Raw genomic sequence first — 44,892 nt, 5'->3', positions numbered from 1 at the left:
ACCCCGGCTCGGAGCTCAGATCGTCACGGATCGTCTTCAGCGCGAGCAGCCGACCCGACCCCGTACGGGACAGGAACACCTGCCCCATACCGCCCGCACCGAGCCGGCCGAGCAACGGATAGCCGCCGATGGACACCGGGTCCGAAGGCTGAAGGTTCTTCATGACGATTCTTCCCCGGAAGTCTGCCTCAGGCTCGAACCACACACAGGACCTCGGCCCGCGCGCTGGTGAGCAGGGTGGTACGCGCCCGCAAGTATGCCCGACAGACTCGCCCCACGTCATTCCCACCAACTCGTCAGCGCCGAACGGAAGTTGTACCTGGTCATGTCCCGCGCGGGGTGGTGCAGCCACTTGCCGAGCTGATGCGGTTCATACGGGGGAAGCCGGCGGTTGTCAGCGGGTGGTGTGGTGGTGAAGGGTTGGTCCATCGAGCCTTCGGAGAGGCAGCGGCGGGCGAAGACCTGCCACGCGTCGTGGAGTTCAGCCAGGACTGCGGCGGCGAGCCGGGCGACGGTGGCGGGGAGTCCGCGAACGTCGCGGCATCCAGCAGCATGGTCTTGACCCGAGCCGCACCGTGGACAAGGTGCGGATCGCGGCCATGAGCCCGCTGTGGCTGTCGGAGATCTCCAACTGGACGTTCCCCAGGCCCCGGGCCTGTAAGGACCGCGGGAACCTTGTCCGGAACGGCTTGGACTCGCTGTCGCCGACCATCAGCCCGGAGATCTCGCGGTGCCCGGTGGCGGAGACGCCGGTGGCGATGACCACGGCCAGGGAGACGACCCAGTGGTCGACGCGGGCACCTTGCAGCAACACGAGGTGTGTTGCCGTCATCTCGCTTCGGCGCATTCGTCGACGACGGCGCAGAGCCGGCGAATCAGGCTCAGGCAGGAGGCGGGGTCCGTGGTGCGCTGCATGTGGGAGGCATCCTGGAGCCATTGTTGCCACAGGCCACCCGAGCCCAGGAAACGTGCGGCTTGGGCGCCTCCGAGATTCATGTCGATGAACACGAGAGCGCTCATGGCTACGGTCTGATCGTATGCGAGGTCGGGGCGGCGAAGATAGCGATCAAGATAGGCGGCGAGCAGAACGGCGTCGCGCGGCGTGCCGAAACTGGTCAGGGCCACGCAATAGGCCAGCCCGACACAGCAGACCTCGCTGGCCAGCAGGAGTTCCCCGAGGCGCTCACGGAACTCGGTCCGGCGGGAGACGGCCACGAGCCATGTTGCGGTCCTCCGCTCCCGCCAACTGCCCTCCAGGAGGGTGGCGATCTCTTGCGCAGTGATGAGTCCCGCGTCTTCGCTGAGATCTCGGATGAATCGGTCGTACTCAGGACTTTGCATGCGCAGCAAGCTGCCGCCGAGCTTCAGATAGCGCCGTTCGGGCGTGACATAGCGGCGAACCAGGGCCAGCAGTTCGGGATCATCGTGGGCGTGGCGTATCACAGGCCCGATCCTGGCCCGCCGTTGCGGAACGAGGCCAGCCCTTTTTGACGTTACGCCGCTCGCCGGCTGGAAGGGGTGACAACTGCTGTGCCGCCCGCGATGCGGCGCCAGGGTCCTGCCCCGCCGGTGACATCCCCGGTGGCTTGCTCGTGGGAGATCCCAGGTTGGGGCAACTCGCGGGCGACAACTGCCATGCCTCGGCACATGGGACCAACGTTGCCGAAGGTCGAGGCGTCGTCGGAGTCCGCGGATGTTTCCCACGCCGTCTGCCGCCAGCTCCGACATGGCCCGCTGCGCAGCTCGAAGGCGTGTGTGGAATGCCGTGTGGCCGGTGTGGGTTCGATGGCGGCGGTGAGCGGGGCCCAGTCCGGGTCTGTTGTGTGGATGGCCTGTGCCAGTGCTGGGGGTAGGTGTTCCGAGTCGGCGAAGTCGGCAGGTGTCGCGTCCGGCGAAATCGTCGCGGCGCATGCCGTGAGCGGAGCACCGTTCGTCACCGCCACCTCCTCTCTCGCGCCGACCGCTCCGCCGATACGTGCCCTGCTTCCGGCGCTGTGACGCCTCGCCGTCGACCGGCTCGGCCTGGTACGGGTCAAGGCCGCATCCGGTCCGTGCAGGCACTCCTGGGGACACACCGCCGTCTCGTTGCCCCGGAGCGCGAGAAGGGCCCCTGGATGTTGCGGGGCATGACGTTGTTGACACTGGCCGACGCCGTGAAATGGAGGTGCTTCGGCGGGCATCGGTCGGGTAGCGTGCGAGCCGTGTCGAGTCCTGAGTCAGACAGGGTGGGGGCTTTCGGTCACGCCGTCAGCCCCCGGAACCACTGAGTTCACAGTCCTGCCGTCCCGCCGCGTTCTGTGGCCGGACGAGTGCGCCCTTGGGTGCTGACCGCGGTGACGAGATGACCTTCTCGTGCTTCTCCTCACCTCGGAGCCACTCGATGCCTTTCCCGCTGTACCTGCTTACCCTGGCGGTGTTCGCCATGGGTACCTCGGAGTTCATGCTCGCCGGCCTCCTGCCGGACATCGCCTCGGACCTCGGCGTCACCGTCGGGACAGCAGGCGTGCTCACCTCGGCCTTCGCGATCGGCATGATCGTCGGTGCCCCGCTCATGGCAGTGCTTGCCCGCCACTGGCCCGCGCGGTCGAGCCTGCTTGGATTCGTCCTCGCGTTCTCGGCAGCCCATGCCGTGAGTGCTGCCACCTCAAGCTTCGCGGTGCTGTGCGCGACCCGGGTGGTCGCAGCGCTCGCGAACGCCGGGTTCCTCGCCGTCGCTCTGACGACCGCCACCACGCTGGTCCCTGCCGACAAGAAGGGACGCGCGCTCGCCGTGCTGCTGTCGGGCGCCACGGTGGCCACGATCGCCGGCGTCCCCGGGGGGTCGGTGCTCGGCACATTCCTCGGCTGGCGGGCCACGTTCTGGGCCGCCGCCGTGCTGTGCCTGCCCGCGGCCGTCGGCATCCTCATCGGAAGCCCAACGCGCCGCGGGCAGAAGAACCCGGCTGACGGGCCGCCACTGCGAGCGGAGCTCGCACAGCTCAAAAGTCCGCGGCTGCTCCTGGTCATGCTGCTCGGCGCGCTGGTGAACGCGGCCACCTTCGCCGGCTTCACCTTCCTCGCCCCGGTTGTGACTGGCACCGCCGGGCTGGGCGAGCTGTGGATCTCCGTCGTCCTGGTGCTCTTCGGGGCCGGTTCCTTCGTCGGCGTCACCGTCGCCGGACAGCTGGCCGACCAGCGCTCCGGCCTGGTCATCGCAGTCGGCGGTCCGTTGTTGCTCATCGGCTGGCCGACCCTGGCCGTGCTGGCCGACCGGCCGGTCGCTCTGCTCACCCTCGTCTTCGTCCAAGGCGCGCTGTCGTTCGCACTGGGCAGCACGCTGATCACGCGGGTCCTGTACGAGGCGGCCGGAGCCCCCGCCATGGCCGGCTCCTACGCGACCGTGGCACTCAACGTCGGCGCCGCCACCGGACCCCTCATCGCCGCGAGCACGCTCAGCGCCGCGGTCGGGGACCTCGGGCCGCTGTGGGCAAGCGGACTCCTCGTCGCTGCCGCGCTGCTGGTCGCGTTCCCTTCGCGCGGTGTGCTCGCGGCCGACCGGAGCAGTGAGGTGCTCCAGTGACGCAAGCGAACGCTTCGTTGAGCGTAGAGGGCCGCGGAAGGCTCGACGAGCGTTGTCGCACCCGGCCGATTGCCCACGCCGCCTCCGAGCCCGGTGTCTCCCGCGCGTGCCTGTGCATCAACAACCGCCGGTTCCTCGATCCCGACGGATCCGCCAACCGGCGCCCGCCGACACGTATCTGGGCCCTGCCCGGGCCACATGGTCCACCTGGACGACAAGGAGGTCGGACGCATCCCCGACGGCGGCGGATGGCGGGCCCACGGCCGCGGCTCCGAGCAGGCCTCGCCGAGGAGGCCGACTACGCCTACGCGCTGCGCGGCGGCCTGGGTGTACTGTCCCTGCGCCCGCTCGCCGAGGAGATCCACTCCAGTCCGCGCGTGCTGCTCTACCTGTTCGGTAGCAAGGACGGGCTGATCCGTGCTCTGCTGTCGCGGGCCAGGGCGGACGAGCTGGAGGCCGTCCGGCAGGCCGGTGGCCTGCCGCAGGAGTAGACGGGACTGGGGCCGGTGGCCCGTGCGCTGTGGCGGTGGCTGTCGGATGACGCCCACCGCGGCATGCTGAGGCTATGGGTGGAAAGCTACGGCCGTTCCCTGATCGACCCCGACGGGCCATGGGCCGGCTTCGCCCGCGACACGGTCGAAGACTGGCTGGAGCTGCTGGCCCGCAGCCAGCCCGCCGCCTGGCGCCACACCGAGGCCGCACGCGCGCAGCGCACCCTCGTCCTTGCCGTCCTGCGCGGCGCGCTACTGGATCTGCTTGCCACCGGTGACAGCGCGCGCACCACCGCGGCGCTCCACCTCCAGCTGGACCTGCTGGAATGACGTGGTGCGCCACGACGAGCCACGGGCCGCCGCACGGCACAGACGATCGCAGTCCTCGCGCCCGGCGGCCGGGGCGAGGGGAAGGCCGTCGGGTGACACGACACGATCGGGCGGTCGGGCAGGTGGGCGAGCCTGGTGAAGTAGGCGCGGTAGAGGGGCTCCTCGGCGGTCAGGGTCTCGATGGTGGCGAGCAGGCGTCCGGGGCGGGTTCTGGGCACGCAGAGCGGTTCGTCGAGCTGGGTGACGTTGCCGAAGTGCACGTACACATCGCCGTGTTCGAAGACCGCGGGTTCCGCATCAGGCCACCGGCCGGTTGGCGAGCGTGGCCACTTCGGTGAAGTAGGCGCGGAACAACGGCTCGTCGCCGTGCGGCACCCGGGCCGCCTCCGTGGAGCTGTACCGGAAGGCCGTCAAGTCGGTGCCGTAGAGGGCGGCGTTCGGATCACGCACGACACCGAAGATCAACTGGCCCGGCTTGTCCGGCTTTTTGTAGTGCACCCGCACCCCGAGCCAGCGCAGCGGAACCCTGAGTGTGTGCGGCATACCGCTGCCGCGCAGCGGGAACAGTTCGAACACCCCCCGGTCCACGCGTACATGCAGGTCCTCGTAGTCGAACGTGAGCGGATCCATGCCGGGACGGTATCCCGGCGCACTCCGGATCTCTTCGGGCGTCACAGCAGCACCGCCCCGACGACGACCGCCGCCACTCCCAGAAGCAGCAACACGATGCCGAGGACGAGGTCGAGTGGGCGGGACCGGTGTTCCGCCGCGATGTCGGGAGTGAAGACGGCGGGGTCGTCGGGTGTGTAGTGGATCGTGATGTTGCGGCCGTAGGCGTTCGCCGGGTCGGGCAGATCGTCGGTGCAGTAGGCGGTGACGGGGGTGCCCTCGTGGGTGGTGAAGGCGATGACCGGCGTGTGGCTGGTGTAGGTTCCCCCCTCGCTGTCGGTGTCGGTGTCCGTGAGCACGGCGATGACACGGGCCTGAACAGGGGGTTGGGCCGTCAGCGCGTCGATACGGCGACTCACCGCGCGAACGCTCTGGGGCAGGTACCACACGCTGTTGACGGTCCAGGGTCCGCCGAAGCCGATCAGGGCCCACGGCCACGCCCAGTCGATCGCCGCGAAGACCACCAGCCCGACGTAGATCAGGAAGACCGCGAAGTTCGGCCATCCGAGCCCGCGCCGGCCCGCCGTGAGGTCACTGACGAACCGGTAGGCGTGCGGTCTCCCGCGCGGGTAGCGGACACCGATCTGGCGGCCCGTCCAGGCCGCCGTGATCATCTCCCCGTGGTCACGGTCGTTCGTCACGGTGAACTCCGCACCGCTGGACGGGTCCTGGAAGGAGACGACCACGGGTATCCCGTCCATGCCAGAGCTTCCGTGCCGGGGCTCGCGCACCTGCTCGATCCGCCCCATGACCCGCACCGCCCGCTGCGCCTTCGTCATCCCGGCCAGCGACCGGGTATAGCCGATCAGTGCGACGGTGCCGAACACCCCGCACCACAGCACCAGATATCCCTGCAGACCCATGTGTCTTCCTCTTCTTCCGTAAGATGCGGCCGCGCGGAGTCCGTCAGTGCGCCGGAGTGCGCCGCACCACCTTGCCGTCCCCGTCCGCCTCCAGCGAGGCCGCCCCATCGGAGCCCGTCACACCGACCCTGATGGTCAGCGAGCCGGTGAGGCGTTCCACGGTGACCTGCCAGGTCTGCGGGGAACCGACACCCAGGCTGCTCCTCGCTTCCTTGACCAGGGCGGGGAAGCGGTCGTAGGGCAGGGATTCCGGGTCGAACGTCGGGGCGTTCGAGCCGGTGGGCGCGTACACGATGGACAGCAGGCGTTCCTGTACGACGACGGTGAGCGCCGCGCGCGTGTCCGTGCCCTTGGTGAGGGTGCGGACGGCCCTGCGCAGCGCGTCCTTGTCGAGGAACGACTGGTTCGGGCCGAGGGCGACCGTGCCGGAGGCCGACGACACCACCGTGGTCGACGAAGACGAAGACGAAGAGGAGGAGGAGACCGACGGCTGGACGGAGGAGGGCGGCAGCCCGGAGGTGCCCTCGTCGAACAGGTCGGCGCGGAACAGCAGGACCACACCGGCTGCGGCGAGCAGCAGGGCGAGCAGCGTCACGAAGCCGACGGCACAGCCCTCGGGGGTCTCGCTCACCATGGCCGGACCGGGCGCCGAGTCGAGCTGGGCCCCGGCCGCCCGCTCCTCCCATTGCGGTGTCGGCCGCTTCACGATGCGCACCCGCCACGGCCTGTCCGGCGGATACTGGACCACCACGACGCCGCCCGGCCGGTAGTCGGGCAGGTCCGCGAGGTTGATGTCCTGCGTGAACGCGACGCGGTACGCCGGTGCGTCGTCCGGCGCGACGGTGAGATCGAACCGCACCGCCACGTCGCTCGTCGCCTCGCCCCCGACGGCCTCCACACTCTCGACCCTCGCGAGCGCCGTACACGGCACGAGGGCCGCCTCCCTGACGCGCCGCGGTACACCGGCGAGGAAGAAGAGCAGGCCGTAGACCGCGGGCAGGACCAGGCCCGTGACGAACAGCGGCACGCTCTCGATGATGCCGCCGACGACGAGAGCGGCGAGCGATGCCCCGACAACCCCGCCCGTCAGGAAGCCTCGGGCGAGGGCGACGGGCGTGTTGTGCGTGGGCGGAGGTGCGCCCGTGGTGATCGTCATGCGGTTGATTGTGTCGGGCTGGGGTGATGGCCGGAAGATCTCCAGGCGTCTGCCTCCGGGGCTGCTGGGTACGACCCCATGCGGGGAATGGGCGGGCCCGCGCCGGGTGTCCGAGCCCGGTGCGCCGGCCGGAGCCGCCCCTCCGGAAGGTTCGGGCCGGGTCGGGGCTGGAGCGGAGCGGCTTCCAAGGCGCGTGATTCCGTCCTCATTTGAGGCCCGAGTGGGCCAGGCCCTCGACGAACTGGCGCTGGGCGACGACGAAGACGACCAGGACCGGCAGGACGGTCATGGTGGCGGCGGCCAGTTGGGTGTTCCACATCTCGCCTCCGTAGGCGTCGGTGAACCGGGTGAGGGCCTGTGGCAGGGTGAACAGCTCCGGCGAGGTGAGGTAGACGGTGGGTTCCAGGTAGAGGTTCCATGAGGTGAGGAAGGTCAGGATGGCGACCGCGGACAGTGCAGGCCTGGCCAGCGGGAGGAAGATCCGCCACCAGAGCGCGGGGCGGCCGAGACCGTCCAGCCGGCCCGCCTCCTCCAGTTCGGCCGGCAGGGCGATGAAGAACTGCCGCATGATGAAGGTCGCCAGGACACAGGGTCCGGCCAGCGCGGTGACCAGGATCAGCGGCCAGTGTGTGTTGATCATCCCGGCTCGTTTGAACATCTGGAACAACGGCACGATCGTCACCTCGCTGGGCACCAGGAGGCCGACCAGCACCACGAGGAAGAGGGCGTTCGCGCCGGGGAAGCGGATCCGGGCGAAGGCATATCCGGCGAGGCTGGAGACCAGCAGGGTGATCAGGGTGACCAGGACGGCGATGTAGACGCTGTTCGCGTACTGCCGGGCGAAAGGCTGGAAGCTGAACGCCTCGCTGTACGCGGACAGGGTGGGGTCGGAAGTCCACAGGGACGGCGGGGCCTTGAAGATTTCGGGCAGCGGCTTCAGCGAGGCCGCCACCATCCAGACGGTCGGCACCACGAACGGGATCGCCAGGACACCGAGCGCCGTCACCAGGAGGGCGTGCCGCAGGGCGGATCTGCGCTGACTGCTCGACTTACTGCTCATGGAACACCCACTTCCGGCGCAGCTGCCACTGCACGAGGGTCAGCAGCATGACGAAGGACAGCAGCATCAGGGCCAGCGTCGAGCCGTAGCCGATGTGGTTGAACTCGAAGGCCTGCTGGAAGACGTAGTAGACGAGCACGGTGGTGCTCAACTCCGGGCCGCCACTGGTCAGTACGGCGATCTGCGCGAACGACTGCAGCGCGCCGACGACGGTGATGATGGCGGTCAGCAGCAGCGTGGGGGAGATCAGCGGAAGCGTGATCCGGGTGAAGATCACCCTGCTTCCCGCGCCGTCGAGGCGTGCGGCCTCGTACAACTGCGCCGGCACGCCTTGCAGGGCGGCCAGGAAGAGCACCATGTTGACGCCGACGCTGCGGATCACCTGAGTGACGATCACCGACAGCATCGCGGTGTCGCCGCGCTGAAGCCAGTTCGGCCCGTTGATGCCGACCGTGTCGAGAAGGCCGTTGATACCGCCGTTGTCCTGGAGCAGGAAGCCCCAGACCAGGGTCCACGCCACCACGGAGACGACGACCGGGGAGAAGAACAGGGTGCGGAAGAACGTCGCGCCACGGAAGCGCCGGTTGAGGAGGACGGCGAGCAGCAGGCCCAGGCCGATGTTGAGGACCACGACCCCGCCGCAGAAGACGGCGGTCGCCCCCAGCACAGAGGGCAGTTGGGGATCGTCGGCCAGGGCCGCGTAGTTGTCGACTCCGACGAAGGACTGTCCGCCGGAGAAGACGTTCCAGTCGTTGAGGCTGTACCAGATCGCCAGCCCGACCGGGACGAGCACGAACAGCACGACCCCGGCGAGCTGCGGCGCGATGAACAGATAGCCGGCGAGTACGTCTCGGCGCCGGATCGTCCAGAACGGGGGTCCGGAGGTGTCCCGGGGCTTTGTCGCCGCCGGGGAGGCGCCCGGTGTCCTCGCGCGGGTCTTCGTGAGGCCGGACATGGTCACTTGGCCAGGATCGGATCGATCGCGGTGCAGACCGACTTCAGCACGGCGGGGATGTCGGCGTCGGCCTTCCACATCGCGTCCAGGGCGGTCTTGCCCTTCTGGGCGATCTCCGCCGGACTGGTGTGGTTGGGCAGGGTGACGGCGTTCGGGAGCTGGTCGACCACGGCTTCCTGAAGCTGCGTGGCGGTCAGCACCGTGTTGTTCGCGGCGAGCTTCTCGCCGGTGAGCAGAGACTTGCGCGGCGGCGGGAAGAACTGCGCCAGCTTCGCCGAGTTCGTCGGATTCGTCAGGTAGGCGAGGAAGTTGGTGGCCTGGGTCTTGTGCTTGCCCGCCGCCAGGACGCCCACGCCGGCCTGACCGATGACGGAGTACTTGCCGGCCGGTCCGGGCGGCAGGGGAGTCAGGGCGTACTTGAACTTGTCGGTGAGCAGTGAGGACCGGGAGACCTGGGCCACGGTGAAGGCGGCGTCACCGGCGAAGAAGTCGGCCGTCGTGCCGGGTCCCGGCATGGCCTGGGTCTTGAACGCGGCGTCGTGCAGGAAGGTGAACGCCTTCTGCATCTCGGGGCCGTCGAAGGTGCAGGTCTTGCCGTCCTGGCTCCATGCGGCGGCGCCGAATCCGGTCCATACGGTGGCCAGCATGTTCCACGACTTGTAGTCGAAGTCCCGAACGACGAACCCGGCCTTTCCGGTGGCCGAGTGGACGGCCGCGCCGGCGGCGGCGACCTGGTCCCAGGTCATGTTCTTGGGGTCGATCCTCTGCCCGGCCTTCGCCAGCAGGTCGGTGTTCACGTACAGCGCGAAGGGGGAGGTCGAGAACGGGTAGGCGTACAGCGTGCCGTCCTGGCTGAACTCCTTGGTCGCGCTGGCCTCCAGGTCGTCGTACTGCCAGCCGTCGGTCGCCTTCAGGTGGTCGGTCAGGCCGACCAGCGCGTCGGAGGCGATCAGGTCCTTGGACAGGTCGCCCATCCAGGCCAGGTCGGGGGCGTTGCCGCCGGCGATCTGGGTGGTGAGGGTGGTGTTGTAGTCCTCGAAGGGCAGGCTCTCGAAGGTGATCGAGGAAACCTCGGGGTTCTTCGCGCGGTACGCGGCGGCGATCGAGTCGAACAGCTCGAGCTGGTCCTGGTTCGAGGTCCAGACCGTCATCCGCAGCTTGACGTTCGTGGCGTCCGTCGTCCCGGATCCGTCGCCGGACGCGCCGCAGGCGGCCGTCAGCGCCAGCGCCGTCGTCAGCGCGACCGCGCCGGCCAACTTTCTCGCTCTGCTCATGGTGGTGGGTCCTTCGTGCTCTCGGCGCGTGCCGCGCCTCGGGGGTTGGGGCTTCACGGGGCTGGGGGCACCTCCCGGCCGGAGGCTGGGGGAGGGAGTTTGACGACAGGGCCTAGTAGCCGGCGATCTGCGGCCAGTGGAGTTCGATCCCAGCCGCGGTCAACCTGTTCTGGAGGCGGTCGACGAGGTGGTCGTCGGTGGCGACCTGCCGAGGGCTCAGACCGAGGTCGAGGCAGTACGCCACGAGCTCCCCCGCCGACTCACCGACGTTCCACTCGACCGGGTGCAGCCGGTAGGCGCCGTTGGTGATGTGAGTGGTGCCGATGTTCTTGGCGGCCGGCACCAGGTTCTGGGTGGCCACCGGGACGAGTGCGCCGAGCGGTATCTCGAACGGCGCGCACTCGACGTCGATGTAGTTGTCGCCGCCGGTGGAGGGATGCAGGTCGATGCGGTACATCCCCACCCCGACCGAGCCGGCGAACCGGGCCGGTGAGGCATCCCCGCGGGCCTTGACGGAGATGTCCTGCTCACGGACGGTGGTGAGCGCCCTGATCCGCCGGGACTCGCGGATGTACGGCGCCTGCGCGAACCCGTCGGCGGTGCCGACCAGGTCACCGCGCAGCCGCAGTCCTGGCCAGCCGCGGCCGCCGTCCGGGCGGGGTGCCTCGGTCTGCAGCCAGTACACGTAGGCGCGGGACTGCGCCTTCGCGGCGTCCAGGTGCAGCTGCCGGTCGTCGGTGTCGATGATCGTGCCGCTGACGTAGTCGAGTTGGGGCCAGTTGGCCAGCACGATGTCGCTGTCGTAGAAGCCGTCGGCGAAGTTCTGCCGGGCGGCGATCCGCCGGAACTGCCACAGGTCCTGGTCGCCGGCGTCGAAGCGGGGGTCCCCGGTGGCCTCACCCGCCGGGTTGACGTTCATGGTCCGCTCCTCCGGCACGAGGGTGCGGGGGTTCGGCGCGGTGAAGGACAGCATCGGCGCGCCCCAGAAGGGCAGTTCGAAGGAGCGCCAGTAGTCGTAGTCGTCCGGCCGGGCGATGGTGTGGTCGCCGGTGACGTGGTCGAAGACGAAGCACCATGCGATCGACTGCACGTTGCCCGGGTCGGCGACCTCGGGAGCGCTCGGTTCGCCGGTGTCCGACTGCCCCTCGGCGCCGACGACGTACTCGGTCCCGGTCAGCGGCAGCAGGTCGCCGGTCTCGGTGCCGTCCAGGACGTACTCGGCGCTGATCACGGTCTCGGCTCCGGTCCGCGGATCGGCGACGGTGACGGTGCGGACCGTCGCGTCGCTCACCTCGGCGGCGACGGGCACGGCGGGTTGCAGGACGGTGAGCCGCCCGGTCGACCGGTACGGCGCGAGCAGGGCGCTGATCACCGCGTGGGCCACGCGCGGTTCGTGGCACAGTCTGCTCACCCGGCCACGGCCCGGGTTGAGTTCCCGGTCGGCGCGAGCGGCGGCCGTCAGCGGATAGTGCTCGCGGTAGTAGCGGCGGATGTCCTCCCGCAGGGCGCGGTAGCGGGCGGTGACGCCGAACTGTTCCACCCAGATGTGCTCATCGGGCGGAACGGCCTGTGAGGTGAGCTGCCCGCCGAGCCAGGCGTACTCCTCGGTCATCACCACGCGGCGGCCACGCTCCAGCAGTGCCAGCGCCGCGGCGACGGAACCGAGTCCACCGCCGATGATCGCCACCTCGGTCGTGATCCGGTCGGTCATGAGGGCGTGTCCGTCCGCGCGACGATCGTCTCTCCCGGCTCGACTTCGGCGACCAGCAGCCGCTCCTTCTCCAGACCGGCCCACTCCTGCGGCTCCGTGGTGATCAGGACCTGGAGGAGATCGAGAGCCTCCGCCGCCAGCCGCTGTCTGGGGACATGGAAGCCGGCCAGGGGCCGGCCCTCCACGCGATGACCGCGCACCTCGCCGAGGGCGGCGAGCGAGATCTCCTCCGGTACGAGGGCCCCGGCGCCGGACAGCGCGTGCGCCACGTCCTCGGCGAGGAAGGCGTCCTCCGCGATGATCAATGTGGCTTCGGTCGCCCGCGCCAGGCGGGGCAGGTCGGCGATCCTCTCCTCACCGACCAGCAGGAACGCCAGCCTGCCCGCCGCCGAAGCGGCCTCGACGGCGTCCCGCCGGTCCCGCGCGGTCGGCGTGTCACGGCCTCGGTGGACGTACAGCGCCTGCTGGTGCCCGCCCGCCGCGGCCTGGTCGATCAGCGCGGTGGTCGGGGTGGTGTAGTCGATGGCCACGTACGGCACTGCGGCGGCGGTCTCGTCCCGGCGGCCGATGGCGACGAACGGGAACTGCTCGGCGACCAGCCGTTCCAGCTCGGACGCGACCATCTGCTGACCGAGGAGGAGACAGCCGTCGGTCAGTCGGAGCCGGGTCTTGCGGTGGAAGAGGCTGCGTGTGCCGTTCTCGACCGGCGAGGACGTGAAGAACAGCAGGTCACAGCCGATCTGCTCGGCGGCTCTCTCGATCCCGTTCAACAGCGGACCGTAGAAGTCCATGCTCTCCGGGGACAACGCGGCCTCGTACGTGAAGACACCGATGATCTGGTTGTCCAGACCGGCGAGCCTGCGGGCCGCGGGGTCCGCGACGTAGGCAAGCTGCTCCATGGCCTGCTTGACCCGCGCCCGGGTCGCCTCCGGAACCCGCACATTCGAGCCGTCGCGGTCGTTCAGCACCACCGACACCGTGGTCTGACTGACGCCCGCCAGCTCCGCGATCTCGCGTTGCGTGACACGGCGAGGTCTCGGCGACATCGCTCCTCCATCTTGATAATGCCTATCTTCATAAACTGGCGACGACCGTAATGCACGACGTATCACCTAGGCAAGGGCATGTTGACATCAAAGTATCGGGCTGGAAACGTTTCATTCACGAAGCTGAAGATAGGCATTATCAGCGTGCGCCGCCGAGCGCCGGACAGGAGCAGCCGATGACGTCCGAAGCCTTCTCCCGACCCACCGTCAATCGCCGGGCCTTCCTCGGCGCGGCCCTCGCCGCCGGCGTCGTCCTCGTCGCCGAGTCGACCCCGATCACCGCGTACGCCGCGGCCGGCGACGTCACCCTGACCGCCGGCGGCATCAGTCTGCTGGCCAGTGCGGGCGGCAGGCTCGCCATCCGTGACGGCGCGGGCGTCACCCGGTCGGCCGGGTCGAAGTTCCAGGTCAAGGACAGTGTCACCGGCATCCACGTGTCCACCGGCGGCACCCCGACCCTGAGCGCGCTCCCGGACGGCACGCCGGCGATCCGGATGGACTACACCTTCGACACCGCCGCAGGATCGACCGTCGTCACCGGCTGGTTCAGCGTCACCACCTCCCACGCCGCGCTGGAGTGGCACGTCACCGGGGCGGACACACTGCTCCCGGACGGCTTCCTGTTCAGCCGGGCGATCCAGGCGCCGACCGCGCCCGACGCATACGTCCCGATCACCGAATGGGTCCGCGACCCGGGCGGCGGCATCCCGTACGAGGACACCCTCGGCGTCGCCCACACCTCCACCTGGGGAACCGCGCTGCACGGCCTGTTCCTGCTGGACCGCTCCCGCCAGGCATGGACGAATACGACCTGGGTGCACGCGCCGGGCGTGGCCGACCCGGACGGTGGCTGGACCAGCCGGGCCGACTTCTTCTTCTCCGAGACCCGCCCGTCCGCCACCGCCACCATCGGCCGGGGCCGCGAACTCGGCCTCGAACTCACCACGAACCGCGACTTCAACCTGTACGAGTCGGCCGGCGAGCAGATGGAGCTCACCGCCCTGGTCGCCAACGGCGGCACGGCGGCCAAGTCCGTCGACCTGGAACTGTGGGTGCGCGCCTTCGACGGCACCCTGCTGGCCGCCACGACCGTGACCGGCAGCGTCGCCGCGGCCGGCACCCGGCAGCACACCTTCACCCTGACCGCGCCCGCCGACGGCATCGCGCTGGCCGAGGTGGTCGTCAGATCGGGCGACGACGAGGCGTTCGCCCGTACCAACCTCGCGGTGCTGCCGTCGTACGACTACCAGGCCGGTGCGGACAGCATGTTCGGCATCGCCAACTACCCCTGGCTGCAACGGCCGAGCGCCGACGCCCTGCTGGACCTGTGGCAGAAGGTGGGCATCAGCCTGGTCCGGATCGCCTACGACGGCGGTCCCGGGCTGCCGCCCGCCGCGTTCGACGCCCGCGGCATGCGGCACAACATCGAGCTCCAGCCGTTGCTGGAGGCCACCGACGCCGATGCGGCCACCTGGGCGGCGGACAAACTGGCGGTGGCGGCCGCCGCGGGCGCCGGCTACTTCGAGGTCGGCAACGAGCTGAACAGACCGTTCAACACCGGAGACGCCGCGCAGGCGTACCTGGACAAGGCGCTGCGTCCGGTCTTCGACCGGCGAACGGCCACCGGAAACGTCATCAAGCTGATGAACAACGGGCTGGCCGGTATGGACAAGCCGTGGGTGGAGAACTTCGTCGCGGCGGGCGGCTGGGACCTGATCGACGCCTTCGCCTACCACCCGGGACGCGGCAACTTCACCCCGGACTACATACCGCCGGGCGACGACTGGAACACCGGCTCCGACGGCACCTACTGGAATTTCTACGGCGGCCTGCGCCGGCTCAAGGCACTGATGGCCGAGCACGGCGAGAAGGAGATCTGGCTGACCGAGGCGTACGCGCCGACCAAGCCCAACAGCTGGTGGCACGACACCTACCGGCACGCCGCGGAGAACGTCCTGCTCACCCTCGCACTGGCCAAGGCCGAGGGGGTCCGGTGCGTGTGCTGGTACCAGTTCCACGACAGCGTGCTCGGCATGCCGCAGGTCGCCGACCCGGACAACGTCGAGTACCACTACGGCCTCATGAACCGCGACCTCAGCCCCAAGCCGTCGCTCCTCGCGTACGCGACCGCCGCCCGCACCCTCGACCAGGCCACCTTCCAGGGCTGGCTGACCTTCACCGACCCGCAGACGTTCGGCCTGTGGTTCGACACACCCGCCGGCCCCGCCGTCGTGCTGTGGAACCGGGCCGACGGCTACCTGCTCAACACCACCGGACAACGCACCGACTGGCATTTCCCCGCCCCCGAGGTGTGGATCGACCCCTGGCCGACCAAGACCCCGCTCGTGGTCGCCGCCACCACCGCCGTACAGCAGGTGGACGCGATCGGACAGGTCACCCAGATCCCGGTCACCGACGACGGTGTGACGCTGACGCTCGACGGCGCGCCACGGATCTACTACGGCCTCACACCGAGCACGGACAGCCAAGGCCGGCACACCCTGCCGACGCCCGCCTGAGACACGCCGACAGGACTGAGTCCGACGTGAACCGACCAAGGAGCAACAGCACCGTGCCCACCACCACCGCCACCACTCCGTGGTGGCGCAGCGCCGTCATCTACCAGGTCTACATCCGCAGCTTCGCCGACGGGAACGGCGACGGCGTCGGCGACATCGCCGGCATCCGTTCCCGGCTGCCGTACCTCAAGTCGCTGGGTGTGGACGCGCTCTGGATCAACCCCTGGTACAAGTCCCCGCAGGCGGACCACGGTTACGACGTGGCCGACTACCGCGAGATTGACCCGCTGTTCGGCACGGTCACCCAGGCCGAGCTGCTCATCGAGGAGGCGCACGCGCACGGGATCCGCATCGTCCCCGACCTCGTACCCAACCACTCCTCCGACCAACACCCTTGGTTCCAGGCCGCGTTGGCCGCCGGGCCCGGCAGCCCGGAACGCGAGCGGTACACCTTCCGCCCCGGCCGCGGCCCCGACGGCGCCCTGCCGCCCAACGACTGGGACTCCCGCTTCGGCGGCCCGGCCTGGACCCGGGTGGACGACGGCGAGTGGTACCTCCACCTCTTCACCCCCCAGCAGCCGGACCTCAACTGGCAGCACCCGGACGTGCACGCGGAGTTCGAGTCCGTCCTGCGATTCTGGTTCGACCGAGGCGTGGACGGCTTCCGCATCGACGTCGCCCACGGACTCGTCAAGGATCCGGAGCTGCCGGACCTGACCGGCCGTGATGGCGGCGTGCATCCCTTCTGGGACCGCGACGAGGTCCACGACATCTACCGCGCCTGGCGCAAACTGGCCGACGAGTACCCCGGCGACCGCGCCTTCGTCGCCGAGGCATGGACGGACACCCCCGAACGCCTCGCCGCCCACCTCCGCCCCGACGGCCTGCACACCGCCTTCAACTTCGACTACCTCATGACCGACTGGAACGCGAAGGACCTGCGCGCCGTCATCGACGGCACCCTCGCGACGCTCGGCACGGTCGGCGCCCCCGCCACCTGGGTCATGTCCAACCACCACGTCATGCGCCACGCCAGCCGCTACGGCCGTAAGCCCGCCAAGAAGTGGGTGGCCAACGAGTCCTACATCCCCGCCGGCTCCGCCGACCTCGCCCTCGGCACCCGCCGCGCCCGCGCGGCCTCCCTCCTCACCCTCGCCCTCCCCGGCGGCACCTACATCTACCAGGGCGAGGAACTCGGCCTGCCCGAGGTCGAGGACCTGCCCGAATCCGTCCTCCAGGACCCCGTCTGGGAACGCTCCGGCCACACCGACCGAGGCCGCGACGGCTGCCGGGTCCCGATCCCCTGGTCGGGGCAGACGGCACCGTACGGCTTCAGCACCGACGCGTCCGGGACCTTCGAGGTCGCCGCGCCCTGGCTGCCCCAGCCCGCCGACTGGGCACCGCGCACAGCGGAGTCTCAGACCGGCGACAAGACCTCGATGCTGGAGCTCTACCGCGCCGCCCTCCGGTTGCGCCACGAGCACCCCGCCCTCGGCGACGGCACCCTCACCTGGCTGGACGACACCCCCGCCCGAGTCCTCGCCTTCCGCCGCGACCCCGGCTTCGTCTGCGTGGTCAACCTCTCCGCCGAGCCTTACCAACTGCCCGAACACACCTCGGTCCTGCTGACCAGCTGTCCCATCGAGAACAGCCACCTGGCTCCGGACCAGGCGGCCTGGCTCGCGGCGTAGCGCGCCACACCCTCGGATCCCCAGGTCCTGTCTGCAACGAAGTCAGCTACGAGCAGATCGACCAGCTCGCGCACGTGCCGTGCTCGCGAAGTGCTTCGGGCTTCCTTCTGTGGGTCCCGCGTTACTGTCCCGCGCCGGGGTCAAGGAGTCGGCGGATGCGCTCGTATTCAGCGGCCATCTCCGGTGTGGCGAGGAAGTCGTCGAGGTCGGCGGAGACCTCGTGGTCGACGTCCTCGATGGAACGGATGGCGAGTTCGTAGAGCTCGCCGCGCCGGTTCTGCTCCAAGTAGCTGTGCCAGTGCGCCAACGCGCGGATGGCGGTGAGGACTCCGGGGTCCAGATCGTCATCGACCAGGATGCCCTCATAGATCGTCGCAAGCTCGTCGTGCAGCTCGGCGGCGCTGATCGTCAGGACGTTTGTGCAGGCGGTGGTCAGTGCCGCCCGGGCCTCCTCGGTGAGTTCGTCCTCGGCCGCACCGCGGAGCAGTTCCGGACGCACCAGACGAGTGACCGTCTCCTCTCCGAAGGCACGAACGTCACCCTCGGTGGCCGCGACGATCAACCGGAGAATGTCCGCCTCAAGTTCGCTGTAATTCACGCCCGCAGCTTACTGATCGTTTGAGAGTGCGGTGCGCAGTCGCCTCAAGCAGCCGGGTCCGGCTTTCGCGTGGCGTACCGGAGTATCCGCCGGTGGGCATCGACGCCACGGTCGAGGGACAGGAAGCCGATCCCAGCACCGGCAACAACAGCGCCAGGCACAGTACGAGTCTCATCTCTGCGCCGCCCCCGGTCGGCGTCCCGATGATCGACCCTCGAATCGCCTCGGCCGCCGCAGCCACCGCCCTCGTCGGAGGCGCAGTCACCCTCAACCGCCGCCGCACCGGACAGCGGGCCTCACGCGCAGAGGCTGAAAGCCGCCACCGGGTACGCCCCGAGGGTCCTCCTTCCTGTGTCATCAGCAGGCCGTCCAGGAGGTGTCGCCTGCGGGGACCCAGGGCCGGCCGTTGACGGTGATGGCGGAGACGGGGCCGGCGGCGGCGAGGACGCTGATCCGGGTCAGTGGCAGAGGCCCTTCAAGTACGACGTCGATGGTGCCGTCCACGGCCGTGATGGTGACGTCGGTTGATGCGTGAACTCCGTGGATGGTGGCGGTCGTCGTGCCCTGCGCGGGACGCCAGAGCTGGAGGACGACGTTGTCGAAATCCTCGGCGGGCGTGTGCCTGGCGTCCCAGGTCGGGACGATGCTGTTGGCGCGTACCAACAGGGGCAGGTCGCTGTGCAGGTCGTCGATGTGCTGAAGGAACGTGGGCCCGGTGTGTACGGCGTGCGACTCCCATTCGATCCATTCGCCGTGCGGGAGATAGGCGTTGAGACGTCCGTCCTCGTCGCGGACCGGAGCGACCAGCAGGTCTTCGCCCAGCCTGTAGTTGCCGTCGGCAATCCAGGCCGAGTGGTTGGTGGGTTCGTCGAAGACCGCAGGTCGCAGGAGAGGGGCGATGTCATGGACCGAGGTGACGGCCTGGGACCAGATGTAGGGCAGGAGCTGGTAGCGCAAGATGGCCATGGCCTTGACGGTGTCGAAGACGCGCTCGTCCCACTCCCACGGGATGCGGGAGGTGGTCCCGTGGAGCCGGGACAGCGGGGACAGGAACCCGAACTGCGCCCAGCGCATGAACAGTTCAGGTGTGGGCCGGCCGTCGAAGCCGCCGGTGTCGTGGCTCCAGAAGGAGTACCCGGACATGGCGTAGGAGAGTCCCGCACGCAGGGTGCTGGCCATGCCTTCCCACGTCGTGGCGGTGTCGCCTCCCCACTGGGCCGTGTGCCGCTGCCCGCCGAGATAGGAGGCGCGCGCCCACACGAGGCGATATCCGTGGACCTCCTCGGTGATGTCGGCGACAGCCTCGTTGTACAGCAACGGGTAGACGTTGTGCAGTTCCAGGCCGCCGGCGCCGTTGTGGGCTCGGATGTCAGGCGGTACTCCTTCACCGAAGTCCGTCTTGATGACGGCCACGCCGTCTTCGAGAAGCCTGCGCAGGCGTGCCTGGAACCATGCTGTGGCCTCGGGGTTGGTGAAGTCGACGATCGCGACGGGGGAGTGGTCGACGTCGTCGCCCCAGACCGCTCCGGTCCACGTCTGGCCGTGCTCGTCGGTGAGGAAGTAGCCGTGCTCCGCGCCGTGGCGGAACTGTTCGCTGTCGGTGCCGATGTACGGGTTGATCCACAGGCAGGTCCGGATGCCCGCATGCCGGAGCCTGGCCAGCATTCCACGGGGATCGGGGAAAGCCTCCCGGTCCCACTCCAGATCGGACCAGCATCCAAAGCGCATCCAGTACGGATCGATATGCACGACTTCGACGGGGAATTCGTGTTCGACAGCCTGCTCCAGCCAGGCTTCGACGCTGGCCTGGGTCTGCGGCAGGAACCCGGTGGACATCCACACCCCGAGAGCCCAGACCGGGGGCAGCACGGTGGGCGAGGTGAGCTCTTGGTAGCGCCGCAGGACATCGCGCGGCTGTGGTCCCGCGAGAATGTAGTAGTCCAGGACGTCGTCCTCGACGGCCAGGCCGAGGGATGACGCGCTTGCCTTGGCGAGGTCCATCGAGACCGGCAGGCCGCTGTTGACCAGCAGCCCGTACCCGGCGGTGGAGTAGACGAAGGGGACGGGCTTGTAGGAGCGTTCGCTTCCCACGCCGTAGGAGTCCATCGTCCACGAAACGGCCCGCTGCCCGCGCTTGTCGAACTCGGTGGAGGACTCTCCGAGACCGAAGTAGTGCTCGTCCGGGCGGCTGCGCAACATGTCCGCGTAGACACGGCCGTTGACGCCCTCGACGTATCCCAGGGGAATGCCGCGCGGTGAACCGGTCGCGTACGCGTCGTGCTGCTGCTGTTCCACCAGGAGTCGGCCAGAGCTGTCGAGGACGCGGATGTGGAACGGCTCGAAGGCGATCTCGGCACGGGCCGAGCCGGCGTCCACCACTGCCCCCGGGCCCGTGAGGCGCGCGTCGAGGGGCCACGGAGCCGAGGGAGGAGTGAGCAGCGGCCAACTGCCCTGGGAGCGGGTAGTGGTGTCCCAGTCGGCGCCGATCTTGACTTGGAGCACGCCGTCGCTGATCGCTGCGACGGTCACGGCGACGCTGTCCTGGCCTTCGACGAGGCGGATCCTGACCGCGGGTCCCTCGCACTCCACGACGGAGTGCAGCCGCGGGTGCACGCGGCGCGGATCGGGGCCGAGCCGCTCGTCGAGGCCGGGCAGATCCGCGACGAACCGGGGCTGTTGCGCTCCGGGGACGAACCAGTCTGAAGCCATGGCGGTGGGGTCCTGTTCATGGGGAGAGGGCGAAGGCATGGGGTGGCGACAGCAGCCCGACGGACACGACCGCAGCATCGACAGCGCGTCGTCGGCCGGCTCGGCGTGCTACGGCTCCGCGCGCCTGGCGCCGTTTCTGAGAAGCCGTGAAACATGGGGAAGAACGTGCTCGGGCGGGCCGCTGAGGCCGCACTCCATGGCGAGCCAGCCGTCGTAGCTGAGCTCTGCGAGCGTCGACAGGAACACGGGCCAGTCGAAGTGGCCGTGTCCCGGTTCGAGGCGGTCGGAGTCTCCGAGCTGGATGTGTGACAGGAAACGGGCCGCTGAACGCAGGGAGCGGGAGATGTCGCGTTCCTCGATCGACATGTGGAAGGTGTCGGCGACGACCGCAAGGGCAGGAGACGCGGCCGCTTCGACCACGGCGGCGGCTTCCGAGAGGGTGTTGACGGCGTAGTCCTCGTACCGGTTGAGCGGTTCGAGGCAGACGAGGACTCCCGCGGCCGCGGCGCGCTCGCTGAGAACGCCGAGTGTCTCGGCGGCTCGGAGGCGGGCCTCCTCCGCCGGCGGAAGAGGGCCGGAGGTGGGCAGGTGACGTGAGGCGATGCCGAAGGAGTGAGGCATCACCAGCGCCGGCACGCCCACCGAGCCCAACTGGTCGATCAGCAGACTCAGGTGGCGTACGGCGCGCCGGCGGTCGGCGGGTTCCAGTTCTCCGATGAACGGGCCCGAGGCCACGACGGCCGAGGAGATCTGCACGCCCCGCTGGACGGCACTTTCGATCCGCGCCAGTCGGTCCTCGTTGTCCCCGGTGACGGGCACGGCGATCTCGATCCCGTCGAAGCCGTAGCGCTGTGCGGCTTCGAAACGGTGCTGGAAGCAGTCGCCGGGAAGAGTGCCGTCCTGGGCGGCCAGGCGGAAGGTCATGGGATCGCCGCCTTCTGGACTGGTGCGTGGACCGTGCGGCGGACGGCTTCGGTGAGGGCGTCGGCGTCGCAGCCGTCGGCCAGCGTGGCCGAAGTGACGGCAACGCGTCCGCGGACCAGGTCGATCATGTCCGAAGCCTGGTGCAGGAAGAGGTCGCCCCAGCCCAGAGCGGAACCGGGACCCCACCACTGCTCCAGGAAGGCCCGGTTGGTCATCTCGTCGACCTTGACGAGGCCACCGAGGGCAGGAGCCCCGGCCAGGGACAGAGTGACCTCGTCGGGCCTCAGCGAGGTGAAGGACACGGTGCCCTGGGTGCCGAAGACCTCGAGGCGGAGATGGTTGTCGTAGCCGCGCGCGGTGCGCGACACGTCGAACACGCCGTGGATGCCGGAAGGCGTGTTCGTGGTCCACGTGGCACGGCAGGCGAAGTCCGGGGAAGAGGCCGAAGTGACGTGGGCGTCGCGGAAGTCGGGGATGAGGTGGGCGGCCAGATCCGCCAGATGCGTGCCGAGGTCGCCGAGGACTCCCGCTCCGGATCCGTCCATGCGCCAGCTGGGCTCGGGGACGTCGAGGGCCCACTGCTGGAGGTAGTGCGCCCGGACCTCTGTCACAGTGCCGAGCCGCCCGTCGGCGATCAGCATACGTGCGTACGCCGCCGCCGGGAGGTGCCGGTAGACGAAGCACACTCCGGTGGCCACCCGCCTGGCGTCGGCGAGCAGACGCGCACGGTCCTGTGGAGCGAACGCCAGGGGCTTCTCGCACATCAGGTGTTTGCCTGCGGCGAGCACGTACTCGGCCATCTCCTGGTGCCGCGTGTCCGGCGCGCAGACGTCGACGACGTGAACGGCCGGGTCGTCGACCAGGTCGTGCCAGTTGTCGTACCGGGGCAGCGGGCTGCTCTGCGCAGGCGGGCCGGGTCGGCCGCCGACCGCCACTACGTGTACGTCGCCGCCGTCGGGTGTCGCCCCCAGCAGCCGCCAGGCGCGCAGGTGGCTGCGTCCGATCCCGCCGGTTCCGATGACGCCCACGCCGATCATGAGCCGTCGGCTCCGCTGCCGTGCCGGTAGTCGAAGGCCGTCTTCAGGTGGTCGACCGGGGAAGCGGCCAGGTCGGCGTACACCTGGGCGGCATGGTCGAACGGGTGGTGCTGGACGGGCATGAAGTCCGTGCGCAGCCGCCCGGAGTAGAGCAGGTCCACGACGGTCCGCATCATCCGGGGCCGGTCCCAGGCCGGGTAGGAGCGGTGCGGGCAGTCCCAGACACCCATGCTGGACCGCATGGTGATGCGGTTGTGGTGCCATTCCTCGCCCAGACGCAGCGGGGTGCCGCCGCCCTGGTAGAAGCCGAGAGCGACCACCTGTCCCGCCATGCCGGCGGCGGAGATCGCGCCTTGCAGACCGTGGTAGCTGCCGCTGGTCTCGATGGCCACGTCCGGCGAACGCCCCTTGAGGGCCTTGGCGATGCCGTATCCGACCAGGCCGTCGTTCTCGGCCGGGTCGAGGACGAGCCGGGCTCCTGCCTTCTCGGCCTCGGCCCGGCGCTCGGCGGAGGGCTCGACGGCGATCACCGTGGCGCCGCTCGTGACGGCGAGCTGGATGGTCATCAGACCGATCGCGCCGGCGCCATGGACCGTCACCACGTCCCCGACCTTGATCGCCGCATCGTGCACGCCCTGGAGGGCCACGGCGGCGAGGCTGGCGAACAGTCCGGGCTCGTGGGTGGGATGGTCGGGCAGCTTCACCATGGGATAGAACCCGAGGTAGTCGTCGGGACTGGTCACCGTCATGTCCTGGTGCGGCGTGCCGGTGTGCACGAGGTCGCCGACGGCGACCTCGGTGACGGCCGCACCCGTCTCGACGACCTCGCTGACGATCTCGTACCCCAGTGTCGCCGGGTAACCGGTCGCCTCGGGATCGGGGACGAACGTGCGCAGTTCAGGATCGAAGCGCTTCTTGTCCAGTGGAGCCGTACCGCGGTAGGTGTTCAGCTCGGTGCCGTGGCTGATGGCGCTGACGATGCTGCGCAGCCGTACGTCACGTTCGCCGAGTGGGGCGTCGGGCAGGTCTACGATCTCGACCTGGTAGGGGCCGGTGAGCCGGATCGCACGCACGTGGAGGGCCTTTCCATGCGGGTCCCGGCTGGGAGCGGGACGACGGGGGTGGTGAGGTGGGCTGGTTCGGTCCGGGATGCCGCCCGCGAGGTGCGAGCGGCGGTCAGACCGGAGAGTGGGTCATCCCTTGACTCCGCCCGAGGTGACCCCGCGGATGAAGTGACGCTGGAGTACGACGAACACCAGGAGGGCCGGCACGGTCATGATGATGGCCGCTGCCGACAGGCCCGAGTAGTCGGTCGTGTACTGGCCGATGAACAGGCCGAGGCCGGCGGGGACCGTCTGCACGGCCGGATCCTGGGCCAGGACGAGGGCGAGCAGGAACTCGTTCCAGCTCCAGATGAAGAACAGGACCATCATCGTGGTGATCGGCCCGCGCGCGTTGGGTACGAGGACTCGCCACAGGATGGTCCATGTGTTCGCACCGTCGATGCGGGCGGCCTCGAGCAACGCCCGTTCCGTCGCGAGGAAATGTGCTCGCATCCAGAACGCGCCGAAGCTGAGGAACAGGGCGGCCTCGGGGAGGATCAGCCCGGCGTAGGTGTTGGCCAGGCCGACCTCGCGCAGGTCGTAGTACAGGGGCACGATTGTCGCCTCGAAGGGCATCAGGAGCCCGATGAGGAAGAGGACGAACACCATGCCCCTGCCGGGGAAGCGCATGGTGCCGAGGGCGTATCCGGCCAGCAGCGAGACGAGGGTGCCGATGGTCACCACGAACAGCGTGACGATCGCGCTGTTCAGCATGAGCACGCTGAAGTTCGCCGCGTCCCATGCCCGCGGGAAGTTGCCGAAGTCGATGTCCGAGGGCCAGCGGATGCCGACGGCCAGCTGGCCCTGTGGTGCCACGGAGATCAGCAGGACGTTGACGAACGGCACCAGGCTGAACAGACAGAAGCCGATCAGGATGAGGTGGGTCAGGATCCCCGCGCCCCGCCCGGCCCGACGGCGCCCACGTTCGTGAGGGGCTCCAGCAGTGCGCTGGGGTGCCGGAGCCTGCTGTACGGGAGACATGGTGCTCATGACTCGGGGTCCTTGGAGAGCCGGTTGATGAGAGTGGTGACGACGATGATCAGAGCCGACAGGACCACCGCGAGTGCCGAGGCGAGGCCGACCTGCTGGTTGACGAAGGCGTTCTGGAAGATCGCGTAGCCGGGCACCGACGTCGAGGTGCCGGGCCCTCCCTGGGTCATCAGGTAGACCAGGTCGAAGCTGCGCAGCGACGCCACCACCGTGAGAGTCAGTGCGACGGCTAGTTCGCCGCGCAGCCCCGGCAGGGTGACGTGGCGGAACTCGTGCCAGGCGTTGCCGCCGTCGAGGCGCACCGCCTCGTACAGGGAAGGGTCGATCTTCTGCACCCCGGACAGGAACAATACGACGGACAGCCCGGTCAGCAGCCATGATCCGACGAACCCGATGGCGGGCAGCGCCCAGGTGAAGCTGCCCAGCCAGCCGGTGCCCTGGTCGAGGCCGAAGAACCCCAGGAACTGGTTGATGGTTCCCGACTGGGCGTACATCAGCTGCCATGCCACGGAGACCACGACGAGCGAGACCGCTTGGGGCAGGAACAGAACCGACCGGTAGAACGTCATGCCGCGTACTTCACGGCGTGCGAACAGAGCGGTGATCACCAGTCCGAGCACGATGGGGACGACGGCGTAGAAGACGACCAGGACCCCGCTGTGCCCGAAGAGCGACAGGAGCTGTGGATCGGTGACGATCTGCCGGTAGTTCTCGATCCCGTTGAAGACCGGGACGGTGATGCCGTCCCACTGGAAAAAGGAGAGGAAGACCGTGCGCAGCAGCGGGTACAGGACGAACAGGGCCGTGAGGACGAGGCCGGGCGCCAGGTACAGGTAGGCGACGCGGCGGGGTTCTCCCGGAGGCGCGTCCCCGCGGGCCGCACGCCTTTTCGGCGGCCCCTGCGCGGGCGTGCTCTCAAGCGAGTCGGTGGCGATGGTGCTCAGCTCCCCGTGTGGTACGAGGTCCAGTTGCTCTGCATCGACTTGGTGAGTTGTGAGGGCTGCTGCTTTCCGGCGAGCACCGCCTGGAGACCGGGGAAGTAGGTGTTGCCCATGGAGGGAGTGGAGTTGTCCAGGTAGGCGGTCAGGCCGTTGGACTTGGTCGCGGTGTACCAGGCGTCCAGCAGTTCCTGCGAGAGCTTGCCGGAGACGGTGGTACCGGTGGCGAAGGGCAGCCAGCCTCCGGCGATGTTGTTCTCGGAACTCTTCGGACCGTAGAGGTAGTTGAGCAGGAAGGCCGCGAGGTCGGCGTGCTTGGACTTGGAGGAGATGGTCCAGGCTTCCGAGAACCAGCCGTTGGCGGTGCTCTGCCCGCCGTTCTTGTCGGGCAGCAGCATGGTGCCGGCGTCCGCACCGAGTGCCTTCTCGAACTGCGGTCCCCTCCAGGATCCGGCGATCATGAAGGCTGCCTTGCCGTCGGCGAAGGCAGCGGAGGCGTCGTCGTCCTTGGTCCCGTTGACGCTGGAGGAGATGTATCCCTTCTCGACCCAGTCGCGCAGTGTCTGGAGTCCCTGCTGCACGGAGTTGCTGTCGATGGAGGACCCCTTCTTGCCCAGGGCCCAGTTGTTGAGGGAGTCGGCGGAGGCGAAGTGGTCGATGACGGTGTTGGCCGTCCAGCTGAGCGAGTACTGCTCCAGCCCGCCGAGGGCGAGCGCCTGTGCGCCCTTCTCCTTGACGGTCGCCATGGCGTCGACGAAGTCCTCGAAGGAGGTGGGGGCCTTCAGGCCGTAGGAGCTGAGCAGCTTCTTGTTGTAGTAGAGGGCGACCATGTTGCCGCCGATGGCCATCCCGTAGTGCTTGCCTTCGCCGAAGGTCTTGCCGTTCGGGGAGAGTTTGAGGCCGGCGCTGATGCCGGAGGGGTAGGCCGAGCCCCACTTGTAGTCGTTGTAGTAGGCGTCCATCGGGCGCACGAGGTTGCCGGACACCAGGCGCGGGGCCATCGCGGAGTTCGCCTGGGCGATGTCCGGCGCGGTGTCGGACGACATCGTCAGGGCGATGGTCTTGCCGTAGCTGGCGAAATCCTTCTGGGTGGCGTTGATCTTGATGTTGGGGTACTCGGCCTCGAACTGGGCGATGTTCTTCTTCAGCGAGTCGAGCTGACTTCCCGACAGATAGTCGGTGAGGTTCAGGGTCACGTCGCCTGCGGCTCTGACCTCCTTGTCGGTCATGGCCGAACCGGTCGCCGAGGCGCCGTTGCCGGAAGAACCGGTACCACCGGCGCAAGCGGACAGGACGAGGGCTCCGGTGGCGATCACCGAGCAGGCCATGAGCCGGCTACGTGTGCGGGTACGGTGGAGTGCCACGGTGTTTGCTCCTTTGGAAACAGTGCGGGCGGGGAAGGGCCGAAGGCGGTCAGTGAGACTCACGGGTGACGGCTGAACCACTCGATCCGTTGAGAAAGTCCAGGTCGGCGCCAGTGTCGGCCTGCTGGACGTGGTCCACATAGAGCCGTTCCCAGCCGCGGGTGGGGCTGGCGTAGGCATCGAGGCTGGCCTGGTTCGCGGTGCGCGCGGCCAGGACTTCGGCGGGGATGTCGATGGCGATGAGCCGTGCGGGGACGTCCAGGACGATCGGGTCCCCGTCGCGCACCAGGGCGAGCGGCCCGCCTGCGGCGGCTTCGGGGGCAACGTGCAGGACGACGGTTCCGTATGCCGTGCCGCTCATCCGTCCGTCGCAGACACGTACCACGTCGCGGACGCCTTGTTCGAGCAGCTTGCGCGGCAGGGGCATGTTCGACACCTCGGGCATGCCGGGGTATCCCTTGGGGCCGCAGCCGCGCAGGACCATCACGGAGTCGGCATCGATGTCGAGGTCCGGATCGTCGACACGGGCGTGAAAGTCCTCGATCGAGTCGAAGACGACGGCTCGTCCGCGGTGCCGCAGCAGGTGGGGTGAAGCCGCAGCCGGTTTGATGAGCGCTCCGTCGGGGGCCAGGTTGCCGCGCAGGACGGCGATGCCTCCCTCGGCGACCAGCGGCTCCGCGCGGGGACGGATAACCTCCTGGTCCCAGACGGTGTTTCCGGTGACATAGTCGACCAGGGGTTTCCCGGTGACGGTCACCGCGTCGGGGGCGAGGAGGTCCCGTACCTCGTTGAGTACCGCGAGCAGTCCTCCGGCGCGGTGGAGATCCTCCATGAGGAAGCGCCCGGCGGGCTGGAGGTCGACCAGGACCGGGACCCGGGAACCGATGCGGTCGAAGTCGTCCAGGGTCAGGTCGATGCCGAGCCGGCCCGCGATGGCGAGCAGATGGACCACGGCGTTGGTCGATCCGCCGATGGCGGCCAGGGCGACGATGGCATTGTGGAACGAGGCCTTGGTGAGAATGGTGCTGGGGCGGCGGTCGGCAGCGATCATGTCGACGGCGAGCCGCCCGGCCTCGTGTGCGGACTGGAGCAGCCTGCTGTCCGGGGCCGGTGTGCCGGCGACACCGGGAATGACGACCCCGAGAGCTTCCGCGACCAAGGCCATGGTCGATGCGGTGCCCATGGTGTTGCAGTGCCCGCGACTGCGGATCATCGAGGCCTCGGAGCGTGTGAAGTCCTCCGCTGAGAGCGTCCCGCCCCGGACCTCCTCCGACAGGCGCCAGACGTCGGTGCCGCATCCCAGGGGCCGGCCGCGGAAGGTGCCCGTGAGCATGGGGCCGCCGGGAACCACCAGGGCGGGCAGGTCCACGGAGGCGGCGGCCATGAGCAGTGACGGAATGGTCTTGTCGCAGCCTCCGAGCAGGACCGCCGCATCGATGGGATTGGCCCGCAGCATCTCCTCGGTGGCCATCGCCGCCATGTTGCGCCACAGCATCGCCGTGGGGCGCATCTGAGTCTCTCCCAGGGAGACCACAGGCAGTTCCAGTGGCGTCCCGCCGCGCTCGTGCACACCGTTCTTGACGGACCGAGCCGCCTCCCACAGATGGGAGTTGCAGGGCGTGAAGTCCGAGGCGGTGTTGGCGATCGCGATCTGGGGGCGCTCGAACGCGTCCTCGGGGCCACCGCGACGCATCCACGCCCGGTGGATGTAGGCGTTGCGGTCGTCCCCGCCGTACCACTGCCCACTGCGCAATCCCACGGCTCTTCACCGGCCTCATCGCTCACGATCAGGCATTCCAATTAATGGAATGATGATCTATTTCGTGGAACTTTCCGAGGAAGCTAGCACCGGCTTCCATGTCATGACAACACCCTTGCTAGGTGCAGTTTTCGCTGGTATCAAAGGGTTCTGCCACCTCAGGGGCTTGTCGATAAATTCCAATTACTGGAATTACGTTCGAAAGTATGGAGTGTTATGGCTGACGGTTCGACACCACCCGACAGCATGAACACAGCAGTCGGCTCCGATTCGGAGGCCGGGAAACTGGTCGGCTCAGACCGGGTGCTCGCGGTGCTCAAGGAGCTGGCCCGCTACCCCGACGGCGTCAGCCTGGTGGAGATGACGCGCGCCATGAACAGTCCCAAGCCGACGATCCACCGAGCCCTGACATCCCTGTGCAGGTCGGGACTGGCGGACCGGGACGCCCGCGGACACTACGTCTTGGGAGACGAGCTGCTGCGCATGGCGTTCGCCCACTACGACGCCCGCCCGGAGCATGTGCGTCTGCAGTCGGCACTGAAACAGCTCGCCGAGAAGTTCCAGGAGACCGCGCACTACGCCGTGCTCGACGGCAGAGAGGTCGTCTATCGCGCCAAGGTCGATCCGCACGGCGGTGCGGTACGGATGACCTCGGTGATCGGAGGGCGCAACCCGGCCCACTGCACCGCGATCGGCAAGGTTTTACTCTCGCGCCGCCTGCTCACACGCGAGGCCGTCGAGGCGTGGGTCGGCGGCGCTGCTCTGCAACGACGAACTCCGCAGACCATGTGCACCGCGGAGGAACTGCACCAAGCACTGGAGCAGACGCGCTGCCAGGGCTTCGGAATCGACGACCAGGAGAACGAGGTCGGCGTCAACTGCCTCGCCGTTCCAGTGTTCCTGAAGTCCCCGTCCGAGCCCACCGGCGCGGTCAGCATCAGTGCCCTGACCTACCGCAAGCCGATCGGTGCCCTGATCGCCTCCGTCGATGCCATCCGGGACGTGCTGGCCTCGTCGGCGACGGAGCGCGCATGACCGGCATCGTGACCCTCGACCCCGCACCCTTCCAGGAGGCTGCATGAAACTGATGCGCATAGGTGTCCCGGGCGCCGAACTGCCCGCCGCCTACCTCGATCCCCAGACATATGTCGACCTGAGCGATGTCGTAGTGGACTTCGACGAGGCGTTCTTCGCCGGCGGCGGACTTGACAGGATCAGGCCCATCGTGGAAGAGCGGATCGACTCCGGGCGGCTGGGGACATACGCCAACCAACGGATTGGTGCTCCCATTGCCAGGCCACATCAGATCCTCTGCATCGGGCTGAACTACAGCGACCACGCCGCCGAGACCGGACAGGAAGTTCCCAACGAGCCGATCCTGTTCAACAAAGCACCCAACACCCTGGTCGGGCCCGACGACGATGTCCGTCTGCCGAGGGCGGCTACCAAGCTGGACTGGGAAGTGGAGCTGGGTATCGTCATCGGCCGGCGGACCAGCTACCTCGACAGCGTTGACGAAGCTCGCGCCGCGATCGCCGGCTACGTACTGGTCAACGATGTCAGCGAACGGGCCTTCCAGATGGAACGCGGCGGTCAATGGGTCAAGGGCAAGTCCGCCGAGACCTTCAACCCCTGCGGGCCCTGGCTCGTCACACCCGACGAGATCGATGACGTCCTCGATCTGGGAATGTGGCTGGACGTCAACGGCGAACGCCGCCAGACCGGTTCCACCGCAACGATGATCTTCGATCCCTGCACCATCGTCCACCACCTGAGCCAGTTCCTGGTCATGGAACCCGGCGACCTCATCAACACCGGAACCCCGCCCGGCGTCGGCATGGGCCTCACCCCCCAGGCGTGGCTGAGGCCCGGAGACACCATGCACTTGGGCATCGACGGCCTGGGCAGCCAGCGGCAACGCGTCATCGAGGCCCGATGACCGCCTGCATGATGCGGGCCTACGTCCTGACCGGGCCCCGCGAGGGCGCGGTACGGGAAGTCCCTGTACCCGTCGCCGGGCCGGGCGAGGCCGTCATCGCCGTCGAACGTGTGGGTGTGTGCGGCACCGACGTGGAGTTCTACACCGGCGACATGGCCTACCTCCATCAAGGGCACGCCCGGTACCCGATGCGCCTCGGCCACGAATGGTGCGGGGTCGTCACGGCTACCGGCCCCGGAACCCCGACGGAATGGATCGGACAGCGGGTCACCGGCGACACCATGCTCGGTGACGGCACCTGCCGCCGCTGCCGCCGCGGCCACCAGCATGTGTGTGAGAACCGCCAGGAGATCGGCATCCGCGGCGGACGGGACGGCGCGCTGGCCGAGCAGATGGCCGTCCCGGTGAGGTTCCTGCACCGGCTGCCGGACGAGGTCGACGCGACTCTGGGCGCCCTCGTCGAACCTGGCGGCAACGCGTTCCGAGCCGCCCGTGCCACCGGGCCCGGAGACCGGGTCCTGGTCATCGGTCCGGGAACCATCGGGCTCCTCACGGCGATGTTCCTGCGCGCAGCCGGCGCCGAGGTCCACCTCCTCGGCCGCCAGCCGGCCTCACTCGACTTCCCCCGGACTCTCGGTTTCACCGACACCTGGACACAGGACACCCTTCCCGACCTCCCGTTCGACGCCGTTGTGGACGCCTCCAACGGCACGCGTATGCCCGCCCGAGCACTCGACCTCGTCGAACCCGCCGGCAGGGTCGTCTACGTGGGCCTGGCGGGAGAGCCCAGCACCATCGACACCCGCACCCTCGCCCTCAAGGACGTCACAGCAGTCGGAATCCTCTCGGCGTCACCCGGTCTTGCCGACACCATCACCGCATACGCCACCGGACTCATCGACCCGAGTCCGCTGGTCGCCGCGACCACCGGCCTCGAATCGGTCAGCCAGGTACTGGCAGGCACATTCACCGACCGTCGCACCAACGGCCCCAAGATCCAGATCGACCCCCGAATCAGTTGAGGAGACAGCCGTGGACGACTTCACAGGCCTTACCGCGATCATCACGGGGGGAAGCAGCGGAATCGGCGCAGCCACAGCCGCACTGCTCCAGGCCCGGGGTGCGCATGTCGCAGTCCTGGACCGGCAGCCACAACCCGCTGCGGACGGCATCCTCACACTGTCCTGCGACGTCACGGACGACGCCTCAGTCCTCGACGCCGTCCGGACAACGGTAGGGACCTTCGGAAGCCTCGACATCGTCGTGAACAACGCCGGTATCGGTTCCGTCGGTGATGTCAGCCAGAACGACGACGCGGAATGGGCGCATGTCCTCGACGTGAACCTCATCGGCGCCGCGCGTGTGTCCCGGGCGGCACTGCCTCATCTGCGCGACTCCGACCATCCCGCGATCGTCAACCTCTGCTCTGCCGTGGCCTTCGTCGGCGTGCGGCAGCGGGCCCTCTACAGCGCCTCCAAGGGCGGTGTCCTCGCCCTGACACTGGCCATGGCCGCCGACCATGCCGCCGAAGGCATCCGGGTCAACGCAGTCGCCCCGGGCACAGCAGACACCCCCTGGGTCGCACGGCTTCTCGACAACGCCGACAACCCCGCCACCGCGGCCCAGGCACTACGGGACCGACAGCCTCTCGGCAGACTCGTGACCGCGGACGAAGTCGCCATATCCATCGTATATCTCGCATCACCGGCAACAGCGGCCGCCACAGGGACGATCCTGCGCATGGACGGGGGTATGACGACGCTCCGTCTCTAACCCGCCGAGCCGCCCACCCCGCTGGAGGCGGAGAACGCGGCCCCGGTGCAACCCCGTTGGCGAACATCGCGGCGCCCAGCGCGTGGTGCTCCCGTTCAACCTCACATGCCGTCCGAGGGAGTTGGGAACGCGGGGTCGGCGAGGTGCAGTGCCACGGACAGTGCCATCTGGGTGGTGTGGTCCGTGAGGTTCGCGTTGAGGAGGCGTTCGATCCGTTCCAGGCGGTGGTGGACGGTGTTGCGATGAATGGCGAGGACCCGCGCGGTCGCGTTGCGTGAGCTGCCGGACTCGAGGTATGCCGCGAGGGTCGCCAGGAGCACCGGCGCACCGTCCAACGGGGCGAGCAGGTTCCCGGCTTCTCTGCGCAGCAGGGGATCGGCCTCCCAGAGGGCGAGAATCCGGTCGACCGCCTGACGCTCGCCGAGCCGTACGTGCGGCAGGGCGCTGTCGTTCTGCGGTAGCAGGGCGGCGCGGCGCGCCTCCTCCAGGGACGGGCCGAGTCCCTGCGCGCCGGAGTGCGGGGCGCCGATGCCCGCAGTCACCTGCACGCTGTCGTTGGATGCCTGATAGAACTCCAGGGCCTCGTTCACCTGGGCGGCCAACTGCTGCGGGGCGGGCAGAAGTGCGAGTTCGGGGGCGCTGACCCAGCAGGCGGCACCCCGTGGACGGGGTATCAGCGACGTGCACGGGATCTCGGCCTCGCGCAGCAGCAGATCCAGCTCCGTCAGCTCGGCGCTGGGCAGTTGGCCCGTCTCCTGGCAGTGCAGGTGGATCGCCAGGTGCCAGCTCTCCAGCGCCCAGCCGTGCTCGTCGGCGTCGGCCAGCAGGGCGTGCGGCAGTCCGATGGGGGAGTCGATCACCTGTTGCAGCATCGTCGACCACCGGAACCGCAACCGGTCGCTGGTGAGCAGGTCGTTGATGGCCCACGCGGACACCACGCTGCGTGCCGCGGCCAGCACGTCCAGGGCGATCCCGCGCCACAGTGGGCCGCCGCCGCGGTGCTGGACGACCAGGAGGAGATGCTGGTCGGACAGGCTCTCCGGCAGTGGTACGGGTGTGACGGCCGTGCTGCGGCCGTTCTCGATGGAGGTGTACGGGCTGATGGAGCGCCGGACCGGCAGCGGCCTGTAGAGCATGGGCGAGCCCGGCTCGGCCGGCATGGGCAGGGCCGCCTGGACGAGCCGGGAACCCGACTGGACCGCGGCGATACCGCCGGTGACGTCGGCGATGCTCTGCAGGATCTGGGCGAGGTCCTCCACCTGGGCGGTGAGCCGAGAGGTCAGCGCCCAGACGGCCTGGTGGTGGCGCAGCAGGGGCTGGGTGACGATGATCTCGATCCGGGCGATGACGCCGCTGCGCCGGGAGCCCACGACGGAGGCCACGGGCAGGGCGTAGCGTTCCGCCAGGGCCCGGGTCGAGGCCGCGAGACCGGTGGCGCCGAGCAGGACGAGCAGCGCCGCGTGCTGGTCGGCGCACAGCCGTACGGCGATGTCGGCGAGGTAGTCGGGCTCGGCGCGTCCGGGCAGGAGGTCGGTCTCGAACACCACGACCGCGGCTCGCAGGTCCGGCACGCCTGCCTCCTCGGAGTCGAGCCCGCGGGCGTGCCGCTGCACGGTCTCCGTGGAGAGCAGGACGACGCGCTCCGCGGGTGTGTCGGGCCGGGAATCGCTGAGCAGGGTGACGTCCTCGGCCCCGATCAGCGACAGGATGTCCGCGACGGTCACGGTCTGGACCTGCGGCGCGCGCGAGCCGTCGCGCGGAGCGGGGACGTCGGGCACGGTCGGTCTCTCCTGGAACGGTTGGTCACTGCGGGACGGGAGGGGGTTGGCGGGCTGGTGCTTCACTCCCGGGCCGGCCGGTCGCGGCGGTGGTCGCCCATCGCTGCCAGCACGCGTCCAGCGGGGGTGTACCAGGCCGGTGGTGCGGGCATCCGCAGGACCGCCACCGACAGGCCCGGCTGGACCTCGTCGAAGGTCAGTACCCGCCCGTGGCGCGTGTCGCAGACGGCGATGATGTCGGGCAGGTCGGCGACGACCCGACCGTCGACCAGGACCCTGCGGAACTCGGTGGTCGCGTCGATGCGCACGACGCTTCCGCCCGGCGCGGCGCCGAATCCGCGAGCGACGACGGTCGCGCCGTGCAACCCGCGGTCGACGGCGGCGATCGTGCCGGTGTGGACCAGTTCCACGCCGAGGTCCCGCAGCGCCGGGTCGGGCGGGCTCGATGGCTCGGGCCGGGCCAGCCAGGTGAGCAGGGCGGTGCCCAAGGCGATGCAGCGGGTGAACGAGCCCCTGACCAGGTGGTGCCGGTAGTGTTCTGCGGCCGCCGGGTACAGCGCCGTCGCTGCTCGTCCGCCGAGCGCGGGCAGGGCCTGACGGACGACGGTTTCGGCCTGGTCGTTGGGGAGCGCCCCGTTGAGTGTGATCGTATAACCGGCCGGGGACGCGCACACCATGGGCACCGCGGCCATGCCGCCCAGAGTGAGCGTGGTCTGGTGGATGCCGGGGAAGGCGCGGCCCATCGCGTCGCCGTCGACCAGCGGCACTGCCAGCCGGGCCGCGGCCGAGAGCGCGACCAGGGCGTTCTGCCCCCCGATCTCCAGGCAGACCAGCGCAGTGATCCGGCGGCCCAGGGCGCCCTCGAGTCCGGCGACGCTCGTCGGCAGTTCGTCACCCCCGAGTCTCTCGGTCCCGATCAGTGGGGCGCCGATCTGGGCGACGGCGCAGAGTGCCGCCGTCGCGTCCAGTTCCTCCACGCCCACCAGGGCGACCGGCCGTTCCGCGAGGGCGCGGGCGACCTGCGCGACGTTCTCCTCGGCGCGGCCCCCGCCGCCCGAGCCGAGGAACGCGGCACCGACGGCCAGCGCTCGCACGCTCTCGGGCGGCACGAGGGCGGAAGGGCGGCCCATCAGGGCCGGCCGCAGAGGGCTGACATGTGTGCATAGTAGATCCCCCCTCTGCTGTGCAATGTGCACGAGGTGCCGAAAAGGCAGGTCTAACTTGACCGCCATCCGTCAGCGGGACCGGACGACTCGACACCTTCAGAAGCGAGGGATCATGACGACAGGAACGAAGCACAAGCCGAAGCTTGCGGCCGTCGTCGCGACCGCGGCCGCGATGACGCTCGGCCTGAGCGGGTGCTCGTCGGACAGTGACACGTCCGGCAGTGGGAAGCAGAAGATCACGATGTTCATGTGGACCAGCTCGCAGGCCGAAGTCGCATCGTGGAAGTCGATCGCGAGCCTGGTGACGGACAAGTACCCCGACATCGAGGTCGGTTTCGAGACCGCCGACTGGTCGAACTACTGGACCAAGCTCGTAGCGGACGCCGGGAGCAGCTCCGCGCCCTGTGTCGTCGGCATCCAGAGCCTGAGACTGCCCGGCGTCAACGAGCTGTTGGCGCCGCTCGACGATGCCATGGGCGACAACGCGATCGAAGCCTCGGACTTCAACGAGTCGATCCTGAAGGCGATGCAGGTCGACGGCGTGCAGAAGGTGATCCCGTACGACTTCGGACCGCTGGTCATGTACTACAACGCCGACGCGTTCAAGAAGGCGGGGATAGACGCGCCGGAGAACGGCTGGACGGCCAAGGAATACGAGGAGATCATCGCGAAGCTGTCGACGGGCGGCAAGTACGGCACCGTCTTCGACGCCAACGCCGACTACACCCTGCCCTGGACGCTCAACCTCGGCGGTGTGCAGGCCACCGGCGAGTCCGGTGACCTCGACCTGACCAATGCCTCGTACCGCGGCGCCCTGAAGACGCTGGCCTCGTGGGTGAAGGCGGGCTACGCGCCGAAGCTGTCGGCCGCGTCCAGCAGTTCCGCGCTCGACCAGTTCCTCGCCGGGAACGCGATGACCACCATCGACGGCCCGTGGAACCTCATCAACGCCAACGAGACCGCGAAGTTCACCGTCGGCATCGCTCCGGTCCCCGGCGGCGACGGCGGCCAGAGCTCGGTGACCGAAGGCTCCGGCTTCGGCATCACGCAGTCGTGCAAGAACCAGGACGCCGCCGCCAAGGCCCTGTCGGTGATCACCGGCGCGGACGCGGCCGAGCAACTCGCCAAGGCCGGCCGCGCGTTCCCCGCACGTACGGTCGAGCAGACGTACTGGTTCAGCAACGTCGACGCAGCCTCCAAGACGGCCCTCCAGTACGCGGCGGAGCACACCCAGGCCCAGCGGACCACGAGCGAGTGGACCACCGTGGTGAACGGCTTCTCCAAGTACGGTGTCGAGGCGTTCAACGGCACCGGCTCGGTCGAGGACTTCACCAGCACCGTGCAGAAGGACGCCGCGGAATGACAGAGATCGGGAGTGCGTCCGCCCAGCCGGAGGGGCGCACTCACGATCATCCGGCCGGGCGTGCGGACAGCCGGGCCACCGTGGTGAGTTCCCGAGGGCGCCGGGCGCCCCGCCGGTCACGGGCGGACGGCCGCTCGGCGGCCGGCTTCCTCAGCCCGCTGGTGATCGGTTTCGGGGTCTTCACGGTGTTCCCGGTCGTCTACTCGCTGGTGATGAGCTTCTACGACTGGCCGGTGTTCGGGCAGCGGGCGTTCGTGGGGCTGCGGAACTACAGCGATCTGTTCGACAGCGACTCCTTCCGGCAGGTGGTCCGCAACACCCTGCTGATCGTGCTGGTCTACGTGCCGCTGAACATCGTGTGCTCCCTGACGCTGAGCATCTGGATCAGCGGCCGGATCCGGGGCCGCAACTGGTACCGGGTGCTGTTCTTCATCCCCGCGGTGACACCGGTCGTGGCCAACGCGCTCGTCTGGCAGCTGATGTTCCAGCCCGACGGCCTGGCACAGCAGTTGTGGGAGACGGTCCTGCCCGGACAGGCGCCGAACTTCCTGGGGGAGGGGAACTGGGCGATGGCCGTGGTCGTCCTGATGACCCTGTGGCAGGGAGTCGGTTACAACACCCTGATCTTCAGCGCCGCCCTGGACGCGATGCCGGCCGACGTGCTGGAGGCGGCGACGCTGGACGGGGCCACCGGCTGGCGGCGGCTGCGGACGATGGTCGTTCCGCTGATCTCGCCGAGCATCTTCTTCGCCCTGGTGATGACGCTGATCGGCGCGTTCCAGATCTTCTCCGAGCCGTTCATCCTGACCGGCGGCGGGCCGGGCAACGCGACAGAGACGCTGGTCACCTACCTGTTCCACACCGGGTTCAAGGAGTACGACATGGGGCTGGCCTCGGCGGTGGCCTGGATCGTCTTCGCGGGCATCCTGGTCGTCACCGCCGTCCAATTCACGCTGCAGAAACGGTGGGTGCACTATGACGGCGACAAGTAGTGCGCCGGGGGAGCGGCGTACCCGCTCCCGGCGATGGGGCGCGGTCGTGTCGCAGACGGCGTTGACCCTGGTGCTGCTCGCCTATCTGTTCCCGTTCATCTGGATGGTCACCAGCTCGCTCAAACCCAGCAGCGAGATCTTCGCCAACCCGCCCCGGCTCGTCGGCTCCAGCGTCGAATGGGGCAACTACTCCGAGATGCTCGACTACCTGCCCTTCGGCAGGCTCCTGCTCAACTCGGTGATCGTCGCCGCACTCGGCGCCACGCTCGCCGTGCTGGTGTCGGTGTGCGCGGCCTACGCCTTCGCCCGGCTCCGGTTCCGGGGCAGGAACCTGCTGTTCGTCCTGCTGCTCTCCACCCTCATGGTGCCGCAGGAGGTCGTGGTGATCCCGATGTTCACCATGATGCGCACGGCGGAACTCGACAACAGCTACCTGGCCCTGATCCTGCCGTGGGCGTTCACCGCGTTCGGGACCTTCCTGCTGCGGCAGTTCTTCCTGAACCTGCCCTACGAGATCGAGGAGGCCGCGTATCTGGACGGCCTGGGCCGGTTCAGAACGCTGTGGCGGATCGTCGTCCCGATGGCCAGGCCGGCGATCGCGGTGCTGTTCGTCTTCACCTTCCTGTCGTACTGGAACAGTTTCCTGTGGCCACTGATCATCGTGAACTCGCTGGACAAGGCGACGGTCCCGCTCGGTCTGCAGATGTTCATGGGCCAGAACGGCAACCAGTGGCACCTGATGATGGCCGCCGCGACGCTCTCGGTCCTGCCCGCCGTCCTGCTGCTGATCGTGCTGCGGCGTCAACTCGTCGCAGGAGTCGCCCTGGGCGGACTGGGCAACCGCTGACCGGATGCCGGCCGCCGACGTCCGCAACGGCGTCGGCACGGCTCTCGCCGCCGACGCCGGCACGACCGTACAAGGCACCCCGAGGAAAGAAGGACTGACACATGAGTGAGCTTGAGCCGGCGCGCCGCGAGGCGACGCTCGCGTGGGCTCGCCGCAACCGGCTGGGGATGTTCATCCACTGGGGGCTGTACTCCCTGGCCGCGCGGCACGAGTGGGTGAAGAACCACGAGCGGATGACCGATGAGCAGTACGACCGGTACGTCCGCCGGTTCGACCCGGACCTGTACGACCCGGCGGCGTGGGCGCGGGCGGCCAAGGCCGCGGGGATGAGCTACGCCGTGCTGACGACCAAGCATCACGACGGCTTCTGCCTGTGGCCGAGCGAACTCACCGACTACACGGTCGCGCACACGCCCTACGGGAAGGACATAGTCGGGCCGTACGCCGACGCCTTCCGTGCCGAGGGGCTCGGCGTCGGCCTGTACTTCTCGCTACTGGACTGGCACCACCCGGATTTCGCCGTCGACGGGTTCCACCCCCGGCGCGGCGACGCCGAGGCGATCGCACACAACGCCCGACGCGACCCGGAGCGCTACCGCCGCTTCCTGCACGGACAGATCCGCGAAGTCCTGTCCCGGTTCGGCCCCCTGGAGATCGGCTTCCTCGACTTCTCCTATCCGGACGGCTACCCCACCGACGAGGGCCCCGTGTGGGGCGGGAAGGGAGCCGAGGACTGGGGCTCCAAGGAGCTGTACCGGACGGTGCGCGAGCTCCAGCCCGACATGGTCCTCAACGACCGGCTCGACTTCACCGGCGACTTCGTCACCCCCGAGCAGTACCAGCCCTCGCGGCCCATGACCCTGGGCGGCGAGCCAGTGCCGTGGATCGCCTGCCAGACGATCAACGGGAGTTGGGGCTACGACCGCGACAACACCAACGACAAGTCCCCCGACCTTCTCGTGCGCATGCTCATCGACACGGTCTCCAAGGACGGCAGTCTCCTGCTCAACGTGGGGCCCGACGGCCGCGGGCGACTGGACCCGACGGCGACCCGGACCCTGCACGAGGTCGGGCAGTGGATGGCGCTGCACCGCCGCTCGATCGACGGCGCGGGAGCCAGCGTGCACCAGGCGCCGCCCGACTGCCGCTACACCCAGGTGGACAACCGGCTCTACGTCCATGTGTTCGCCTGGCCCTTCAGACACCTGCACTTGCAGGGCCTGGCCGGCAAGGTGACCTACGCCCAGTTCCTGCACGACGCCTCCGAGATCCGCTATGAGGTACTCGCCCCGGGGCAGGAGGCCAACATCCTCGTCCCCGCCGGAGAGGCACCGGGCACGCTGACCCTGCAACTCCCGGAACGCTGCCCCGACGTGGCTGTCCCGGTGATCGAGCTGTTCCTGGCCGAAGGAGAACGAGCAGCATGACGACGGCACACGAGCCGGTCATCGACGTACTGCGCCCGATCGTGTCCCAGGGCCTCGGCTCGGTGGAGACCGTACCGGTGCAGGGCGCACGGGTGAGACTCCGTCAGGTCACCACCGGGCCCGCCTCCATCGAGGGCGCGCTGGACGAGTCGCTGGCCGTGCCCGCACTCATCGCGCTCGCCCGGCAGAGCGAGGCCGAGGGCGCCTCGGCGGTGGTCGTCGACTGCATGGGCGACCCCGGTCTCGACGCCCTGCGGGAAGCCGTCGGCATCCCCGTCCTCGGGGCAGGCCACACCGCGATGCACATGGCCTCGCTGATCGGTGACTCCTTCACGGTGCTGGCCGTGCTGCCGAGGCTGGTGTCCCGGTTCCGCATCGCCGCGCGCACCTACGGCCTCGAGTCGTCGCTGGCCTCGGTGCGTTCGGTGGACATCCCGGTGCTCGCGTTGGACGGGGAGCAGGAGGAACTCGTGGCGCGGCGGCTCGCCGAGACGGGCGCGGCCGCGGTCCGCGAGGACGGCGCGCACGTCCTCGTCCTGGGCTGCACCGGGATGATCGGTATGACACGGCGGATGGAGCGGCTGCTGGCGGGCGCCGGGGTGGAGGGCGTCCCCGTGATCGACCCGGTGCCGTTGGCGGTCGGTGTTGCCCAGGCCCTGGTGCGGGTCGGGCTGAGCCACTCCAAGCGCTCGCATCCGGATCCCGAACTCAAGCCGGTGGTGGGCTATCCGTTCGCCACGACGCGGGGTTGAGGGCTCATGAGAATCGGCATCGACGTCGGCGGGACGAATACCGACGCGGTTCTGCTCGACGGCGACCGGCTGGTCGGCAGTGTCAAGCAGCCGACCAGCAAGGACGTCACCGGTGGAGTCGTCTCCGCACTGCGGTCGATCCTCGCCCAGGCGGGGGCGGGTCCCGGGCTGGTCGACGCGGTGATGATCGGCACCACGCAGTTCACCAACGCGGTCGTCTCACGGCGTCAGTTGGTGCCCACCGGGATCGTACGGCTGTGCCTGCCGTCCTCGACGGGTGTGCCGCCCATGGTGGACTGGCCGGAGGACCTGAGCAGGGCACTGGGCAACCATGCGTACATGGCGCACGGGGGCACCGAGTACGACGGCCGCCCGATCTCCCGGGTGCGGCCGGACGAACTGCGTGCCATCGGTGAGCGGCTCGCCGCCGACGGCGTGGAGGCGGTCGCGATCAGTTCGGTCTTCTCGCCGGTCTCCCACGAGATGGAGCTCCAGGCCGAGGAGATCCTGCGCGAGCAACTGCCCGGCGCGCGGTTCTCCCTGTCGCACCGCATCGGGCGGATCGGCCTGATCGAGCGGGAGAACGCCACCATCGTCAACGCCTCCCTGCTGGCCGTGGCCGAGCAGGTCACCGCCGCCCTGACGGACGCCCTGGCCGTGACCGGCATCACCGCTCCGGTCTACCTGTCGCAGAACGACGGAACGTTGATGGACGTGATGTACGCACGCAACTATCCAGTCGCCACGTTCGCCTCGGGTCCTACCAACTCGATGCGGGGCGCGGCCGTCCTGTCCGGGCTGCGGGACTGCGTGGTCGTGGACATCGGTGGGACGACCTCGGACATCGGCATGCTGATCAACTCCTTCCCGCGCCAGGCGGGCAGCGAGGTGGACATCGGCGGCGTACGGACGAACTTCCGGATGCCCGACGTCATCGCACTGGGCATCGGGGGCGGCTCCGTCGTCGACGCGGACGACCCCACCGCCATCGGGCCGGCGAGCGTCGGTTTCGAACTGACCTCGCGGGCCCGGGTGTTCGGCGGAGACACGCTCACCGCCACCGATGTGGCGGTGGCTGCACGGGCCGCCGACGTCGGCGACCGTTCCCTGGTCAAGGACCTGAGCCCGGCTTTCGTACGGGCTGCCATGGACCACATGGCCGTGCGCATCGGTCAGGTGGCCGACCTGATGCGCACCTCGCTGCAGCCGACGCCGGCGGTGCTCGTGGGAGGCGGGGCCATTCTGGTCGGATCGGAACTGCCCGGCTTCGACACCGTGGTCCGGCCGCCGAACGCGGGGGTGGCCAACGCGCTGGGCGCGGCGATCGCGCAGATCGGCGGCGAGGTGGACCGGATCTACAACGTCGGCGGGCGCAGCCGGGAGGACGTGCTCGAGTCCGCGAGGAACGAGGCCGTGGAACGGGCCGTGGCGGCCGGCGCGCGGCCCGGCTCGGTGGAGGTCGTGATGCTGGACGAGATCCCCATTTCCTATCTGCCCGGTGACTCGGTGCGGGTGCGTGCCAAGGCGGTCGGAGACCTCGACGTCACCGGCCTCGCACCCGCGGACGAGCGCCGGGCTGGAGAGAAGCGATGACGGCACCGGGAACGGACACGGGGACGAGCACCCTGTCGAGTGTGACGCGCGAGGACCTGAAGGACATCGCGACCGGGGCGGCGATCCTGGGCACCGGAGGCGGCGGTGACCCGTACGTCGGCCGGCTCCTGGCCGATGTGGCCCTCGCCCAGCACGGTCCGGTACGGATCACACCGCTTGGCGAACTGCCCGACGACGCCGTCGTCGTGGCCGTGGGCGTCATCGGGGCCCCGACGATCGGGCTGGAGAAGATCCAGGGTGCCGAGGAGGTCACCGACGCGGTGAAGGCGCTGGACGCCGCCCTGCCGCACCCGGTCACCCACATCGTGTGCACCGAGATCGGCGGAGGGAACTCGATGGTGCCGATCGTGGCCGCCGCCCGGCTGGGGCTTCCGCTGGTCGACGCCGACGGGATGGGTCGTGCCTTCCCGGAGCTGCAGATGCTCACGCCTGGCCTGCTCGGTATCTCGGCCACACCGCTGGGCCTGGCGGACGAGAAGGGCAACACGCTGGTGCTGCGTTCGCCGCAGAACGACTGGGCCGAGCACATCGCGCGCGCGGTGGCGGTGTCGATGGGCTGTACGGCTAGCTACGCGATGTATCCGATGGCGGGGGCCGACGCGCGTGCGGCGTACATTCCCGGCACGCTGTCCTGGGCGCACCGGCTCGGCCGTCTGCACCGGCGCAGTCGAAGCGATCACCGTGACGTCCCGGCCGTGATCGCCGCCGAACTGGACGGCAGGGTCGTCTTCAGGGGGAAGGTCACCGGTGTGGAACGACGTACTGTCGGCGGCTTTGTCCGCGGGCGTGCGGTCCTGGCCGGCGCGGGCGATCCGGCGGAGCGCTTCGAGATCGAATTCCAGAACGAGAATCTCGTCGCTCGGTACGACGGGCGGATCGTGGCCACGGTGCCGGACCTCATCTGTGTGGTCGAGTCGGACGGCGGGGCACCGATCACCACGGAGAACCTCGGTTACGGCATGCGGGCCTCCGTGCTGGTCGCGCCGTCCGACCCGCGCTGGCGCACCGAGCGGGGACTGTCCCTGGTCGGCCCGCGCTACTTCGGCTACGACCTCGACTACGTGCCGTTCGAACACCGGTGAACGCCCGGACCGCTGTGTGGCGCGCGCCCCGGGCGGAGCAGCGGTGCCCTCGCCGGTTTCCTCGCCCAGCATGCTGTAGTAACATGTACTACATGGAAGCCACGGCTCGAGAGTTCAACCAGAAGTCCTCGCAGATCCTTGCTGCAGCAGCGCGCGGGGAGACCGTCACCGTCACCAAGAACGGCGTCGCGGTGGCCCGGGTGGTGCCGATCGACGACGAAGACATCCCCCCGCACCCCACGGACCCCATGGGGGCGATCGACCTTCCCGACCTTGGTCTTCCCGACCTCACGGACGACGAGATCGAGGAGTCGCTCAGGGGAATGGGCGCCTGACCGTGATCGCGATTGCCGACACCAACGCCCTCTACCGCCTCCTCGATCCGAAGCTCACCGGCCATGGCACGCACAAGGAAGCTCTCGCCGCGGTCAGCCACCTCGTCATCTCCCCCATGGTCCTGGCCGAACTGGACTACCTGATCGCGACACGGGGCGGAGCCCGCAAAGCCCTCACCGCAGCACGGTTCATTGAGCGGAATACGGCCATGCGCCGCTTCGAGATCCCGCCCCTTGCCGCGCACCTGAGCACGGCGATCGCAGTCGCCGAAGGCTACGCCGATGCCGACCAGGGGAAAGGCGTCGGACTGACCGACGCTATGAACGTTGCCCTGGCCGCCGCTTACCGAACCGAGGTTCTGTTCACCACCGACCGGCACTTCCGCATGATCCGGCCCTTGACCGGGCACAAAGCATTCCGCCTTCTCCCCGACGACCTGTAACCCGACCAGCACGACAGAAGATCAGCCGCCTCGGGTGGGCTTCCTGACGGTGTAGGTCAGGTGGGTCACCCGGGATGATGCGTCCGTGCGGGTCTGGTCGAGGGCGAGGCGGGCAGGGTCCAAGCGGTCGAACAGGCGGATGCCGGTGCCGAACAGCACGGGCGCGAGGGTGATCGAGAACTCGTCGATCAGGCCGCTGTCGAGGTACTCCTGGATCGTCTCGGCACCGCCGGCGATGCGGACGTCGCGGTCGCCGGCGGCCTCGCGGGCCTGGTCCAGTGCGCTGGAGATGCCGTCGTTGACGAAGTGGAAGGTGGTGCCGCCCGGCCGCTCCCACGGGTCACGCCTGGTGTGGGTGACGACGAACACCGGGGTGTGGAACGGCGCCTCCTCCGGCCATGCCCGCTCGCCGGCGTCGAACATGTGCTTGCCCATGACGCTCACACCGGTGCGCTCGTACGTCGCCCGTGCGATGTCGTTGTCGAGTCCTTCCTCGCCGCCCTCGCCGAGCTTGAGATTCTCCCTGAACCACCGCTGCGGGAACGCCCACGCCTGCAGTTCCGACCACTTCGTCATCCAGCGCTGGACCCTCGGGTCGTTCTGACCTCCGGGCGAGAAGACGTCCTCGACGGGCA

At 69.0% G+C, this 44,892-nt stretch carries 39 protein-coding genes and 1 pseudogene (1 of these 40 cut by a window edge); 18 read left to right on the top strand and 22 right to left on the bottom strand.

Going from position 1 to position 44,892, the window contains the following annotated elements; translation table 11 throughout:
• Positions 1 to 279: 279 nt before the first annotated feature.
• Together CTZ28_RS49980 and CTZ28_RS22760 are read right to left on the bottom strand one after the other, a co-directional pair.
• Positions 280 to 799 (bottom strand): annotated as a pseudogene (locus CTZ28_RS49980) (transposase); the annotation flags it as partial.
• 29 nt (positions 800 to 828) lie between these two features.
• A complete protein-coding gene (locus CTZ28_RS22760) occupies positions 829 to 1,443 on the bottom strand; it encodes a DUF6000 family protein (protein WP_121891506.1) in 615 nt (204 codons plus the stop codon).
• 937 nt (positions 1,444 to 2,380) lie between these two features.
• Between CTZ28_RS22760 and CTZ28_RS22755 the strand changes: the two genes are divergently transcribed.
• The 3 genes from CTZ28_RS22755 (at position 2,381) to CTZ28_RS49330 (ending at position 4,380) form a co-directional block, all read left to right on the top strand.
• A complete protein-coding gene (locus tag CTZ28_RS22755) occupies positions 2,381 to 3,559 on the top strand; it encodes a Cmx/CmrA family chloramphenicol efflux MFS transporter (RefSeq protein WP_121891505.1) in 1,179 nt (392 codons plus the stop codon).
• A 248-nt stretch (positions 3,560 to 3,807) separates the two neighbouring features.
• The gene (locus CTZ28_RS49335) at positions 3,808 to 4,050 is read left to right on the top strand and encodes a hypothetical protein (RefSeq protein ID WP_310887621.1); all 243 of its coding nucleotides are present in this window, start codon (positions 3,808 to 3,810) and stop codon (positions 4,048 to 4,050) included.
• Positions 4,051 to 4,128: 78 nt separating this feature from the next.
• Complete coding sequence (locus tag CTZ28_RS49330) at positions 4,129 to 4,380, top strand: hypothetical protein (RefSeq protein ID WP_310887619.1); 252 nt, start codon at positions 4,129 to 4,131, stop codon at positions 4,378 to 4,380.
• A 297-nt stretch (positions 4,381 to 4,677) separates the two neighbouring features.
• Here CTZ28_RS49330 and CTZ28_RS22740 read toward each other — a convergent pair whose 3' ends face one another.
• The 8 genes from CTZ28_RS22740 to CTZ28_RS22705 all read right to left on the bottom strand — a co-directional run bounded on the left by CTZ28_RS22740 (position 4,678) and on the right by CTZ28_RS22705 (position 13,114).
• The gene (locus CTZ28_RS22740; RefSeq protein WP_121891504.1) at positions 4,678 to 5,010 is read right to left on the bottom strand and encodes a hypothetical protein; all 333 of its coding nucleotides are present in this window, start codon (positions 5,008 to 5,010) and stop codon (positions 4,678 to 4,680) included.
• A 41-nt stretch (positions 5,011 to 5,051) separates the two neighbouring features.
• Complete coding sequence (locus CTZ28_RS22735; protein ID WP_121891503.1) at positions 5,052 to 5,912, bottom strand: DUF3592 domain-containing protein; 861 nt, start codon at positions 5,910 to 5,912, stop codon at positions 5,052 to 5,054.
• 43 nt (positions 5,913 to 5,955) lie between these two features.
• Positions 5,956 to 7,068, bottom strand: a complete 1,113-nt coding sequence (locus CTZ28_RS22730; protein WP_121891502.1) for a hypothetical protein — start codon at positions 7,066 to 7,068, stop codon at positions 5,956 to 5,958.
• A gap of 205 nt (positions 7,069 to 7,273) precedes the next feature.
• A complete protein-coding gene (locus CTZ28_RS22725; protein ID WP_220795382.1) occupies positions 7,274 to 8,128 on the bottom strand; it encodes a carbohydrate ABC transporter permease in 855 nt (284 codons plus the stop codon).
• The gene (locus CTZ28_RS22720) at positions 8,118 to 9,083 is read right to left on the bottom strand and encodes a carbohydrate ABC transporter permease (protein ID WP_398656513.1); all 966 of its coding nucleotides are present in this window, start codon (positions 9,081 to 9,083) and stop codon (positions 8,118 to 8,120) included. The genes CTZ28_RS22725 and CTZ28_RS22720 overlap by 11 nt, the downstream gene beginning before the upstream one ends.
• Before the next feature lie 2 nt (positions 9,084 to 9,085).
• A complete protein-coding gene (locus CTZ28_RS22715) occupies positions 9,086 to 10,357 on the bottom strand; it encodes an ABC transporter substrate-binding protein (RefSeq protein WP_121891501.1) in 1,272 nt (423 codons plus the stop codon).
• A 112-nt stretch (positions 10,358 to 10,469) separates the two neighbouring features.
• Positions 10,470 to 12,068 (bottom strand): FAD-dependent oxidoreductase, encoded by a 1,599-nt coding sequence (locus tag CTZ28_RS22710; protein ID WP_183154531.1) that lies wholly within the window; start codon positions 12,066 to 12,068, stop codon positions 10,470 to 10,472.
• Positions 12,065 to 13,114, bottom strand: a complete 1,050-nt coding sequence (locus CTZ28_RS22705) for a LacI family DNA-binding transcriptional regulator (protein WP_121891500.1) — start codon at positions 13,112 to 13,114, stop codon at positions 12,065 to 12,067. The genes CTZ28_RS22710 and CTZ28_RS22705 overlap by 4 nt, the downstream gene beginning before the upstream one ends.
• 176 nt (positions 13,115 to 13,290) lie before the next feature.
• Between CTZ28_RS22705 and CTZ28_RS22700 the strand changes: the two genes are divergently transcribed.
• Together CTZ28_RS22700 and CTZ28_RS22695 are read left to right on the top strand one after the other, a co-directional pair.
• Positions 13,291 to 15,633, top strand: a complete 2,343-nt coding sequence (locus CTZ28_RS22700) for a hypothetical protein (RefSeq protein WP_121891499.1) — start codon at positions 13,291 to 13,293, stop codon at positions 15,631 to 15,633.
• Between the two features lie 53 nt (positions 15,634 to 15,686).
• Positions 15,687 to 17,324 carry a glycoside hydrolase family 13 protein gene (locus CTZ28_RS22695; RefSeq protein ID WP_183154530.1) on the top strand — a complete coding sequence of 546 codons (1,638 nt, stop codon included), beginning with the start codon at positions 15,687 to 15,689 and terminating at the stop codon, positions 17,322 to 17,324.
• Between the two features lie 121 nt (positions 17,325 to 17,445).
• Here the strand turns inward: CTZ28_RS22695 and CTZ28_RS22690 are convergent, their stop codons facing one another.
• From CTZ28_RS22690 to CTZ28_RS22650, 9 genes are all read right to left on the bottom strand, one after another.
• Entirely contained in the window at positions 17,446 to 17,922 is a 477-nt protein-coding gene (locus CTZ28_RS22690; protein ID WP_121891497.1) for a hypothetical protein, read from the bottom strand.
• 357 nt (positions 17,923 to 18,279) lie between these two features.
• On the bottom strand, positions 18,280 to 20,631 hold the full coding sequence (locus CTZ28_RS22685) for a TIM-barrel domain-containing protein (RefSeq protein ID WP_183154529.1): 2,352 nt from the start codon (positions 20,629 to 20,631) through the stop codon (positions 18,280 to 18,282).
• A 108-nt stretch (positions 20,632 to 20,739) separates the two neighbouring features.
• Positions 20,740 to 21,555 carry a sugar phosphate isomerase/epimerase family protein gene (locus CTZ28_RS22680; RefSeq protein WP_121891495.1) on the bottom strand — a complete coding sequence of 272 codons (816 nt, stop codon included), beginning with the start codon at positions 21,553 to 21,555 and terminating at the stop codon, positions 20,740 to 20,742.
• Positions 21,552 to 22,592 carry a Gfo/Idh/MocA family protein gene (locus tag CTZ28_RS22675; RefSeq protein WP_183154528.1) on the bottom strand — a complete coding sequence of 347 codons (1,041 nt, stop codon included), beginning with the start codon at positions 22,590 to 22,592 and terminating at the stop codon, positions 21,552 to 21,554. The genes CTZ28_RS22680 and CTZ28_RS22675 overlap by 4 nt, the downstream gene beginning before the upstream one ends.
• Complete coding sequence (locus CTZ28_RS22670; protein ID WP_121891493.1) at positions 22,589 to 23,665, bottom strand: zinc-dependent alcohol dehydrogenase; 1,077 nt, start codon at positions 23,663 to 23,665, stop codon at positions 22,589 to 22,591. Before CTZ28_RS22670 ends, CTZ28_RS22675 begins: the two co-directional genes overlap by 4 nt.
• A gap of 120 nt (positions 23,666 to 23,785) precedes the next feature.
• Positions 23,786 to 24,685 (bottom strand): carbohydrate ABC transporter permease, encoded by a 900-nt coding sequence (locus CTZ28_RS22665; protein ID WP_259471747.1) that lies wholly within the window; start codon positions 24,683 to 24,685, stop codon positions 23,786 to 23,788.
• On the bottom strand, positions 24,682 to 25,305 hold the full coding sequence (locus tag CTZ28_RS22660) for a carbohydrate ABC transporter permease (RefSeq protein WP_259471746.1): 624 nt from the start codon (positions 25,303 to 25,305) through the stop codon (positions 24,682 to 24,684). Before CTZ28_RS22660 ends, CTZ28_RS22665 begins: the two co-directional genes overlap by 4 nt.
• Positions 25,306 to 25,625: 320 nt before the next feature.
• The gene (locus tag CTZ28_RS22655; protein WP_183154527.1) at positions 25,626 to 26,987 is read right to left on the bottom strand and encodes an ABC transporter substrate-binding protein; all 1,362 of its coding nucleotides are present in this window, start codon (positions 26,985 to 26,987) and stop codon (positions 25,626 to 25,628) included.
• 49 nt (positions 26,988 to 27,036) lie between these two features.
• Positions 27,037 to 28,746 carry a dihydroxy-acid dehydratase gene (locus CTZ28_RS22650; protein ID WP_121891492.1) on the bottom strand — a complete coding sequence of 570 codons (1,710 nt, stop codon included), beginning with the start codon at positions 28,744 to 28,746 and terminating at the stop codon, positions 27,037 to 27,039.
• Between the two features lie 246 nt (positions 28,747 to 28,992).
• On the opposite strand from CTZ28_RS22650, the gene CTZ28_RS22645 reads away from it, so the two are divergent.
• Genes CTZ28_RS22645 through CTZ28_RS22630 form a run of 4 tightly spaced genes read left to right on the top strand, consistent with a single transcriptional unit; the run spans position 28,993 to position 32,458 of the window.
• Positions 28,993 to 29,781, top strand: coding sequence for an IclR family transcriptional regulator (locus CTZ28_RS22645; RefSeq protein WP_259471745.1), 789 nt, complete (start codon positions 28,993 to 28,995; stop codon positions 29,779 to 29,781).
• A 43-nt stretch (positions 29,782 to 29,824) separates the two neighbouring features.
• Positions 29,825 to 30,685, top strand: a complete 861-nt coding sequence (locus tag CTZ28_RS22640; RefSeq protein WP_121891490.1) for a fumarylacetoacetate hydrolase family protein — start codon at positions 29,825 to 29,827, stop codon at positions 30,683 to 30,685.
• On the top strand, positions 30,682 to 31,707 hold the full coding sequence (locus CTZ28_RS22635; RefSeq protein ID WP_121891489.1) for a zinc-dependent alcohol dehydrogenase: 1,026 nt from the start codon (positions 30,682 to 30,684) through the stop codon (positions 31,705 to 31,707). The genes CTZ28_RS22640 and CTZ28_RS22635 overlap by 4 nt, the downstream gene beginning before the upstream one ends.
• A 10-nt stretch (positions 31,708 to 31,717) precedes the next feature.
• Complete coding sequence (locus CTZ28_RS22630; RefSeq protein WP_121891488.1) at positions 31,718 to 32,458, top strand: SDR family NAD(P)-dependent oxidoreductase; 741 nt, start codon at positions 31,718 to 31,720, stop codon at positions 32,456 to 32,458.
• Between the two features lie 101 nt (positions 32,459 to 32,559).
• On the opposite strand, the gene CTZ28_RS22625 is transcribed toward CTZ28_RS22630, so the two are convergent.
• Entirely contained in the window at positions 32,560 to 34,236 is a 1,677-nt protein-coding gene (locus CTZ28_RS22625; RefSeq protein ID WP_121891487.1) for a PucR family transcriptional regulator, read from the bottom strand.
• 62 nt (positions 34,237 to 34,298) lie between these two features.
• Positions 34,299 to 35,366, bottom strand: a complete 1,068-nt coding sequence (locus tag CTZ28_RS22620; RefSeq protein ID WP_183154526.1) for a DUF917 domain-containing protein — start codon at positions 35,364 to 35,366, stop codon at positions 34,299 to 34,301.
• A 148-nt stretch (positions 35,367 to 35,514) separates the two neighbouring features.
• Here CTZ28_RS22620 and CTZ28_RS22615 point away from each other — a divergent pair, with 148 nt between their 5' ends.
• The 9 genes from CTZ28_RS22615 to CTZ28_RS22575 all read left to right on the top strand — a co-directional run bounded on the left by CTZ28_RS22615 (position 35,515) and on the right by CTZ28_RS22575 (position 44,257).
• Positions 35,515 to 36,765 (top strand): ABC transporter substrate-binding protein, encoded by a 1,251-nt coding sequence (locus tag CTZ28_RS22615; RefSeq protein WP_183154525.1) that lies wholly within the window; start codon positions 35,515 to 35,517, stop codon positions 36,763 to 36,765.
• Complete coding sequence (locus tag CTZ28_RS22610) at positions 36,762 to 37,757, top strand: carbohydrate ABC transporter permease (RefSeq protein ID WP_121891484.1); 996 nt, start codon at positions 36,762 to 36,764, stop codon at positions 37,755 to 37,757. Before CTZ28_RS22615 ends, CTZ28_RS22610 begins: the two co-directional genes overlap by 4 nt.
• Positions 37,741 to 38,604 carry a carbohydrate ABC transporter permease gene (locus CTZ28_RS22605; protein ID WP_121891483.1) on the top strand — a complete coding sequence of 288 codons (864 nt, stop codon included), beginning with the start codon at positions 37,741 to 37,743 and terminating at the stop codon, positions 38,602 to 38,604. Before CTZ28_RS22610 ends, CTZ28_RS22605 begins: the two co-directional genes overlap by 17 nt.
• Positions 38,605 to 38,705: 101 nt before the next feature.
• Complete coding sequence (locus tag CTZ28_RS22600; protein ID WP_121891482.1) at positions 38,706 to 40,031, top strand: alpha-L-fucosidase; 1,326 nt, start codon at positions 38,706 to 38,708, stop codon at positions 40,029 to 40,031.
• Complete coding sequence (locus CTZ28_RS22595; protein WP_121891481.1) at positions 40,028 to 40,783, top strand: aspartate/glutamate racemase family protein; 756 nt, start codon at positions 40,028 to 40,030, stop codon at positions 40,781 to 40,783. The genes CTZ28_RS22600 and CTZ28_RS22595 overlap by 4 nt, the downstream gene beginning before the upstream one ends.
• 6 nt (positions 40,784 to 40,789) lie before the next feature.
• Positions 40,790 to 42,376, top strand: a complete 1,587-nt coding sequence (locus tag CTZ28_RS22590) for a hydantoinase/oxoprolinase N-terminal domain-containing protein (protein WP_121891480.1) — start codon at positions 40,790 to 40,792, stop codon at positions 42,374 to 42,376.
• Positions 42,373 to 43,479, top strand: coding sequence for a DUF917 domain-containing protein (locus CTZ28_RS22585; protein ID WP_121891479.1), 1,107 nt, complete (start codon positions 42,373 to 42,375; stop codon positions 43,477 to 43,479). Before CTZ28_RS22590 ends, CTZ28_RS22585 begins: the two co-directional genes overlap by 4 nt.
• A 92-nt stretch (positions 43,480 to 43,571) precedes the next feature.
• The gene (locus tag CTZ28_RS22580; RefSeq protein ID WP_121891520.1) at positions 43,572 to 43,814 is read left to right on the top strand and encodes a type II toxin-antitoxin system Phd/YefM family antitoxin; all 243 of its coding nucleotides are present in this window, start codon (positions 43,572 to 43,574) and stop codon (positions 43,812 to 43,814) included.
• Positions 43,811 to 44,257 carry a PIN domain-containing protein gene (locus CTZ28_RS22575; RefSeq protein ID WP_121891478.1) on the top strand — a complete coding sequence of 149 codons (447 nt, stop codon included), beginning with the start codon at positions 43,811 to 43,813 and terminating at the stop codon, positions 44,255 to 44,257. The genes CTZ28_RS22580 and CTZ28_RS22575 overlap by 4 nt, the downstream gene beginning before the upstream one ends.
• A gap of 21 nt (positions 44,258 to 44,278) precedes the next feature.
• On the opposite strand, the gene CTZ28_RS22570 is transcribed toward CTZ28_RS22575, so the two are convergent.
• A protein-coding gene (locus CTZ28_RS22570; RefSeq protein ID WP_121891477.1) for a dihydrofolate reductase family protein crosses the window boundary here: on the bottom strand, positions 44,279 to 44,892 show its 3' portion. It continues 64 nt past the right edge of the window; 614 of the gene's 678 nt are visible here — the last part of the coding sequence; its start codon lies off the right edge, out of view — the gene reads right to left on this strand; it ends in the stop codon at positions 44,279 to 44,281.

This window comes from Streptomyces shenzhenensis (genome assembly GCF_003688995.1).
Taxonomy (GTDB): Bacteria; Actinomycetota; Actinomycetes; order Streptomycetales; family Streptomycetaceae; genus Streptomyces; species Streptomyces shenzhenensis_A.
Note: the sequence above shows the minus strand (reverse complement) of the source record. Positions and strands in the feature narration are given on the sequence as shown.

Bases quoted from the DNA above. Each gene is read 5' to 3' on its own strand.
- CTZ28_RS22755 (WP_121891505.1), top strand. From the start codon at position 2,381: ATGCCTTTCCCGCTGTACCTGCTTACCCTGGCGGTGTTCGCCATGGGT.
- CTZ28_RS49335 (WP_310887621.1), top strand. From the start codon at position 3,808: ATGGCGGGCCCACGGCCGCGGCTCCGAGCAGGCCTCGCCGAGGAGGCC.
- CTZ28_RS22740 (WP_121891504.1), bottom strand. From the start codon at position 5,010: ATGGATCCGCTCACGTTCGACTACGAGGACCTGCATGTACGCGTGGAC.
- CTZ28_RS22735 (WP_121891503.1), bottom strand. From the start codon at position 5,912: ATGGGTCTGCAGGGATATCTGGTGCTGTGGTGCGGGGTGTTCGGCACC.
- CTZ28_RS22730 (WP_121891502.1), bottom strand. From the start codon at position 7,068: ATGACGATCACCACGGGCGCACCTCCGCCCACGCACAACACGCCCGTC.
- CTZ28_RS22725 (WP_220795382.1), bottom strand. From the start codon at position 8,128: ATGAGCAGTAAGTCGAGCAGTCAGCGCAGATCCGCCCTGCGGCACGCC.
- CTZ28_RS22720 (WP_398656513.1), bottom strand. From the start codon at position 9,083: ATGTCCGGCCTCACGAAGACCCGCGCGAGGACACCGGGCGCCTCCCCG.
- CTZ28_RS22715 (WP_121891501.1), bottom strand. From the start codon at position 10,357: ATGAGCAGAGCGAGAAAGTTGGCCGGCGCGGTCGCGCTGACGACGGCG.
- CTZ28_RS22710 (WP_183154531.1), bottom strand. From the start codon at position 12,068: ATGACCGACCGGATCACGACCGAGGTGGCGATCATCGGCGGTGGACTC.
- CTZ28_RS22705 (WP_121891500.1), bottom strand. From the start codon at position 13,114: ATGTCGCCGAGACCTCGCCGTGTCACGCAACGCGAGATCGCGGAGCTG.
- CTZ28_RS22700 (WP_121891499.1), top strand. From the start codon at position 13,291: ATGACGTCCGAAGCCTTCTCCCGACCCACCGTCAATCGCCGGGCCTTC.
- CTZ28_RS22685 (WP_183154529.1), bottom strand. From the start codon at position 20,631: ATGGCTTCAGACTGGTTCGTCCCCGGAGCGCAACAGCCCCGGTTCGTC.
- CTZ28_RS22680 (WP_121891495.1), bottom strand. From the start codon at position 21,555: ATGACCTTCCGCCTGGCCGCCCAGGACGGCACTCTTCCCGGCGACTGC.
- CTZ28_RS22675 (WP_183154528.1), bottom strand. From the start codon at position 22,592: ATGATCGGCGTGGGCGTCATCGGAACCGGCGGGATCGGACGCAGCCAC.
- CTZ28_RS22665 (WP_259471747.1), bottom strand. From the start codon at position 24,685: ATGAGCACCATGTCTCCCGTACAGCAGGCTCCGGCACCCCAGCGCACT.
- CTZ28_RS22645 (WP_259471745.1), top strand. From the start codon at position 28,993: ATGAACACAGCAGTCGGCTCCGATTCGGAGGCCGGGAAACTGGTCGGC.
- CTZ28_RS22640 (WP_121891490.1), top strand. From the start codon at position 29,825: ATGAAACTGATGCGCATAGGTGTCCCGGGCGCCGAACTGCCCGCCGCC.
- CTZ28_RS22635 (WP_121891489.1), top strand. From the start codon at position 30,682: ATGACCGCCTGCATGATGCGGGCCTACGTCCTGACCGGGCCCCGCGAG.
- CTZ28_RS22620 (WP_183154526.1), bottom strand. From the start codon at position 35,366: ATGGGCCGCCCTTCCGCCCTCGTGCCGCCCGAGAGCGTGCGAGCGCTG.
- CTZ28_RS22615 (WP_183154525.1), top strand. From the start codon at position 35,515: ATGACGACAGGAACGAAGCACAAGCCGAAGCTTGCGGCCGTCGTCGCG.
- CTZ28_RS22610 (WP_121891484.1), top strand. From the start codon at position 36,762: ATGACAGAGATCGGGAGTGCGTCCGCCCAGCCGGAGGGGCGCACTCAC.
- CTZ28_RS22605 (WP_121891483.1), top strand. From the start codon at position 37,741: ATGACGGCGACAAGTAGTGCGCCGGGGGAGCGGCGTACCCGCTCCCGG.
- CTZ28_RS22600 (WP_121891482.1), top strand. From the start codon at position 38,706: ATGAGTGAGCTTGAGCCGGCGCGCCGCGAGGCGACGCTCGCGTGGGCT.
- CTZ28_RS22595 (WP_121891481.1), top strand. From the start codon at position 40,028: ATGACGACGGCACACGAGCCGGTCATCGACGTACTGCGCCCGATCGTG.
- CTZ28_RS22590 (WP_121891480.1), top strand. From the start codon at position 40,790: ATGAGAATCGGCATCGACGTCGGCGGGACGAATACCGACGCGGTTCTG.
- CTZ28_RS22585 (WP_121891479.1), top strand. From the start codon at position 42,373: ATGACGGCACCGGGAACGGACACGGGGACGAGCACCCTGTCGAGTGTG.
- CTZ28_RS22580 (WP_121891520.1), top strand. From the start codon at position 43,572: ATGGAAGCCACGGCTCGAGAGTTCAACCAGAAGTCCTCGCAGATCCTT.